Annotated in this window: 57 protein-coding genes and 1 pseudogene; 24 read left to right on the forward strand and 34 right to left on the reverse strand. The window is 64.0% G+C overall.

Features of this window, described 5'->3' with window-relative positions; genetic code table 11:
- Positions 1-14: 14 nt before the first annotated feature.
- The 3 genes from OKW41_RS16835 to OKW41_RS16845 are packed head-to-tail and all read right to left on the reverse strand — an operon-like array spanning position 15 to position 3133.
- Positions 15-605 (reverse strand): amino acid synthesis family protein, encoded by a 591-nt coding sequence (locus OKW41_RS16835; protein ID WP_429573218.1) that lies wholly within the window; start codon positions 603-605, stop codon positions 15-17.
- Positions 581-1519 (reverse strand): UPF0280 family protein, encoded by a 939-nt coding sequence (locus tag OKW41_RS16840; protein ID WP_429444217.1) that lies wholly within the window; start codon positions 1517-1519, stop codon positions 581-583. The genes OKW41_RS16835 and OKW41_RS16840 overlap by 25 nt, the downstream gene beginning before the upstream one ends.
- 24 nt (positions 1520-1543) lie before the next feature.
- On the reverse strand, positions 1544-3133 hold the full coding sequence (locus OKW41_RS16845; protein WP_429573219.1) for a 6-hydroxynicotinate reductase: 1590 nt from the start codon (positions 3131-3133) through the stop codon (positions 1544-1546).
- 289 nt (positions 3134-3422) lie between these two features.
- On the opposite strand from OKW41_RS16845, the gene OKW41_RS16850 reads away from it, so the two are divergent.
- From OKW41_RS16850 to OKW41_RS16875, 6 genes are all read left to right on the forward strand, one after another.
- Positions 3423-4115, forward strand: a complete 693-nt coding sequence (locus tag OKW41_RS16850) for a TetR family transcriptional regulator (RefSeq protein WP_429444219.1) — start codon at positions 3423-3425, stop codon at positions 4113-4115.
- A gap of 437 nt (positions 4116-4552) precedes the next feature.
- A complete protein-coding gene (locus OKW41_RS16855) occupies positions 4553-4954 on the forward strand; it encodes a tlde1 domain-containing protein (protein WP_429573220.1) in 402 nt (133 codons plus the stop codon).
- On the forward strand, positions 4951-5340 hold the full coding sequence (locus OKW41_RS16860) for a hypothetical protein (RefSeq protein ID WP_429573221.1): 390 nt from the start codon (positions 4951-4953) through the stop codon (positions 5338-5340). The genes OKW41_RS16855 and OKW41_RS16860 overlap by 4 nt, the downstream gene beginning before the upstream one ends.
- A 14-nt stretch (positions 5341-5354) precedes the next feature.
- Entirely contained in the window at positions 5355-5747 is a 393-nt protein-coding gene (locus OKW41_RS16865) for a hypothetical protein (protein ID WP_429573222.1), read from the forward strand.
- A 503-nt stretch (positions 5748-6250) separates the two neighbouring features.
- Positions 6251-6454, forward strand: a complete 204-nt coding sequence (locus OKW41_RS16870) for a hypothetical protein (RefSeq protein ID WP_429444223.1) — start codon at positions 6251-6253, stop codon at positions 6452-6454.
- Positions 6455-6487: 33 nt separating this feature from the next.
- Positions 6488-6646, forward strand: coding sequence for a hypothetical protein (locus OKW41_RS16875; protein ID WP_429444224.1), 159 nt, complete (start codon positions 6488-6490; stop codon positions 6644-6646).
- Positions 6647-6808: 162 nt separating this feature from the next.
- Here the strand turns inward: OKW41_RS16875 and pcaC are convergent, their stop codons facing one another.
- The 5 genes from pcaC to OKW41_RS16900 all read right to left on the reverse strand — a co-directional run bounded on the left by pcaC (position 6809) and on the right by OKW41_RS16900 (position 11048).
- Positions 6809-7210: a 4-carboxymuconolactone decarboxylase gene (pcaC, locus tag OKW41_RS16880; RefSeq protein WP_018423567.1), complete on the reverse strand. Its 402-nt coding sequence runs from the start codon at positions 7208-7210 to the stop codon at positions 6809-6811.
- A complete protein-coding gene (gene pcaD, locus OKW41_RS16885) occupies positions 7207-7998 on the reverse strand; it encodes a 3-oxoadipate enol-lactonase (protein WP_429573223.1) in 792 nt (263 codons plus the stop codon). Before pcaD ends, pcaC begins: the two co-directional genes overlap by 4 nt.
- Before the next feature lie 5 nt (positions 7999-8003).
- The gene (locus tag OKW41_RS16890; protein ID WP_429573224.1) at positions 8004-9383 is read right to left on the reverse strand and encodes a 3-carboxy-cis,cis-muconate cycloisomerase; all 1380 of its coding nucleotides are present in this window, start codon (positions 9381-9383) and stop codon (positions 8004-8006) included.
- Between the two features lie 284 nt (positions 9384-9667).
- Complete coding sequence (locus OKW41_RS16895) at positions 9668-10327, reverse strand: 3-oxoacid CoA-transferase subunit B (RefSeq protein ID WP_018423570.1); 660 nt, start codon at positions 10325-10327, stop codon at positions 9668-9670.
- 13 nt (positions 10328-10340) lie between these two features.
- Positions 10341-11048 (reverse strand): 3-oxoacid CoA-transferase subunit A, encoded by a 708-nt coding sequence (locus OKW41_RS16900; protein ID WP_062131411.1) that lies wholly within the window; start codon positions 11046-11048, stop codon positions 10341-10343.
- A 419-nt stretch (positions 11049-11467) separates the two neighbouring features.
- Here OKW41_RS16900 and OKW41_RS16905 point away from each other — a divergent pair, with 419 nt between their 5' ends.
- From OKW41_RS16905 to OKW41_RS16915, 3 genes are all read left to right on the forward strand, one after another.
- A complete protein-coding gene (locus OKW41_RS16905; protein WP_184063233.1) occupies positions 11468-12397 on the forward strand; it encodes a LysR family transcriptional regulator in 930 nt (309 codons plus the stop codon).
- Between the two features lie 136 nt (positions 12398-12533).
- A complete protein-coding gene (folE, locus tag OKW41_RS16910) occupies positions 12534-13172 on the forward strand; it encodes a GTP cyclohydrolase I FolE (protein ID WP_184063367.1) in 639 nt (212 codons plus the stop codon).
- A 218-nt stretch (positions 13173-13390) separates the two neighbouring features.
- A complete protein-coding gene (locus OKW41_RS16915; RefSeq protein ID WP_429573225.1) occupies positions 13391-14503 on the forward strand; it encodes a VTT domain-containing protein in 1113 nt (370 codons plus the stop codon).
- A gap of 64 nt (positions 14504-14567) precedes the next feature.
- On the opposite strand, the gene OKW41_RS16920 is transcribed toward OKW41_RS16915, so the two are convergent.
- Positions 14568-16163, reverse strand: coding sequence for a diguanylate cyclase (locus tag OKW41_RS16920; protein ID WP_429444229.1), 1596 nt, complete (start codon positions 16161-16163; stop codon positions 14568-14570).
- Between the two features lie 103 nt (positions 16164-16266).
- The gene (locus tag OKW41_RS16925; RefSeq protein ID WP_429573226.1) at positions 16267-17112 is read right to left on the reverse strand and encodes a CHAD domain-containing protein; all 846 of its coding nucleotides are present in this window, start codon (positions 17110-17112) and stop codon (positions 16267-16269) included.
- 224 nt (positions 17113-17336) lie between these two features.
- Here OKW41_RS16925 and OKW41_RS16930 point away from each other — a divergent pair, with 224 nt between their 5' ends.
- On the forward strand, positions 17337-17930 hold the full coding sequence (locus OKW41_RS16930) for a short chain dehydrogenase (protein ID WP_429573227.1): 594 nt from the start codon (positions 17337-17339) through the stop codon (positions 17928-17930).
- 167 nt (positions 17931-18097) lie between these two features.
- On the forward strand, positions 18098-19684 hold the full coding sequence (locus tag OKW41_RS16935) for an inorganic phosphate transporter (RefSeq protein ID WP_429573228.1): 1587 nt from the start codon (positions 18098-18100) through the stop codon (positions 19682-19684).
- A 98-nt stretch (positions 19685-19782) separates the two neighbouring features.
- On the opposite strand, the gene ppk2 is transcribed toward OKW41_RS16935, so the two are convergent.
- Together ppk2 and OKW41_RS16945 are read right to left on the reverse strand one after the other, a co-directional pair.
- The gene (gene ppk2 / locus OKW41_RS16940) at positions 19783-20709 is read right to left on the reverse strand and encodes a polyphosphate kinase 2 (RefSeq protein ID WP_429573229.1); all 927 of its coding nucleotides are present in this window, start codon (positions 20707-20709) and stop codon (positions 19783-19785) included.
- A gap of 162 nt (positions 20710-20871) precedes the next feature.
- Positions 20872-21270, reverse strand: coding sequence for a VOC family protein (locus tag OKW41_RS16945; protein ID WP_429573230.1), 399 nt, complete (start codon positions 21268-21270; stop codon positions 20872-20874).
- A gap of 177 nt (positions 21271-21447) precedes the next feature.
- Here OKW41_RS16945 and OKW41_RS16950 point away from each other — a divergent pair, with 177 nt between their 5' ends.
- Complete coding sequence (locus OKW41_RS16950; RefSeq protein WP_187619609.1) at positions 21448-22497, forward strand: S1C family serine protease; 1050 nt, start codon at positions 21448-21450, stop codon at positions 22495-22497.
- A gap of 49 nt (positions 22498-22546) precedes the next feature.
- Here the strand turns inward: OKW41_RS16950 and ggt are convergent, their stop codons facing one another.
- The 6 genes from ggt to OKW41_RS16980 form a co-directional block, all read right to left on the reverse strand.
- Positions 22547-24292 (reverse strand): gamma-glutamyltransferase, encoded by a 1746-nt coding sequence (gene ggt, locus OKW41_RS16955; protein WP_429573231.1) that lies wholly within the window; start codon positions 24290-24292, stop codon positions 22547-22549.
- A gap of 35 nt (positions 24293-24327) precedes the next feature.
- Positions 24328-25731, reverse strand: a complete 1404-nt coding sequence (locus tag OKW41_RS16960; protein ID WP_429573430.1) for an MFS transporter — start codon at positions 25729-25731, stop codon at positions 24328-24330.
- Positions 25732-25870: 139 nt separating this feature from the next.
- On the reverse strand, positions 25871-26635 hold the full coding sequence (locus tag OKW41_RS16965) for an NTP transferase domain-containing protein (protein WP_429573232.1): 765 nt from the start codon (positions 26633-26635) through the stop codon (positions 25871-25873).
- Between the two features lie 28 nt (positions 26636-26663).
- Complete coding sequence (locus tag OKW41_RS16970; protein WP_429573233.1) at positions 26664-27740, reverse strand: lysylphosphatidylglycerol synthase domain-containing protein; 1077 nt, start codon at positions 27738-27740, stop codon at positions 26664-26666.
- On the reverse strand, positions 27737-28552 hold the full coding sequence (locus tag OKW41_RS16975) for a HalD/BesD family halogenase (RefSeq protein WP_429573234.1): 816 nt from the start codon (positions 28550-28552) through the stop codon (positions 27737-27739). The genes OKW41_RS16970 and OKW41_RS16975 overlap by 4 nt, the downstream gene beginning before the upstream one ends.
- Entirely contained in the window at positions 28549-29250 is a 702-nt protein-coding gene (locus tag OKW41_RS16980) for a CDP-alcohol phosphatidyltransferase family protein (protein WP_429573235.1), read from the reverse strand. Before OKW41_RS16980 ends, OKW41_RS16975 begins: the two co-directional genes overlap by 4 nt.
- Before the next feature lie 240 nt (positions 29251-29490).
- Here OKW41_RS16980 and OKW41_RS16985 point away from each other — a divergent pair, with 240 nt between their 5' ends.
- The gene (locus OKW41_RS16985) at positions 29491-29922 is read left to right on the forward strand and encodes a hypothetical protein (RefSeq protein WP_429444238.1); all 432 of its coding nucleotides are present in this window, start codon (positions 29491-29493) and stop codon (positions 29920-29922) included.
- A 176-nt stretch (positions 29923-30098) separates the two neighbouring features.
- Here the strand turns inward: OKW41_RS16985 and OKW41_RS16990 are convergent, their stop codons facing one another.
- On the reverse strand, positions 30099-30620 hold the full coding sequence (locus OKW41_RS16990) for a hypothetical protein (protein WP_184024828.1): 522 nt from the start codon (positions 30618-30620) through the stop codon (positions 30099-30101).
- 597 nt (positions 30621-31217) lie between these two features.
- Between OKW41_RS16990 and OKW41_RS16995 the strand changes: the two are divergent.
- From OKW41_RS16995 to OKW41_RS17005, 3 genes and pseudogenes are all read left to right on the forward strand, one after another.
- A pseudogene (locus tag OKW41_RS16995) lies at positions 31218-31931 on the forward strand (porin).
- Positions 31932-32096: 165 nt separating this feature from the next.
- Positions 32097-32606: a hypothetical protein gene (locus OKW41_RS17000; protein ID WP_429573236.1), complete on the forward strand. Its 510-nt coding sequence runs from the start codon at positions 32097-32099 to the stop codon at positions 32604-32606.
- A gap of 144 nt (positions 32607-32750) precedes the next feature.
- On the forward strand, positions 32751-33263 hold the full coding sequence (locus OKW41_RS17005; protein WP_429573237.1) for a metal-dependent hydrolase: 513 nt from the start codon (positions 32751-32753) through the stop codon (positions 33261-33263).
- Between the two features lie 50 nt (positions 33264-33313).
- Here OKW41_RS17005 and epsC read toward each other — a convergent pair whose 3' ends face one another.
- Together epsC and OKW41_RS17015 are read right to left on the reverse strand one after the other, a co-directional pair.
- Positions 33314-34240 (reverse strand): serine O-acetyltransferase EpsC, encoded by a 927-nt coding sequence (gene epsC, locus OKW41_RS17010; RefSeq protein ID WP_429573238.1) that lies wholly within the window; start codon positions 34238-34240, stop codon positions 33314-33316.
- Between the two features lie 147 nt (positions 34241-34387).
- Positions 34388-34621, reverse strand: a complete 234-nt coding sequence (locus OKW41_RS17015; protein ID WP_013092363.1) for a hypothetical protein — start codon at positions 34619-34621, stop codon at positions 34388-34390.
- A gap of 330 nt (positions 34622-34951) precedes the next feature.
- Between OKW41_RS17015 and OKW41_RS17020 the strand changes: the two genes are divergently transcribed.
- The gene (locus OKW41_RS17020) at positions 34952-35404 is read left to right on the forward strand and encodes a DUF3005 domain-containing protein (RefSeq protein ID WP_429573239.1); all 453 of its coding nucleotides are present in this window, start codon (positions 34952-34954) and stop codon (positions 35402-35404) included.
- A gap of 140 nt (positions 35405-35544) precedes the next feature.
- The gene (locus tag OKW41_RS17025) at positions 35545-36150 is read left to right on the forward strand and encodes a short chain dehydrogenase (RefSeq protein ID WP_429444240.1); all 606 of its coding nucleotides are present in this window, start codon (positions 35545-35547) and stop codon (positions 36148-36150) included.
- A 3-nt stretch (positions 36151-36153) separates the two neighbouring features.
- Here OKW41_RS17025 and araD read toward each other — a convergent pair whose 3' ends face one another.
- The 7 genes from araD to OKW41_RS17060 all read right to left on the reverse strand — a co-directional run bounded on the left by araD (position 36154) and on the right by OKW41_RS17060 (position 44345).
- A complete protein-coding gene (araD, locus tag OKW41_RS17030) occupies positions 36154-37890 on the reverse strand; it encodes an L-arabinonate dehydratase (RefSeq protein WP_429444241.1) in 1737 nt (578 codons plus the stop codon).
- A gap of 31 nt (positions 37891-37921) precedes the next feature.
- A complete protein-coding gene (locus OKW41_RS17035) occupies positions 37922-38863 on the reverse strand; it encodes an ABC transporter permease (protein ID WP_429573240.1) in 942 nt (313 codons plus the stop codon).
- A complete protein-coding gene (locus OKW41_RS17040; RefSeq protein WP_429573241.1) occupies positions 38863-39750 on the reverse strand; it encodes an ABC transporter permease in 888 nt (295 codons plus the stop codon). Before OKW41_RS17040 ends, OKW41_RS17035 begins: the two co-directional genes overlap by 1 nt.
- Entirely contained in the window at positions 39747-40826 is a 1080-nt protein-coding gene (locus OKW41_RS17045) for an ABC transporter ATP-binding protein (RefSeq protein ID WP_429573242.1), read from the reverse strand. The genes OKW41_RS17040 and OKW41_RS17045 overlap by 4 nt, the downstream gene beginning before the upstream one ends.
- 170 nt (positions 40827-40996) lie before the next feature.
- Positions 40997-42166 carry an extracellular solute-binding protein gene (locus OKW41_RS17050; RefSeq protein WP_429444245.1) on the reverse strand — a complete coding sequence of 390 codons (1170 nt, stop codon included), beginning with the start codon at positions 42164-42166 and terminating at the stop codon, positions 40997-40999.
- Positions 42167-42414: 248 nt separating this feature from the next.
- On the reverse strand, positions 42415-43359 hold the full coding sequence (locus OKW41_RS17055; protein WP_429444246.1) for an SMP-30/gluconolactonase/LRE family protein: 945 nt from the start codon (positions 43357-43359) through the stop codon (positions 42415-42417).
- Positions 43356-44345: a dihydrodipicolinate synthase family protein gene (locus OKW41_RS17060; protein ID WP_429573243.1), complete on the reverse strand. Its 990-nt coding sequence runs from the start codon at positions 44343-44345 to the stop codon at positions 43356-43358. The genes OKW41_RS17055 and OKW41_RS17060 overlap by 4 nt, the downstream gene beginning before the upstream one ends.
- 56 nt (positions 44346-44401) lie before the next feature.
- Between OKW41_RS17060 and OKW41_RS17065 the strand changes: the two genes are divergently transcribed.
- Positions 44402-44590, forward strand: a complete 189-nt coding sequence (locus tag OKW41_RS17065; protein WP_429573244.1) for a hypothetical protein — start codon at positions 44402-44404, stop codon at positions 44588-44590.
- Positions 44591-44921: 331 nt separating this feature from the next.
- The gene (locus OKW41_RS17070) at positions 44922-45626 is read left to right on the forward strand and encodes a helix-turn-helix transcriptional regulator (protein ID WP_429573245.1); all 705 of its coding nucleotides are present in this window, start codon (positions 44922-44924) and stop codon (positions 45624-45626) included.
- Here the strand turns inward: OKW41_RS17070 and OKW41_RS17075 are convergent.
- Positions 45610-45927, reverse strand: coding sequence for a hypothetical protein (locus tag OKW41_RS17075; RefSeq protein ID WP_013092374.1), 318 nt, complete (start codon positions 45925-45927; stop codon positions 45610-45612). The two genes, OKW41_RS17070 and OKW41_RS17075, sit on opposite strands and share 17 nt — an antisense overlap.
- Positions 45928-46083: 156 nt before the next feature.
- Between OKW41_RS17075 and OKW41_RS17080 the strand changes: the two genes are divergently transcribed.
- Positions 46084-46677: an acyl-homoserine-lactone synthase gene (locus OKW41_RS17080; protein ID WP_429573246.1), complete on the forward strand. Its 594-nt coding sequence runs from the start codon at positions 46084-46086 to the stop codon at positions 46675-46677.
- 57 nt (positions 46678-46734) lie between these two features.
- Here OKW41_RS17080 and OKW41_RS17085 read toward each other — a convergent pair whose 3' ends face one another.
- Complete coding sequence (locus tag OKW41_RS17085; protein ID WP_090807327.1) at positions 46735-47424, reverse strand: FadR/GntR family transcriptional regulator; 690 nt, start codon at positions 47422-47424, stop codon at positions 46735-46737.
- Between the two features lie 281 nt (positions 47425-47705).
- Between OKW41_RS17085 and OKW41_RS17090 the strand changes: the two genes are divergently transcribed.
- The 3 genes from OKW41_RS17090 (at position 47706) to OKW41_RS17100 (ending at position 50598) form a co-directional block, all read left to right on the forward strand.
- A complete protein-coding gene (locus OKW41_RS17090; protein WP_090807329.1) occupies positions 47706-48173 on the forward strand; it encodes a universal stress protein in 468 nt (155 codons plus the stop codon).
- A gap of 340 nt (positions 48174-48513) precedes the next feature.
- Positions 48514-49170 carry a helix-turn-helix domain-containing protein gene (locus OKW41_RS17095; RefSeq protein ID WP_429446870.1) on the forward strand — a complete coding sequence of 219 codons (657 nt, stop codon included), beginning with the start codon at positions 48514-48516 and terminating at the stop codon, positions 49168-49170.
- A gap of 114 nt (positions 49171-49284) precedes the next feature.
- Positions 49285-50598, forward strand: a complete 1314-nt coding sequence (locus OKW41_RS17100; protein WP_429573247.1) for an SUMF1/EgtB/PvdO family nonheme iron enzyme — start codon at positions 49285-49287, stop codon at positions 50596-50598.
- A gap of 92 nt (positions 50599-50690) precedes the next feature.
- Here OKW41_RS17100 and OKW41_RS17105 read toward each other — a convergent pair whose 3' ends face one another.
- The 4 genes from OKW41_RS17105 to OKW41_RS17120 all read right to left on the reverse strand — a co-directional run bounded on the left by OKW41_RS17105 (position 50691) and on the right by OKW41_RS17120 (position 55121).
- Complete coding sequence (locus OKW41_RS17105; protein ID WP_429573248.1) at positions 50691-52832, reverse strand: xanthine dehydrogenase family protein molybdopterin-binding subunit; 2142 nt, start codon at positions 52830-52832, stop codon at positions 50691-50693.
- Positions 52829-53839: an FAD binding domain-containing protein gene (locus OKW41_RS17110; protein ID WP_429573249.1), complete on the reverse strand. Its 1011-nt coding sequence runs from the start codon at positions 53837-53839 to the stop codon at positions 52829-52831. Before OKW41_RS17110 ends, OKW41_RS17105 begins: the two co-directional genes overlap by 4 nt.
- Positions 53836-54378 (reverse strand): (2Fe-2S)-binding protein, encoded by a 543-nt coding sequence (locus OKW41_RS17115; protein ID WP_429573250.1) that lies wholly within the window; start codon positions 54376-54378, stop codon positions 53836-53838. The genes OKW41_RS17110 and OKW41_RS17115 overlap by 4 nt, the downstream gene beginning before the upstream one ends.
- A gap of 440 nt (positions 54379-54818) precedes the next feature.
- A complete protein-coding gene (locus tag OKW41_RS17120) occupies positions 54819-55121 on the reverse strand; it encodes a filamentous hemagglutinin N-terminal domain-containing protein (protein WP_429573251.1) in 303 nt (100 codons plus the stop codon).
- Between the last annotated feature and the right edge of the window lie 417 nt (positions 55122-55538).

A 55538-nucleotide genomic window follows, 5' to 3' on the forward strand; every position in this document is an offset into this window, starting at 1 on the left:
TTCCGCGCGCCGCTTCAGCGCAAGCCGTCCTCGCCGACGATCGCCTCTTTCGCGAGGCCGCCCACCCGCGCATGCACGCGCTGCCCCGTGCTCATCACGAGGATGTAGACGATCTCGTCGGCGGCGGGCGCGCCGGGCACGCGTACTTCGATCGCATCGAAGTGGCTGCGCACGTAGCTCGCGTTCACATGCGTGAGCGGCACGTCGAGCGCGGTGGACGGCGCGCCGACCTTCTTCGTCGACGGCACGATCGCGTGGGTCGGCACGCCGTGCTTTTCGAGCAGCTCGCGCATCGCGTAGCCGCCGGGCACATGCCATAGCGCGCCGTGCTCGAGTTCGCCGCGCGCGCCGACGATCGCGCCCTTCCCATAGCTTTCGATCGACGCATGCGGCACCGCCATCGCCGTCAGCAGCCGCTGCGCCATCTCGAAGCCGAGCGGCTTCAGCGCTTCCATCGCGTGTTCTATTTTCGGCTCGTAACGGCCCGCGAACGGATTCGTCATCACCGCGGCGATCGCGCCTCGTCTGAGCGGCTGCGCGGGCGCGGGGCCGAACTCGTGGAAGATGTCTTCGACGTGCGTCAGCACGCGGCGTATTTCGAACACGGAGCCTCCGTTGTCAGTGAAGCGCGCGTGGCGGACAACGCGCGTGAATCGTCGATGCCGGTGACCCGCGCCCGTCCTTGCAGGAACAGCGCGGCGCCTTCGATCAAACCCTGGTCGCGCAACCGCTTGGCGACATCGACGCCGCGCGCGAGCGCGAAATCGATCAGCGGCTGCGGCAGACGCGGCACGTCGACGGTCACCAGCAGATCGCCGAGATCGCTATCGTCCTTCAGCGACGACGCCGGACGCCGCACGATTCCCGCATGGTCGAGATCGACCGCGTTCGCGATCATCGTCGCGGCGGCGTCGGCGCTCGCGGCATCGCGCGCGAGCACGGTCACGCTGTCGGCGATGCCGAGACTGAAGCTGCGGCCGCGCCAGCCGCTCGTCGCGACGCCGCGAATCGGCTGCCGAGCGTCGAGCGTCAGATGCGCGTCGAGCGCAGGATCGTGCGCGAAACGCGTGCCCGAAAATTGCGCGAGATCCGCCAACACGCCCACGCGATACTGCTGCCCCGCCGCGAGGTGCAGCGCGATGTCGCCGCCGTTGTTGATGAAGGCGCGCGCGATGCCGTCGCGCGCGAACGCGGCGATCAGTTCGTCGGCGACGCTGCCCGCGACCGCCGCCATCGGCGTGATGAAGCTTGAACGATGCGGATGACACGCACGCCACATACGCGTCGCGACCGGCCCTCGAAGCGGGCAATCATGTCGTGCCGCCACAGCGCGCACTGGTTGCCGAAGCACGTTCAATTCCCGGACCAGCTCCTCCAGCACAGGACTGAAGCGCTCCCAGCACGCGTCATATGCGGCACGCACCGCGTCGGGCTCGCCGTCGGCGCCGAGGATCAGGTCGATCGGCCCGTGCTGCCAATGCCAGCGGTGTTCGTCGAGGCGGGTTCGGGTGGAGGTCATCGTGTGATTTTTTGGTCAGGGTGCTTAACCGGGCATTGCAGGCGGCCACGGATTGTCCGGATCGCGAGCCAGCGTCCGCCGCGCGAGCGGCGCCCCTTCCGTATGCGTCGGCCCGCTCGCGAGCACGCTCTGCAACGAGCGCACCGCCTCGACGTGGCCGCCGAGATCGCGGTACGTGTCGTACGTCATCGTGAATTCGATCGGCGCGACGAGCGCCGGTGTCGGCACCGTGCCGAACGAGCGGTCCGGCATGCGCGTCACGTCGACCATCACGGTGATGCCGCCGCCCGGCCACACATAAGCCGGCGCGCCGCCGCACGTGACGTTGACGAGCTTGCGCTTGATCGCGCGCGTGAGCAGCACCGGATTCTCGGTCGCGCCGGCGCGCAGACTGCCGCCCGCGCCGCCGAGAAACAGCACCGTCGCGAGCGACGGCTCGCAGTTCTCGCCGATCCGCTCGACCGTGCGGCGCACCGCGTCGGGCATCGGCGCGATGCGCGGCACGAGCTGTGCGTCGAGTTCGTACCATTGCGCGTGTTCGCCGGTCGTCGAGACCATCAGCACGCGCATGCCCGGCTTCGCGACCGACGGATCGAATCCTTCGACGATCGCGAGCGGGTCCTGTATGTCGGTGCCCCCCCAACCGGTTCCAGGATTGGCAACCTGGAAATAGCGGCCCGGCGTCGATTTGCGGCCGCGTATCTTGAGTCCCGAGCGCGTCATGCCGAGGCAGCGGCCCGCCTGGTGCTCGGTCAGCACGCCCGTGATGTGATCGTCGACGACCACCACCTCATCGACGTGGCCGAACCATTGCTTCGCGAAGATACCGATCGTCGCGGAGCCGCAGCCGACGCGCATGCGCTGCTCCTCGACACCGTCGACGATCGGCGCGACGCCGGCGCGAATCACGAGACTCGCGCCGCCGTCGATACCAAGCTCGACCGCCTCCTTGTTGCCGAGCGCGAGCATCATGTCGCAGGTCACGCGGCCTTCTTTCTTGCTGCCGCCGGTCAGATGATGGACACCGCCGAGGCTCAGCATCTGCGAGCCGTATTCGGCCGTGCTCACGTGACCGACGATCTCGCCGTCACAACGCACGTTCGCCTGTTCCGGGCCGAGAAAGCGGTCGGTGTCGATCTTCACCTTGAAGCTGCAATAGCTGAAGATGCCTTCGGTGACGACGGTGACCATGTCGACGTCGTCGAGCTTCGACGCGACGATGAACGGAGCGGGCTTGTAGTCGGGATAGGTCGAGGAGGCACCAACGCCGGTGACGAACAGCGCGGGTTCGGTGGTGGCTGGGTCCGCGGCGGGGGCTGTGCCGAATTCGATCGCCGCATTTGCCGGATCGGCGTCGGCATCGTTCGCACGCGACAGAAACACCACTGGATCGACGCGAATCAACCGCCCATCCGCATTCGCATAACGGTCGCACGCGCCGGTGCGCCCTTCCGAGATCTGGCACAGCACCGGACACGCATTGCATTCGATCTTGTTCGAGGCCATGCGCTCGCTGCGCGGCGCCGACTTTGCGAGCACGGTCGGCCCCGGCGTCGACGCGGTATGCCGATCGACACTCTCTGCACCGAAATCGACCTTCGTATGTTCTGTCATCGTGGGGTTCCCTACGACATCACAGCCGCGACATGACCGGCGGTGCTGCGTGGTGCGCGAATCGTCCAGGTTTCAGGGCATTTCCGCGTGGGCCGCCCATTTTCATGTTGCGGTCACTCACCGTTCATGTAGTATCTTCTACACCAAACTCGATTGAAATCTACTCGATCAAAATCGACTGTGCAATGTGTTTTCCGTCACGCGGGATCATGGTGCAATGCGGCATCGGCGTGCTGAGTCTGCGCGCCCGCCGTTCAAACCTACGCTGACAAAGAGATCCGAGACCGTCATGAGCCCCACCGCCGCCCGCAAGCCGGGCGCCATCGGTATCCGCGCGAAACAGGCGCAGGACACGCGCGCCAAGATCCTGAAGGCGGCCATCAGGGTGTTCGCGAAGCAGGGTTATGCAAGCGGCCGCATCGAAAGTATTTCGAAGGCCGCGCGTTCGCACGACCGGATGATCTATTACTACTTCGGCAGCAAGGAGCAGCTGTTCATCGAAGTGCTGGAGACGATCTACACGCAGTTCAACGAAGCCGAAAGCAAACTCGATCTCGATCTGCGCGATCCGGTGCATGGCCTCGAACAGATGGTCGAGTTCGTCTGGCAGTACTACCTCGATCACCCGGAGTTCGTGACGCTGCTGTCGAGCGAAAATCTGCACCAGGGCAAGCATGCGAAAAAATCGCAGAAGCTCAAGGAGATTTCGGGCTACGCGATTTCGGTCGTGCAGAGGCTATTGGAGGCGGGCCGCGCGCAGCACGTGTTTCGCGCCGATATCGCGGCGCGCGACGTGTATCTGATGATCGCGTCGCTCGGCTATTTCTATAACGCCAATCAGTACACGCTCGGCGCGTTTCTCGGCGAGCCGCTGATGGACAAGGCGGCGCTCGCGCATTGGCGCGAGGTGATCAAGGAGACGGTGTTGCGCGCGGTGTGCGTGCAGGTGCCGGCGAGCGTTGTAGCGACTACTACCGCATAAAAAAATATCGGTGCGCGCCGAATTCGCGAATGCCGTGCGGATTCCTTCGATACCAATCCTGAACGGCGCGCATTCCTTCACAACGGTAACAGGCGTTTTCGTTTTGCGGCTTTCGTTTGCTGCGGTTTTCGTGGCTTGAGGCTTCACTGCGCCGACGTTCTTAACGTCCGGCTTTTGCACATCTGCATTTTGAACGTTCGTTGCGGCTGCATTCTTCGCGTTCTTTTTCGTTGCCATGATGCGCATTCCTTACGTTGTGTTGCGCCGTCAATCGTTGCGGCGTGGTTCTGTTTTCCCCACGAATCGGCCCCATACTCATATTCGCCGTGATCTTTCGCGATCAATTGCACTTGCCTCTGTCGGCTCAATACGCGGATGCAGATCAAACTGACGTATATCTTAAAAATTGTGTGCGACCAGATGGTCTGGTGTAATCGTTGGTTCGTACAACCAATGAGAAAAAGACGATGGTGTGGATTTACAAGCATGAGAGCCACTTGTTGTATCACAACGACAAATTAGTCACAAATAAGGGATATTCAGGCAAGGGAGAGCACAAGAATAGACACAGTAGCCAGTATGTCCGCGACTGGGAACCAATCCCCGTCGGCCTGTATGAAATTACGGCGCCGTTTCCGCACCCTAAAACTGGACCGTTCTCGATGCGGCTTAACCCTGTTTGCGGAACGTGCTTAGGCGAACGTTCCGCCTTCATGATCCACGGCGACAGCCAGACCGATCCCGGCAACGCGTCAAATGGATGTATCGTTCTGCACTTGCCATATCGCAAGCAAATCTGGAACAGCGGCGACAGAATGCTTAGGGTGGAACATCCATGAAACGCACCTTTGCAGTCCTGCTGCTATCCCTTCCCGCGCTATGCCTGGCGCAAGGCAGACCGAACCCGCCATGCGACGGGTGGCCGACCAACATCGCCGAAAACAGCCTAAAAAACGCAGGCATGCTTGGCAATATCGACTATACGAAAACCCAAGCCGTGCAACTGGCATCCGAGAAAATAGGAAAAGATGAGGATGGCGAACAGTTGTGGCGTGAGGTCTATCACATCACCTTCCACGAAAAAAACGGAAACAAGGTCAAGGTGATTGCTGTGAACGACGCTGGCGAATTTGAATGCTCAATGAGTGCCGTAGAGGTCTTTGTCGTTTCGAAGCATTTGCTGTCAAGAGTCGAGGCTGACAGAATGTTCAAGCAGATAGAGTGAGGTCCTTTGAATCCATGAAACACGCTTTTGCAGTCCTGCTGCTATCCCTTCCCGCGCTATGCCTGGCGGAACCCGGACCATACCCGCCATGCGGCGACCGGTTTCCGGCCTATGTGGCCCAGATGGCGCTAAGAAAAACTGACATCCTCTCCCTGGATTTCGATGCTACGAAAACAAGGGCCGTGCGACTGGCGTCCGAGAAGATCGGTAAATATGAGGATGGCGAACCAATGTGGCGCGGGGTCTATCAGATTACCTTTGAGGAGCGAAACGGAAACAAGATCAAGCTGGTTGCTGTGTACGAGATAGGCGAACTGGAGTGTACGATTAGTGACGAACAGTTTCTTATCGTTTCGAAACAGTTGCAGCGTGGCGGCGGGGACACTCGGTACAGGCATATCGAGTGAACCGCGCCAGTTCAGACCCGGACCCGCATCGCGCGGATCTTTTTTTGCCTGCGAGCGGCGCGTCATAAGGCCCCTGCCTCGCTCTGTTTCAGTCATTAGACCCGTTGCCCGCGCGGCCTGTACGTCTGGTTCGGGTCTATCTGTAGGCTTCCACGAGATAGTCGCCAAGGCGGGCAATCGATCCGATACCGCTTCCGGCGCGAAAGCCCGTTGCGGGCCGCATGTAACCATCGCCCTCCCAGTCTTCGCACGCGTCGAGTACGGCCTGCTGCGTGGCGCGGAAGTGTCTGGCCGCTTCCCGCAGCGGCAGCGGCTGCTGACGATCTTCTCGGTATCACCAGCGACGGGGATGCGACCATACGGAAACTGACCGCGTTGCAGGACTACGCGCGTAAAGCGCAGCGGGTGTGCGGCATCGATGGCAGCCGGAAACATCGAGAAGGAGTCAGCCGTGCGTCGTTATACTCAGCTCTGCCCGTCAACTTTAAAAAATGGAGGTATGCGTGGGCGCTCTTTCCATATGGCACTGGCTGGTGCTTGTTCTTGTTGTCGTCATCGCGGAGATTATCCCGCTATGGCTGATCCTGAAGAAGGCGGGATATGCGGGCGCCTGGTCGCTGCTTGCCTTCATTCCGGTGGTGAACGTCATTCTGCTGTGGTTCATTGCCCTGGCCCGCTGGCCTGCATTGAACGCAAGACAGTCCTGACCTGTCGTGGCCGGTGGGAATGGACGAACTGAAATGGCCGGCCGCTACCGCAACCCTTCCTACCGCCAGTACCTACCGCATGAACTGCTCGATGACCTGCGCGCGGTGTCGAAGGCGACCCACCGTCGGGTGCAGCAGATCGCGCGGGTGGCCGTGCAGCGTTTCCTGCGTAAGCTGCGGAGTCCGTCGTGAGCACGCCTGCCCTCACCTTCGACCTGATCCTGCGCGATGCGCCGCTCGCGGACATCCTCTCCGTCTACAGCATGACCGGTGCGCAGTTCAATGCGCTGCTCGACACCCGGCCTTTATCGCCGCGCTGCGCGATGCGCAGGGCCAGTTACGTGTGCTCAGTCTTTACGACTTCGCCGCCGCGGCCGCCGCATCATCCTCGCGAAACAGCTTGTCGGCCAGATGGAATGCGGAGTTGGCCGCCGGCACGCCGCAGTAAATCGCGGTCTGCAGCAGCACTTCCTTGATCTGTTCGCGCGTGACGCCGTTGTTCTTCGCGGCACGCAGGTGCAGCGCGAGTTCTTCGCTGCGATTCAACGCCACCATCATCGCGATCGTCAGCAGGCTACGCGTATGACGCGGCAGACCTTCACGCGTCCAGATCTCGCCCCATGCATAACGCGTGATCAGGTTCTGGAACTCCTCGGTCAACTCGGTGCGGTTCGCGAGCGAACGGTCGACGTGCGCGTTGCCCAGCACCGCGCGACGCACCCCCATTCCGGCTTCGTAACGGTCTTCGTCGTTCACTTTGCCTCCGTCAGGAAGTCGAGTACGGTCTTCGTGAACTCGTCGACCTTTTCGATGTTGGAGATATGCGAGGCGTTGAGCTCGACGTAGCGCGCGCCCGGAATCGACTGCGCAAGTTCGCGGCCTTGCGCGGGCGTGGCGGCGAGGTCATGCGTGCCGCTGATCACGAGCGTCGGCAGTTTGATGCCCGGCGTTTCGGGACGCAGGTCGGCCGCGTCGATCGCGTCGCAGTTCGATGCGTAGCCTTCCTTGTCGGTATGCACGAACACGTCGCGGATCATCGCCAGCACGACCGGCTCGCGCTCGATGAAGTCTGCCGTGAACCAGCGCGGCAGCACCGCGTCGGCGAGCGCGAACATGCCTTCGCTGCGCGCCTTCGCGGCACGCGGCACCCACACTTCCGGCGAGCCGATGCGCGCGGCCGTGTTGCACAGCACGACGCGCTCGAAGCGGTCGCCGTGACGCGCGGCGAGTGCGACGCCGGTCAGGCCGCCCATCGATATGCCGCAGAAATTCGCGCGCGCGATCTTCAGCGTATCCATCAGGCCGAGCACGTCGCCGCTCAGCTGCTCGATCGTGTACGGACCCTTCGGCGCTTCCGAATGACCGTGGCCGCGTGTGTCGTAGCGCAGCACGCGGAAATGCTTCGACAACGCCGCGACCTGCGGCGACCACATGGACATATCGCAGCCGAGCGAATTCGACAGCACGAGCCACGGCGCGTGGCCGTGACGATCGCCGTCGATACGATAGTGAAGCTCGGTGCCGTTGACTGCGGCGTAGGGCATGCCGGTTACTCCTTGGAATGGGCGCGCTGCGCGCGCGTGGTGTGAAGCGTCAGGGCGGCGTCGACATATGCGTGCGCCTGGCCGACGTATTGAGCGGGATCGAGCAGCTCCTTCAGGCGCTCGAACGAAAGATGTTCGGTGACGGCCGCGTCGGCGGCGAGCACGTCATACAGCGTCTTGCCGTCGCGGATCGCCGCCTTCGACGCGCGCTCGACCAGGTGATGCGCGTCGAGCCGGCCGATGGAATCGCCGAGCGCGAGCATCACCGCTTCGCCGAGGATCAGGCCGTGCGTGACGTCGAGATTCGCGGCGAGGCGCGGTATGTTCACGCTCAGGCCGGAGGCGATCTGTTCGATGTTCGCGAGCGCGCCGCCCGCGAGGCGCGCGAGATCCGGCAGCGCGTCCCATTCGGCCTGCCAGCCGCCAAGCGCGCGTTCGTGCTCCTGCACCATGCCGGCGAACACGGTCGCCACGAGGCCGGGCGCGCGCGTCGCGGCCGTCAGTACCGCCGCGCAACCGACCGGGTTGCGTTTGTGCGGCATCGTCGACGAACCGCCCTTGCCGGCCGCGGCCGGTTCGGCGAGTTCGTCGATTTCGGTTTGCATCTGCAGCGACACGTCGCGCGCAATCTTGCCGAGCGTGCCGATCAGCATGCCGAACAGCGACGCCGTCTCGGCGATGCGATCGCGCTGCGTGTGCCACGGCAAGGTCGGCACCGCGAGGCCGAGTTCCTTGGCGAGCGACTGCGTGACCTGCGGCGCCACCTCGCGCAGACTCGCGAGGGTGCCGGCCGCGCCGCCGAATTGCAGCACCAGCACACGTTCGCGCAACGCATCGAGCCGCTCGCGATGACGCAACAGCGCGTCGAGCCATTGCGCGAACTTCAGACCCAGCGTGATCGGCAGCGCCTGCTGCAGCCACGTGCGGCCGATCATCGGTGTCGCGCGATGGGTGGCCGCGAGTTTCGCGACCGCGTCGCAGGTGGCTTGCAGGCCGCTGTCGAGCAGGTCGAAAGTGTCGCGCAGTTGCAGTACCGTCGCGGTGTCGATGATGTCCTGGCTCGTCGCGCCCCAATGCACGTATTTGCCAGCTTCGGCATCGGCGGCTTTGACGCGTGCAGTCAGTTGCTTGACGAGCGGAATCGCGAGGTTGCCGCCGAGCGCGGCGTCGCGTGCGAGCGCGTCGGCGTCGAGCTGGTCGGCCTGGCAGGCCGCTTCGATCGCGGGGACGGCGGATTCGGGAATGACTTTGTGCGCGGCAGAGGCACGCGCGAGCGCGGCTTCGACGTCGAGCATCCGCTGCAACGTGGCACGCGGCGCCCAGATGTCGTTCATCGGCTGTGTGCCGCAAAGAAGGCCAGTCAGACGGGCGCTGGAGTCGAGCATGGTGACGCCGATGTTTGAGGGAATCGGAAGCGATGAAGCGGCACGGTGCGCGGCGGTTCGAAGCAGACGCCGTGGCGGAGCAAGCGCTCGTGCCGTGCCTATGCCGCGGTATGTGCTGCGTATTGTGCGCCAAACGTGGTCAACCCGTCGCTGAAGTTGCCAGGCCAGCGCTGACGAGGAGTTCGCCCCGTCAGCGCTGGCCCGTTCGCGCAATGCCGCTTTCAGACGAGACGCCATCGACGCGGCCGCAAAGCAGACCGCGGCCGCGACGCCTCAGCCAACCATCAGGCCGCGCGCGCGGCCTGCGTGCCGTCGGTCATCGGCACACCGGTCAGCTTCAGCAGTTCGTCGAAGCCGATGTCCGTGAAAATCTCGCGCACGACGAGGCCTTCCTTCGTGACGTCGATCATTGCGAGGTCCGTATAGATACGGGTCACGCAACCGATACCGGTGACCGGGTACGAGCACTCAGCGGTGATCTTGCTCTCGCCCTGCTTGGTCAGATGCTCCATCATCACGTAGACCTGCTTCGCGCCGATCGCGAGGTCCATCGCGCCGCCGACTGCCGGAATCGCGTCGGGTGCGCCGGTGTGCCAGTTCGCGAGGTCGCCCTTCGCCGACACCTGGAACGCGCCGAGCACGCAGAAGTCAAGATGGCCGCCCCGCATCATCGCGAACGAATCGGCGTGATGGAAGTAGGCGCCGCCCGTCAGCAGCGTGACGTGCTGCTTGCCGGCGTTGATCAGTTCGTCGTCTTCCTGGCCCTTCGCCGGTGCCGGGCCCATGCCGAGCAGACCGTTTTCGCTGTGCAGGAAGATTTCCTTGTCTGCGGCGAGGTGGTTCGCCACCAGCGTCGGTACGCCGATGCCGAGGTTCACGTAAGCGCCTTCAGGGATGTCCTGGGCAACGCGCTTGGCCATTTCATCGCGAGTCAGTTTCTTCATGTCGGTCTCCGGGTCAGGCAGCAGCGTCGTGAGGATTGGGCGTGGGGGCATGCGCCGCTTGCGGCACCGCGATCACGCGTTGCACGAAAATGCCGGGCGTGACGATTTCTTCCGGATCGAGGCCGCCGAGCGGCACCACTTCCGACACCTGCACGATCGCGGTCTTCGCTGCGCTCGCCATGATCGGCCCGAAGTTACGAGCGGTCTTGCGATAGATCAGGTTGCCCCAGCGATCGCCCTTGTACGCCTTGATCAGCGCGAAGTCCGCGTGCAGCGGCGCTTCGAGAACGTAGTGACGGCCGTCGATCAGGCGGGTTTCCTTGCCTTCGGCGAGCTTGGTGCCGTACGCGGTCGGCGTGAAAAAGCCGCCGATGCCCGCCCCCGCGGCGCGGATGCGCTCGGCGAGGTTGCCTTGCGGCACGAGTTCGAGTTCGATTTCGCCGGCGCGATAGAGCGCGTCGAACACATACGAGTCGGTCTGGCGCGGGAACGAGCAAATGATCTTGCGCACGCGCTTGGCCTTCAGTAGCGCCGCGAGGCCGATATCGCCGTTACCTGCGTTGTTGTTGACGATGGTGAGATTGCGCGCGCCCTGCTCGATCAGCGCGTCGATCAACTCGGACGGCATGCCGGCCGTGCCGAAGCCGCCGATCATGACGGTCGCGCCGTCGTGGACATCGGCGACCGCCGATTGAAGTGTCTCGAAAATCTTGTTGATCATGTCGAATTTCCTTTGGGGGCGCTACGTGCCGCTGGGCTGACAGCCGTAACCGGCAAGGCTCGCGCGGAAACAGTCTCCGGGCATGCTGGCGACGGCTCGCGAGGGGGAGAGCGGGCTGGCGCCTTCGATTGCTTCGCCGCTGAATTGTTCGTTACGTGAACAGTGATTCGTTTAGCGAACGCTTCGGCGATTATGGTTGTCCTGTGGGCGGGTTGTCAAGGCAGGGAAACCCCCTTCATCATAGGTCGCCGCTCGAGGCGGCGAAGGTCCGGGATGCCCTCGTCCAGGGCTCGCGCTGCGCGCGAAAATGCCGGCCGCGCAAAATCCCACTATGCTTACGGGCAATTTTTCAACTAGGCTCTATAGCGATACGGCATAAGCATTCCCTTGCCCCGCCCGCCCCGCGAGCCATAACAAGCATGTCCGAGACACATCTGGATCTGAACCTGATCCCCTATCTGGTCGCGATGGAAGACACGCGCAACGTGAGCCGCGCCGCCGAGCAGCTCGGTGTGAGCCAGCCGCGCGTGAGCACCGCGCTTGGGCGCCTGCGCGAATACTTCGACGATCCGCTGTTCGTGCGCACATCGAAAGGCATGGAGCCGACACCGCGCGCGCTCGCGATCCTGCCCGCCGCGCGCGACGCGTTGCTGCGCATCGAGAAAGGCATGCTCGACGTGCAGGATTTCGATCCGGCGACGAGCACGCACACGTTTTCGATCGCGCTGTCCGACGTCGGCGAAATCGTGTTTCTGCCGCGTCTTTTACAGCTGTTCGCCGAGCGCGCGCCGTCCGCGAATCTGCGCTCGGTCACGCTGTCGCCGTCGCAAGTGGAACGCGGGCTCGAATCGGGCGATGTCGATCTCGCCGTCGGCTATTTTCCGGACCTGGCGGGCAACAACTTCTTTCAGCAGCGGCTCTTCACGCATCGCTTCATCTGCCTGATGCGCAGCGGACATCCGCTGTCGAAGGGGCCGCTCACGCTCGAGCAATACGTGGCGTCCGGGCATGCGGTCGTGCGCGCCGAGGGACGCAGCCAGGAAGTGCTCGAGCAGTACCTCGAAAAGAAGCGCATCAAACGACGCGCGGTGCTCGAAACGCCGCACTTCATGAGCCTGCCTTTCATCCTCGCGCGCACCGACCTGCTCGCGACCGTGCCGCACGCGATCGGCTTCGCGTACGTGTCGGAGCATGCGTCGATCATGCTCGTCGAGCCGCCGCTGCCGCTGCCGCGCTTCGACCTGCGGCAGCACTGGCATCGCAAGTTCCATAACGATCCGCGCGGCAGCTGGCTGCGCGGCGTGGTCGCCGAGCTGTTCAACGATGCGATGGACGAGTGGCCGAAGTAGCCGTGCGCAGCACGCCCGCGACTGCCCCGGCCGCGAAAGGGGCATCGGCACCTTCGGCGCAAAACATGGAACAATGACCTCAGTTACTGACCCCGCGCGCCGCGCAGCGTCGACGCGCGATCCAGGAGAGCGACGCATGACCAGCAGCAAGGCAAAGAAGACCAAACCCGTAGCGGCCGCCGAACGCCCGAGCCGCGAAGAAGCTGAGGCAGCCGTGCGCGTGCTGCTGCGCTGGGCCGGCGACGATCCGCAGCGCGAAGGCCTGATCGACACGCCGGCACGCGTGACGCGCGCTTACGACGAGTTTTTCGTCGGCTACCAGGTCGATCCGCGCGACATCCTCGCGCGTACTTTCTCCGAAGTGGACGGCTACGACGAAATGATAGTGCTGAAGGACATCCGCTTCGAAAGCTACTGCGAGCATCATATGGTGCCGATCATCGGACGCGCGCACGTCGCGTATCTGCCGAACCATCGCGTGGTCGGCATTTCGAAGCTCGCGCGCCTAGTCGATGCGTTCGCGAAACGGCTGCAGATCCAGGAAAAGATGACGGTGCAGATCGCCGATACGCTGAACGATGTGCTGCAGCCGGCCGGCGTGGGCGTGATTCTCGAAGCCGCGCATCAGTGCATGTCGACGCGTGGCGTGCACAAGGCGGGCGTCACGATGGTCACGTCGCGCATGCTCGGCACGTTCCGCACCGATCCGTCGACACGGCGGGAGTTTCTGGCGATCGTCGGAAATCCGGGCGTGGTGGCGGTGCCGAATGCCTGATGAGGTGGACCCGGGGGCCGTTTGTGGTTCGTTGACGATGCAGCCCCCGCCCCTGCGAATCCAGCGTGCGCGCCCGCGCGCACTCTCTTCAAGCGCGCCGGCCACCTTGCGGTGGGCACGCGGGGTTGACAGTTAGTTGCGTATTGACGATTGAGGCCGATGGTCGACACCGGCCGTCCACGCATGCCAGCCCAACAGCAGCAACAGGAGCGCCTCAATTGGTCGAGTTTCCGTTGTCGGCCGTTTCAACCTGGGGCAGCGCTATCGTGTTCGTCAACGTCCTGCTGACGCGCCTCGGCGTACCGATTCCGGCCGTGCCGATGCTGCTGTTCGCGGGCTCGGCGATCGCTGCGGGCACCCTGGCGTTCTGGCCGACCCTCGGCGCGGCGGTGCTGGGTGCATTGATCGGCGACGGCACCTGGTTCGCGGCGGGCCGTCTGTATGGACGCAAACTGCTCGCGTGGCTCGGCCGCTTGTCGCCCGCCGTCGATATGAGGCTCGAAACCGCGCGCGCACTATTCGAACGCTATGGCGTGCCGCTCGTGTCGATTTCTAAGTTCGTGCCCGGCCTCGGCCTGATTACGCCACCGCTGATGGGTACGACCGCCGTTGACATCCGCATCTACGCACTATGGGATCTGGCGAGCGTGATCGCGTGGGCGACGTTCTGGCTGCTCGGCGGCGCGGCCGTGGAACGCGAGGTGCACATGCTGCGCGCGTTCGTCGAGCAGCGCGGCGGCACGATCGCCGACATTCTTCTTGCGGTGGCGCTCGTCTATCTGCTCTACCGGCTGTATCTGCGATATTACGAACGGCGTCGGTTCACGCGAGCCACGTCGGCCCAAGCCGCGCCGATGCTGGCCGCGCCGACGCAGGCCTCATCGGCGAGTGCCGCCGCGTGGAGCATGCCGTGGCGCTGGCGGCGCTTCGGTCGCCTGCGCCGCATGACGCCGTCCCGCGTGCTCGATGCGCGGCCCGGCGCTTCGCTGCTCGATCTGCGACGCCAGATTCCCGACGCGCGCGCGCTCGATCCGCATTCGCCTGAGCAGATCGACGGCGCGCTGCGCACATACGACCTGGTCATCTATTGCATCTGCCCGGACAGCGCGACCGCGCTCGAAGTCTCGCAACATATGCGCAGCAATGGCTACACGCGGATTCGCGCACTGCGCGGCGGGCTCGATGCATGGCAGCGGCGTGGCTTCCCAGTGGGCTTGCTGGCTCACGCGGATGGTGCGGCCGCCAATCGGTCGCGCTCGGCGTTGCGGGACGAAACATCTGCGGCCGTGACGTTGCGCGGCTTCGCGCCGCGCAGTGCGGACCGCGCCTGAATCGCGCCGCATCACGACAATCTCCGCCGACGAAGCTCACGCTCAGGCGAACGAACACCTGGCGTTAAGGCGCCGCCCCCGTGCGCGAGACCCCCTGCGCCGCCGAATACTCGTCCCACTGCGCCGACCGGGTGCGATTGCGCCCTTCGTTCTTCGCCACATACAACTGTCCGTCAGCGGCGGCCAGCAGCTCGAGTCCGTTCGCGACATCCGTGGCGCTCGGCAGCGCCGTTGCGCAGCCGACGCTCACCGTCACCGCCTGCGGCGCATCGTGTCCGCGCACGATGACCTGGTTTTCCACCTTGCGACGAATCTGCTCCGCGACCGCGAACGCGCCCTGCGCGGTCGTATCCGGCAGCACCACCGCGAACTCTTCGCCGCCGTAGCGCGCGACCAGATCGGCCGAGCGCCGCGCCACGGACGCGATGCAATCAGCCACCGCGACCAATACCTCGTCGCCGCTCTCATGGCCGTAGGTATCGTTGAAACGCTTGAAGTGATCGATATCGATGAACAGCACCGACAGCGGCTTCTTCTCGCGTCGCGCCCGCTTCCATTCGTCGTCGAGCCGCTTGTCGAGCACGCGGCGATTGTTGAGCCCGGTCAGCGGATCGGTCGCGGCAAGACGCAGCAACGCGGCCTGCGCGCGCTGTTTGTCGCGCAGCGCGAACGCGAGCAGCCACGACACGAGCACGAACACCGAGCCGAACGAGATGGTCAGCGCGGCGGCCACGTGGCTGCGACGCTGCCACGGCGCGAGCACGTCATCGACAGCGGGCGCGACGGCCACGATCAGAGGCGTGCCCGGTACGTGCGTGTAGGTGAAGATGCGACGCACACCGTCGACCGGCGAGACCGATACGTAGCTGCCGGAGTCGTGCACCGTCATCGGTGCGAAGGTCGGCGACTTTGCGACGCTGGTGCCGATAGTGCGCGCGTCGATCGGCTTGCGCGCGAGCAGCGTGCCGTCCGCCATCACGATGAAAACCGAGCCCTGCTCGCCGGTGTCGATCCGGTCCAGCAGGTGCTGGAAGTACTCGATGCGGATCGCGAGCAGCGCGATGCCGGCAAAGCGGCCTTGCGCATCGTCGATGCGCCGCGTCAGCGCGATCGACAGCTTGCCGCCACGCAGTCGCGACATGAATGGATGCGAGAAATACAGGCCCGCCGCCGGATTGCGCTGGTGCACCTGAAAGTATTCGCGATCGTCGAGATGGACGGTTGTGTTGGCGTCGTCGTACTGCGCGGCGGCCACTTCACCGTCGGCGCCGACTATATACGCACCGCCGAGAAACGCGGCGGTGGTCGCGCGATCGAACAGCATCGCCTGGCGCACCGGGACCGGCAGCGTCCAGGTGAGCGGATCGCCCGCGGCATCCACCATCGATTGCAGCGACAGACTATAAATTTCGACGTTGCGCGCGAGATCGGCGGAAATGATCGACACGAGGTTTTGCGACGTCTGGCGCGCATGATCGAGCATTTCGCGGCGGCCTTCGCCGACCTCCACGGCCGTCAGGATCGACATCGCCAACGCGACGAGCGTGCCGGCGACGCCGGCCACCCACGGGCGGTTGCCCACATAGCGGGTCATCCCGGCTCGAACGACGCGCAACGTCAGGCGCAGCCGATGACGCAGCGAAAGCCCATGCGGTGCCACGCTCGTCGCCTCCTTCGCGGACTATTCTTTCGGACCGCAGCGCGGTGCGCCGTGCATTTTGGGCTGCGGATCCTTCGCGCTAGCGAGGACCGAACGCGCTCTCTCAGCCCAGTAGCTCCGACGCCGCGCGCAAGCGGCGTTTGCGTTTCCTGTCGAGCCAACCCAACGCGGCTTCGATGTGGTCCGCGTCGGCAAGCGACGCGGCATTATCGCGCAACAGCGTTTCGCTCGCGACGGTATCGTTGAGCATGCCGAAGTGCTTCTGGATTTTTTTCAGGCGCTTGAGCGTGCGCTTATGGCTGGTTTTAAGCACCGGCCCGAAAAACTCGAACAGATAGCGCAGTTTCTTGCCCGCTTTTCTGACATCGTGAAAGGCTGCGTAATTCGAGCTTTTCGCATGGCGCGCGCGTTTGATGCGCTTGTTCAATGAGTGCTCCGACGCCCCTATGCGTCGAGCGGCAAATTGGCGCAGCGCAATAGCCGAATCGTGCGTGGCGTGCAGTTGCGCGGAAGTGGTGGCCAACGCATCGCGCAGCAGGTGTTTGACGTCGGCGTTCAACAACGTCTCGCGACTGGTCGCCAGCGTGTCGCGGCGCGCCTGCTCGAGCTTTGGCATCAATGCTTGCGCGCCGCTGTCTTCCTGCTTGAGCAACGCGATCAGGATGTCCCAATCGCGCGTTCGACCCGCCGCGGTGGCGAGAAACTTGTAGACCGCCCGTTGCCGGGAATTTTCGCCCTTGTCGAGCAGCGGTGCGAAAGCCCACCATAACGAACGCAAACGCCGCAGTGAAACGCGCAGTTTGTGCAGGGCTTCGGGTGACGCGTCGCCGTGCACCCCGTTGGCGAGCCGGATCGCCTCATCGACGAGCGGCGTGGCATAGGAAGTAAAGGCTCGCTGTGCCGGTTCGTCCTCTACCGGCTCGTTGACTGTCCCGCTGTCTTGCTTCATCGACGCTCCCGGAATACATGACCTTACTTCCAGCGTAGCAAAAATGATGCTCAGGAGGATCGGGGCGCGTGTCAGCCGGCTCTTCCCTCACGCGTTGGCGCGTCGCGCCGGCAGCGTCTATCCTCGACCAATAGGATCGCGCGTTGCACGGTTCGGCGAGTGCTCCGGCTTGACGATGCAGTGTGCAGCGCGGCAAATGCCGCAAACAGACCTTAGGAGGATGTATGCGAATACTCGTTGTCGGTGCGACCGGCCTGCTCGGTTCGCACATCGTGAGGCTGCTCGCCAGCGAGCATGACGTGGTCGGCGCGAGCCGCAAAGGTTCGGCACTGCGCGTCGACCTGTCGGACAAACGCAGCATCGAAGCGATGTATGCGCAAGCCGGCAGCTTCGACGCGATCATCTGCGCGGCCGGCTCGGCGAAATTCGCGCCGCTCGCGGCGCTTGGCGACGAAGACTTTTCTTTTAGTCTTGCCAATAAACTGATGGGGCAGATCAATCTGGTGCGCTGCGGCGTGGACCATGTGTCGCAAGGCGGCTCGTTCACACTGACGAGCGGCGTGCTCGCGCAACAGCCGATGGAAGGCAGCGCCGCGGTCAGCATCGTCAATGCGGGTGTCGAAGCGTTCGCGCGCTCGGCCGCGCTCGAGTTGCGGGGCAAGGCCCGCGTCAATGTGGTGAGCCCAGGGTGGGTCGCCGAAACGCTCGAATCGATGGGCCGCGATCCGTCGCAAGGGGTACCGGCGGAAATCGTCGCGCAAGCTTATAAACGCACCCTCGGTGGCAGCGCAAGCGGCGAAGTAGTCAGCGCGTCGTAACCGCAACCGAAGCCCGCTCGCCGCTCGTGCTATTCATCACTTGCTTTGTCCGGTTCGGACATCTTGCTATTCCCGTCCGCCAGCCGGCGTAGTATTTGCTGGCGTGAGCGGGGTAGCATAAGCCGCGCCGCGCCTGCTTTTCCCGCACCCCCAATGCCGTCACGTAGTTGTCATCGTTGCGACACCCGCAACCGGGCGCCGCCAGCGGCAAAGGCCGTAACGCGGGCCTGGTTATTTTCGTTGCCCTGCTCATCGCGGGCGTCGTGTACTGCGGCGTTCATCTGATAGACGATCTGCAGCCCGTACGCGAAAGCTCGGTACTGCCGTATCTGCTGCTCGGTGTCGCGCTGCTGATCGCGCTCGGCTTCGAGTTCGTCAATGGCTTTCACGATACGGCCAATGCGGTCGCCACCGTCATCTATACCCACTCGCTGACGCCGAATATCGCGGTCGTCTGGTCCGGCGCGTGGAATTTTCTGGGCGTGCTGACGTCGAGCGGGGCGGTCGCCTTCGGCGTGCTGCAACTGCTGCCCGTCGAGTTGATTCTGCAGGTTGGCAGCAGCGCCGGCTTCGCGATGGTATTCGCGCTGCTGATCGCCGCGATCATCTGGAATCTGGGCACGTGGTCTTTAGGCCTGCCGTCTTCGAGTTCGCACACGCTGATCGGCTCGATCATCGGCGTCGGTCTGATGAATCAGATGATCCATGGTGCGAACGGCACCAGCGGCGTCGACCGGAATCAGGCGCTCGGCGTCGGCAAGTCGCTGCTGTTTTCGCCGATCGTGGGCTTTCTGCTTGCGGGCCTGCTGCTGCTGATCCTGAAGGCCGTCGTGCGCGTGCCCGCGCTGTATGCCGAGCCGAAGGGCAAGGAGCCGCCGCCGTTCTGGATTCGCTGCCTGCTGATTCTGACCTGCACGGGCGTGTCGTTCGCGCATGGCTCGAACGACGGCCAGAAAGGCATGGGGCTGATCATGCTGATCCTGATCGGTACCGTGCCCACCGCCTACGCGCTGAACAAGGCGGTCACGCCGGCGCAAACGCAGAACTTCGTCGCGGTCGCGCATCAAACCGCGGCGACGCTGTCGCGCTACACGCAGGGCGCGGTGCCTTCCGCGGATCCGCGCGCCGACGTCGAGGCCTTCGTGCGCACCCGTCAGCTGACGCCCGCCACGCTGCCGGCGCTGCAGCAGCTGACCGAGCAGATCGGTCGCCAGGTCGGCGAGTCGGGCTCGATGGCCGCGGTGCCGCAAGGCATCGTCGATAACGTGCGCAACAACATGTATGTCACCTCCGAGGCGATCCGTCTGATGCAGAAGGCCAATCAGCCGCAGTTCTCGCCCGAAGACGCGAAGATCATCGCCAACTTCAGAACGCAGATCGACCACGCGACCAAGTTCATTCCGCCGTGGGTCAAGGTTGCGGTCGCGATCGCGCTGGGTCTCGGCACGATGGTCGGCTGGAAGCGCATCGTCGTTACGGTGGGCGAGAAGATCGGCAAACAGCATCTGACGTACGGCCAGGGCGCGTCGGCTGAACTCGTTGCGATGGTCACGATCGGTGCCGCCGACGTCTACGGTCTGCCGGTGTCGACGACCCATGTGCTCTCTTCCGGCGTGGCCGGCACAATGGCGGCCAACGGCTCGGGTCTGCAATGGGCCACGGTGCGCAGTCTGATCCTCGCATGGGTGCTGACGTTGCCCGCGTCGATCGCGCTCGCGGGCGGGCTGTTCTGGGTGTTCCGTTCGGTGTTCTGAGTTCGCCGATCTGGCGGGGCGAAGCAGGAAGAAAAGCGCGGTACGCTGATATACGTACCGCGCTTTTTCATTGGCCAGCTATTTCATACGATCCGCTTTTAATACACCTCGGGCACGATCATCGACTGAGGCACCGGCTGACGGCTATAGTCTTCGTGATAGACACGCGACGGCAAGTCGATCTGCGGATGCTCGATCTCGTGATACGGCACCTGGCTCAGCAGATGCTGAATGCAGTTCAGGCGCGCGCGTTTCTTGTCGACGGCCTGCACGACCCACCACGGCGCCTCGGGGATATGCGAGCGCTGCAGCATCACCTCCTTCGCCAGCGTATAGGCTTCCCAGCGGCGCCGGCTTTCCAGATCCATCGGACTCAGCTTCCACTGCTTGAGCGGATCGTGAATGCGGTTCTGGAAGCGGATTTCCTGCTCTTCGTCGGTGATCGAAAACCAGTACTTGAGGATCTGCACGCCGCTGCGAGCCAGCATCTTTTCGAACTCCGGCACCGAGCGGAAAAACTCTTCGTATTCCTCGTCGGTGCAGAAGTTCATCACGCGCTCGACGCCCGCGCGGTTGTACCAGCTGCGATCGAATAGCACCATCTCGCCGCCCGCCGGCAGATGCGATACATAGCGCTGGAAATACCATTGCGTGCGCTCGCGATTGTTCGGCGCGGGCAATGCGGCCACGCGGCACACGCGCGGATTGAGGCGCTGTGTGATGCGCTTGATCGCGCCGCCCTTGCCGGCCGCGTCGCGCCCCTCGAAGATCACGACGAGCCGGTGCCCGGTCGCGACGATCCAGTCCTGCAGCTTGACCAGTTCTCCCTGCAGCCGGAACAGTTCGCGGAAGTACTGCTTGCGCGCCTCCCGATGCTCGGGCGTAAAGCCGGTCGGGCCGTCGATGATGCGGTCGTCGACCTCCATTTCGAGTTCTTCGTCGTAGGCGTCGATGAGGTCTTCCTCGAAACGACGTTGCCGCTCCGCCATCAGTTCGATATCGGGTGTCGGGTCCGGCTCTTTCATTGCGGCTCTCCTCGCAACAGGAATGGGATGGCGCGCGGCGGCTAGCGCGACGCGGTCGCGTTCGATTATCGAAGCGCGAGGTGTCAGCCGTGTTACCGCGTGGGCGGCCGCTGCACATGCGTGATAACCCCATGATAGCGAGTTTTGCCCCAACTTCCGCCGCTAGGGCACCGGCCGCGCGAAGCTCAGTTCGTGGCCGTCCGGATCGGTGATATGAAAATAGCGCTCGCCCCACGGCGCATCCGACGGCGCGAACGTCGGCTGCAAGCCTGCCGCCACCGCCCTGGCATGGAACGCGTCGACGTCCGACACGTAGATGATCACGCGCCCCCACCAGTTGACCGGCGCGCGCGCATCGGCGATCAGGTTCAAATACGAACTGCCGAACGCGAACGACGTGAAGGCATCGCGCGGACCGCCGAACTTGAGCGGGAAGCCGAGCGCTTCGTAGAACGCGACGGCGCGCTGCATGTCGCTGGTGGCGAGCGTGATCGCGCTGAGCGACTCGATGCGTGGACCCGGCTGCTGGGATTGCGGCGCTGAAGCGTTAGATGCGGACATGAACAGGGTCTCCGTGGCGCGAGCGAGCGGCGAGCGACGGCCCGCCCGGGAAAGTGTCTCACGGGCAGTGGCCACCGGTCTGGCGGCGCGGCCGGGACGCCGTCGACGCCCCCGGGATGCACTTGAAAACTCGCGCACCGTCCCGCATCTGAGAGCCCGTCTATCCGGAGCATCGTTATGGGAAGCCGCCCACGCTTCATCGATGACCTGTCGAGCGCCGCATCCGACGCCCCCGGGCCCCAATCCACCGACCTTTTGACCCACGACGACGACGCGCTGCTCGACGCCTACTCCCGCACCGTGATCGGTGCACTGGAGCGCGTGCAGCAGGCGGTCGCGTTTATCGCCGTCGAACGCCGGCTGCCCGGCGACGCGTCCGCGCATGGGCGCGGCGCGCGCGGCGGCACCGGCTCGGGCTTCCTGTTCACGCCCGACGGCTACCTGCTGACCAATAGCCACGTCGTGCATGGCGCGACGCATATCCAGGTGACGCTGGCCGACGGCGCGAAGTTCGACGCCGATCTGGTCGGCGACGATCCCGGCAGCGATCTCGCGGTGCTGCGCATCGGTTCGCCGGAACCGCTGCCGCATGTCGAACTCGGCGAATCATCGAAGCTGCGCGTCGGGCAGATCGCCATTGCGGTCGGCAACCCGCTCGGGCTGCAACAGACCGTGACGACCGGCGTCGTTTCGGCGCTCGGCCGGTCGCTGCGCTCGAACTCCGGCCGCATGATCTACGACGTGATCCAGACCGACGCGGCATTGAATCCGGGCAACTCGGGCGGACCGCTGATCAATTCAGCGGGTCAGGTGATCGGCGTGAATACCGCGATCATTCCTGGCGCACAGGCCATCTGTTTTGCGACGGCGATCGATACCGCGAAGTGGGTCATCATGCAGATCTTCGCGCACGGTCGCGTGCGACGCGCGTATATCGGCGTGGCCGGCACGACGACGCCGCTGTCGCGGCGCGTGCAGCGCTACTTCGGGCTCGGCACGCAAAGCGGCGTGCGCGTGATGGAGATCGTCAAAGGCAGTCCGGCCGCGCTCGGCGGCTTGCGCACCGACGACACGATCGTCGCGATCGACGCGCAGCCGGTGCAGGATGTGGATGCACTGCAACGCACGCTCGATGCTTCGCGTATCGACAAGCCGGTCAACGTGACGGTGTTGCGCGGCGCGCAGCGGGTGGAGTTGACGGTGACGCCGGTGGAGCAGGCAGGGTGATGGGGGACTTTGCGTTGGGCAGCCTTGCCTGGATGCCCAACGTGAAACCCTACCGAACCACCCGCGTCACCCCTCGCCCGCGCGGATCGGCCGCCGCCTCCGGCTCGTCCCCATCGATCCTGATCACCTGAACATCGCCGGTGAATTCCTGCCCTTCCAGCTTGTAGCCCTTCGCCTCGAGCTGGTGTGCGAGTTCGCCCTCGATCGGCTTGTACGGCTCCGAATAGATCGTATTCGGCGGCAATAGCTGGTGATGGAAACGCATCGCGGCGAGCGCATCCGGCAACGGCATGTCGAAGTCGTAGATGTCGTTGATCACCTGGAAGATCGTCGTGAAGATGCGCGATCCGCCCGGCGTGCCGATCACGAGCGCGACCTTGCCGTCCTTCGTCAGAATCGTCGGCGCCATCGACGACAACGGGCGCTTCTTCGGCTCGATCGCATTCACGTCGCTGCCGACCACATCGAACATGTTCGCGGCGCCCGGCTTCGCGGAGAAGTCGTCCATCTCGTCGTTCAGCGCGATGCCTGCCCGATCCACCACGACGCCCGAGCCGAACGCGCCGTTCAGCGTGTAAGTGTTCGACACCGCGTTGCCCCATTTGTCGACCACCGAAAAATGCGTGGTCTCCGCCTTCTCCGGCATCGAGGTCCCGAGCCCCGGCTGAATGCTCTTCGTGTCCGACGGCGCATTCGGATCGACCTCGGCCGCGCGCTTGGCCAGATACGGGTCGTCGATCAGTTGCGCGACCGGCACCTTGTAGAAATCCGGGTCGCCGAGATACTGCGCGCGGTCCGCGAACACGCGCTTCTCGAGCTCCGCGATCAGATGCACGTATTGCACGGAATTGAGCGGCACGTTCTTGAACTCGGGCGCGATATCGGCCTTCATCTTCAGCAGTTGCACGAACCCGACGCCGCCCGAACTCGGCGGCGGCGCGGTGATCACGCGATAGCCGTTCCAGTTCGCCTGCACCGGCTCGCGCCAAACCGCCTTGTACTGCGCGAGATCGGCCTTCGTAATCAGGCCGTGGCCGCGCATCGAAGCGGCGATCAGATCCGCAGTCTTGCCCGTGTAGAAATCTTTCGCGCCCTGATCGGAAATACGCTGCAGGACCGCGGCAAGGTCAGGCTGCCTGAAGGTGACGCCCTGCTTCAGATTGCCGAAGTAAGTGTCGAAATTGGTCTTGCCCGCGAAGTTCTTCGCCGCATCGTCGCGCAGCTTCTGCAGTTGCGGGGCGACCATGAAGCCGTCGCGTGCATAGTGAATAGCCGGCGCGAGCACCTGCTGCCATTTCAGCTTGCCGAAACGTCGCTGCGCTTGCCACATACCGTCGACGGTGCCTGGCACGCCCACCGCACGATAGCCGACGAGGCTCATGCCTTTGATGATCTCGCCCTTGTCGTCGAGATACATGTTCTTCGTCGCGGCGAGCGGCGCGCGCTCGCGATAGTCGAGGAAATACGGCTTGTTGTCGACGTACAGCGTCATGAACCCGCCCCCGCCGATGTTGCCCGCATCCGGGAATGTGGCCGCAAGGGTGAAGGCGATCGCGGCGGCCGCATCGACCGCATTGCCGCCTTCGTTGAAGATCTGCTCGGCGGCATCGGCGCTGTATGAGTCCGGCACCGCAATCGCCGAACCGGCAAGCACGGCCGGTTGCGTCTTCGCGGGCGCTTTCGCGACAGCAGGCGCCGCCTCGAGAAACCCGGTTGAAACGCAGAGGATTGCGATCAGGGCAAGACCGCTGATCGAAGCGCTGGTTGAAGCTTTGACGTTGCGAAACAAGTTCATGACATCCTCATCGACGACGACATCCGCATGATGGCTTACGCGCGCCCGCGACGGCCGCGCGAGATCTCATTGCCCGCGTCTCGCGGCAGCCGCCGCGTAATCGGAATCGACAGGCACGAGAACAGACCGACGACGAGAAACGCCGGCCAGAAATCGGAGAACACGATGTTCGGATGCCCTTGCACACGATGCGAAATCTGCAGCACGATGCCCGAGATCGTCACGCCGAGGCCGAGCGACATCTGCTGGATGACGCTCGCGACACTCGTCGCGCGGCCGACGTCGCTGCCCGGAATATCGGCATAGGCCAGCGTATTGAGCGACGTGAATTGCAGAGAAGGAAAGAAGCCGCCCACCAGCACGATGCACCAGATCACCCAATGCGGCGTGCCGGGAAAGAACAACCCGTACACGGCGATCGCGAGACCCGCGCACGCGGCGTTGACCATCAGCACGGTACGAAAGCCGAAGCGTTCGAGAATGCGCGACGCCACCGTCTTCATGAAGATCGAACCGAACGCGGACGCGCACGTGATCGCGCCGGCTCTGAATGCGGTCATGCCGAGCCCTTCCTGCAACGCGAGCGGCAACAGGAACGGCACGGCGCCAAGACCGATCCGAAACAGCGAACCGCCGATCACGCTCGCATGAAAACTTGGAATGCGCAGCAAACGCAGATCGAGCACCGGCAGCGCGACGCGGCTCGCGTACAGCACATAAAGCAGCAGCAACACGATGCCGGTCACGCACATGCCGACCGATTGTCCCGTCGACACCAGTTCGCCGCCGACCAGCGAGAGCCCGAGCATGAACAGCGAAGCCCCGCTAGCCGACAGCACGAAGCCGAGCCAGTCGAGCCGGCCCGGATGCGGCTCGCGCGTATTGGCGATGTACTTGTTGGTGAGCCAGATGCCGAGCAGGCCGATCGGCACGTTGATCACGAAGATCAGACGCCAGTGCAGATAGGTGGTGATAAAGCCGCCGAGCGGCGGCCCGACCACTGGACCGAGCAACGCCGGCACCGTCAGATAGTTCATCGCGCGAATGAACTCCGACTTCGGCAGCGACCGGAAGATGATGATGCGGCCCACCGGCACCATCAGCGCGCCGCCGATGCCCTGCACGAAGCGCGCGAGCACGAAGGTATCGAGCGAAGTGGAGGCCGCGCACAGCAGCGAGCCCGCCATGAAGATGCCGATCGCGGTGCGGAACACGGTGCGCGAACCGAAGCGGTCGGCGACCCAGCCGCAGATCGGGATAAAGACGCCAAGGCCGATCACATACGCGGTGACCGCAAGCTTCAGCGTGATCGGATCATGACCGAGGTCGCGTGCCAGAACCGGCAGCGACGTCACGATGACCGTGCCGTCCACGTTTTCCATGAACATCGCGCACGCGACGATCAGCGGAACGATGAAAGCGCCTAAAGCGAGCAGCATTGTCATGGCGACGGGCGGCCAGCCATCAATGGAAAGCGTCGATTATGGCATCGCGGCGACAACAGATGTTGTCGCGCGAGGGGATTTTGCCGTATGCCATCGCGCGCTACCGTGCATCTTCGCGCGCGGCACGGACGCCTCAGCGCGATGCGCTGACGAGCGGCTGCAACTGCGGCAGGATCTCGTTGGCGGCGCGCGCGACGTCGTTCGGGAAGTCGATCTCGATCCACGGCGCGCCGGTCACCTCGGCCGTGTCGAACACCTGGCTGCGCTCGAGCAGCAGGTCGCGCACCGCCTCTTCGTGCGGCATGTTCGCGCGGCCGCTGTCGATATAGCCCGCGACGATCTGCGTGAAGCGTCGCGCGGTTTCCTCGCGCAAGCGGAAGAAACCGACCGACTCGCCAATCGTGTCGTACTCCAGATTGACCGCGAGCTGCTTGCGCAACTCGACCGGCACGCCGTCCTTCAGGCACAGCTTGACGGGCTCGTCGCCCGCTTCGAAATCGCGGTCGATCAGCAGACGGTTCACCGACTCGCCTGCCACCAGCGCGCTCAGGATGCGCTCGTCGTACAGCACGTCGGCGTCCATCAGCAGCACGTCGCCGCCGCGCGTCAACGCGTCGGCAACGGTATGCACGGTCAGCACGCTGCCCAGATCGAAGCGCGGATTGAGCACGGTCTCGACCTTGTGCGGCCAGTCGATGCGCGCGAGTTCCGCCTGCACGGATTCCGGCTGGAACCCGAGCGCCAGCACGACGTCGGTCACGCCGGCGGTTTCGAGCATCTGCAGATGCCGTTCGAGCAGGCTCATGCCGTCGAACTGCAACAGGCATTTCGGAAACTGGGCTTGCGGCGGCTGCTGGAGACGCAGGCCGAGGCCCGCTGCGAGAATGATTGCGCGCATGCGCGGTCCTTTGAAAAAAGTACGGAGGTCAATCGGCAACCGGCACACGCCGTGGAGCGCGCCGCCGTTGCCAGCTTCGTTCGCTGAAGTGCAATACAAGCAGGCCCGGCAGGCCCAGCAGGAGTTCACGCGCACGCTTGGCGAGCGACAACGCCAGCGCCGCGTCGGGCGGCAAACCCACCAGCGGCGCGAGCAGCAGATAGCCGCCCTCCTGCACGCCGAGCGAGCCCGGAATCATGAAGGCCGCGCCGCGAATCGCCTGGCCGATGCTTTCCAGCAGCAGCGCGTCGATCCAGCCGACCGGATGACCGAGAAAACGCAGCGCGAGCCATACCTCGGCCGTGCCGACGACCCATCCCACGAGGCTCAGCGCAAAGCTCGCCGCCACGCGACCGCGCTCGCGGTACAGCGACTGCACGGCGGCATCGACGGCTTCCGCGCGCGTCATCAGCGACGACCAGTCGCGCTTGCCGAACACCTTCGACACCACGCCCAGCAGCCGGCCGAACAGACCGCGCCGCTGCGCGAAGTAGAACGCGGCGATCAGCGCGCCGAGCACGCCGGTCGCAATCAGCGTTGCGGTGCGCAGGTCGTGCAGCGTGCCGTGCGCGGCGTACGCGCCGAACATCGCGAGGCCAGCGAGCGCGAACACGATTTGCGCGAGCGCCTGCCAGGTCGTGCTGACGGTGATCGCGGCGGCCGCGTCGCGCAGCAGCATGCCGCGCTGCGACAGTTGACGCACCATGACCACCGGGCCGCCGATCTGCCCAGCGGGCAGCAGGCTATTCACCGACTCGCCGATCCAGCGCGCGGACAGCGCATCGCGCAGCGAGGGTTCGGCTCGTGCAGCGCTCGTCGGGCGGCTGGTTGCACCGCTTGCTGGACCTTCATGCGCACCGTCACGCGAGGGGTGGTCGCACCTGAACAGCACGGCGATCGCAGCCGCATCGAGCACGAGCGGCATCACGTGGAACGCGGCGACGACGGCGAGCCCCCAGCCGGCTGCGAGCAAGGTCGACGCCACCGAGCCGAAGCCCTGCCATGCGAGCAGGCCGACGAACAGCGCCGAGCCGATCGACAGCAGAAGCAGCGCCGCCCGACTCACGCGGCGTCCTTGCCGCGCGAAGCCATCTGACGGAACACCTGGCGGAAACCGAAGTACGCGATCGCGTCCTTCATGTTGGAAACGAAGCGGCGCCACGGCCGCATGTTGGGATCGGTGACGTATTCGAACGTCAGCGACACACGCATCTCGTTCGAGCCGGACGGCGTGATGCGATGACGCAGCTTGTCGCCATCGAAAAACACGAGGCCGCCCGGCGGAATCTGCACCGAGCCCGGCTGGTCCGGCACCTCCGGATTGCGCGTATGCAGTTCGTAGTCGAGCCGGCACGACGATTCGTCGATCACGCCGAGCAGCAGCGTGTAGCGGCGTCCGTCGTAATACGAAGTATCGTAGTGCCAGCCGATATGGTCGCCGGGGCGCGTGTAGTAGTAGAGCGCGTAGGCGTGCGGATCGTCGGCGGGCGACACCTGCAACTGGTCGCCGCTAAGCTGCTCGAGCCAGCCGATCAACTCCTTCGAGCGATACAGCTCGGCGATGAACGGCGCGAGACGGTCGATCGTATGGCGGCCGACACTGCCGCCCTGCTTGTGACCCGGCAGATAGTTGCGGTTCACTTCGTCGAGCAGCGAGCGCGCGCTGTGTACCAGCTGCGCGGTCACTTCCGGCGCGAGGAAACCGTCCAGATGCAGAAACGCGTCCTGCGCGGCGAAGTCTTTACGCAGACGCGCGTTGTCGAACGTGCGGGTACGGCTCGCGACCGCGCGGTCGGCATCGGGCGCGGGCGTGAGCGCCGCCACGGGCGTGCCTGACGACACGGGCGCGATCACGTCGTCTTCGGCGTGCAGATTCATTTGCTGGCCCGCTGTTGACGGGATTCAGACGCGCTGGCGGCCTTGGCCGTCGGACGAGCGCTACGGCGCGCGATGCGCCAGTAGTCGATCACCACCCATACGGCGAACAGCGGCGCGCCGATCGACGCGACCACCACGAACGGCGCGACGATATTCGTCAGCGTGACGATGGGCAGCAGGTACAGCACGTCCTCGGTTTCGAAGCCCCCCATCGACGCCTGCTTCGTGCCGGCCTTGCCGACCATTTCTTCGGTCCGCATGCGCAAAAAGAAGATCAGGGCGACCGCGACACCAGCCACCGCGCCGAGCACGCCGGGCGCGAGCTTCACAGCGTCGATCTGCGCGCCGCCGACACCGATACCCATGCCGACGAACAGCATCACGGTCACGAGCGCATCACAGGCGAGGTCGTAAAAATGACCGATGCGGCTCGACTTGCCGCCCACTCGCGCGAGTTCGCCGTCCGTGTGATCGACGAAATTCGACAGGACGATCAGCAGCGCGCCCGCATTGGCCCACGCGAATCCCCCGTGCGCAAGGCACAGCGCGCCTGCGACGCCGATCAGCAGGCGCAGCGTGGTCAAATGGTTCGGGGTGACCCAGGTGTCAACTAGCGGTGTCACGAGCCGGCGGGCGAGCCGGGCGTCCCACGTACGCGGCGGCGGAACGTTGATTGGAGGTCGGGGTTGCGAAGTCATAAGGCGGAAATATATACGGGATTCTGAAAGCTTGCTGTTATGTCATACGTTGCTCTGCAATTTGCAAATGCCGTTCGTGTGTCCGTCACAAAGCGGAATTCACCGAATCGCTGTAAAGTGCGAATCCAGTTGTGCCAGTCACGCGGAATCTGTTCGATGTGCAGCACCGCTCGTGCCCTCCGGGGGATGGCGCAGTGGTTGCTAATCCACGACATCGACTGTTGACGCCCGCCTCCGCTCATGAACCGTCTGCTTGTCCCTCTGCTGTTTGCCGCCGCCGCCGCGCTGCCCCTTTCCTCGTTCGCCGTGGAGCTCGACGCGCCGCTGACATGCAATGAGAGCGGCCACCAGTTCATTGCCGATCTGATGCAGCAGCAGCTGATCAACCCGAAGCCAAGTCACGTCGAAAGCAACTCGATCAACGCGTTCTCGCCGATGCCCGATGCGCATCTGACCGCGTTCGGTTTCCACGTATTCGCGGTGGTGGGCTTCGAAAAGGACGACCCGATGTTCCGGGTCGGCGACGGCGAACCGGTCGCGCAGTCCGCGTATGGCGCGGTCGTGTTCGGCAGCGACGACAAGGTTAAAAGCGCGGTTGAAAACGCCGGCAGCACAGCGATCGTGCATCACGTCGCGCCGCTCATCACGGCGATTTTCTGCAAGCGCAGCTAGGGTTTGGCGAGACGTCGTATTCGACCGTTTCGCCACGATCGTCGATATCTTCGACCACGAGCCAGTTCGAGTGGCCAGTGAAATAGCAGCGCCGCTCTGCCAACTGCGTCATGATCGCCGGCAGTGTCAGCGACCAGCGGATCCGATCACGACGCAACCGCGCCTACAACCGCCACTTACCCCGGCCGACGAAACTCGTTTGCCACCCACGCCGCCGCGCTCGCCTTGCTGAGCTTGAACGTTGGCGCAACCTGCACTTGCGCGATCTGCTCGCCGAAAATATCGAGCGCGCTCAACAGTGCGTACGGCTCGTCTTCGTCGGGGACGATGTCGAGCGTGATGTCGAGTTCGTCGTTGCCGTCCGCGCTCGGCACGCGCACTGTCTTGTGCAGTTGCGCGCGCAGCTGCTGCTCGTGACGACGCAGCACTTCCGCCGCGGTTTTCACGAGCGTGTTGAACGCCGATACGTCGAGCGGCTTCGGATCCTTCTTGTTGCGGCCCATCGTCCACGGTCCGACGAGCGCAGGCTCCGCCTCGCCGTCCTTGATCATTTCGACGGCCCAGCCTTCGTCGTCTTCGTTCTTGATGATGCGCGCGGTCCAGCCGTTGTCGCGCCACAGACGTTCTTCATGCACGCTGTCATCCGGTCCGAGGAACTCGGCATTCGTGTCGGTCGAGGGAAAGGGCGTGTCGGTCATCACAGGTTCACTCACTTCGCGGGGCGCACAAACAGATTTCGAACCCGCGATTCTACCTGCCCAGCCCGCTTGGCCCTGCTCGCTCTGACGAACGGACAAGGCGCGTTCGGAACGGCGCAGCCGCTCCACGCGCGAAAAGTTATATTTACCCTACGCGACGATGTATAAATCCGCTTTAAATTTCAGATAAAAAAACGCGGCCCGAAAGCCGCGTGTAAAAATGAAAAAGACGCCCTTTGGTCGAAGGGGTCTATCGAAATTATAAGTGGCATCCCTCCTCGATTTAAGGCTTTCTTCGAAAGACTGCATTGCGCAAAACCGTGGGAATCAGCGCAAACGGCCTCGTCCGCTTTCCCCTTGTGCTCGCCGCGAGGCCTTGAGCCGTTACGGCCCGACAATAGCCTCAGACTTGACAACGCGTCCCGCCATTGATCGTAAAAAATAGTTTCTTTTTGCGGATCTGCACTTACGCGATTAATTCACAGAATCGCGGATTCGAAAATAAACCGCTGTAAGGCGCGTGTTTAAATATCCGCATAGCGGCAATTACACTTCGCTGCGAATCGACAGTCAACGGGGCGCCAGCACCATCCTTCGCTGGAATGCCGATTCGCCGCCCACGCGCAAAGCAGCGTCACGTTGTACGGCTCGCTCGACGCGGGCCTCATCTACTCGAACAACCAGCTCGGTCACAGCAACTGGCAGCAGGGCAGCGGCTCGCTGTCGAACACCTACTTTGGTCTGCGCGCCAGCGAGGACCTCGGCGGCGGTCTGCATGTGATCTTCACGTTGGAAAACGGCTTCAACCTGAACAATGGCCAGAACGGCGAAAGCAACACGATGTTCAATCGCCAGGCGTTCGTCGGCCCGAAGAGCGATCAGTTCGCCGGCTCCCGCGGGCTTCGTCTACACGCACACGCAACTTGACGGCATCATCGGCGTGAACGTCGGCGGCGCGATGCTGCCGGGCATCGCGAGCGCCAACCTGCATCTGGACAACTACGAAGTGGACGGCCGTTATGCGCTGACGCCGGCATTGAGCGTCTCCGCTTCGTACACGTTCACCGACGGCAAGATCAGTGGTTCGAACGGCTCGGGCGATCCGAAGTGGCGCACCGTGTCGCTGCAGAGCGATTACTCACTGATTACTCACTGAGCAAGCGCACCGACGTGTACCTCGAAGGCGTGTACCAGCATGCATCGGGCGAACTCGGCGACTTCGGCGCGAACGTCGCGGCGATCAATACGCTTGCGCCGTCGTCGACCGGCAACCGGGTCGCCGCGGCAGTCGGTCTGCGGCATCGCTTCTGACGGCGGTTCTCATCACGCTTTTCATGCAGGCATTGCGCCGCGCGGCCATCCCCGCGTGGCGCGGTCGAACCCACGCGACACGATCACGTTCGAGTATTTTCACGGGCCTTACGGTTTGCCGTCAGACCAATAAACGCATGGCCGCGCTAGTGACGACGTCGACACATGCTCGGTATACTGCCCCGGCCGCCGTGCGACGCCGCGAAACCGCGCCGCCTGCACGGCTGCTTCGTCGCGAAGCATCGCGCTGTACGTCAGCGCATCGCGCTTCGCCCGCGCCTCACCTTCCCATGCATGACCGGGTATGCCGACGATCGGATCATGAAAAGACTTCTCCTGCTTGCCCCAGCTGTCGCCCTCACCGCCACCCTCGCCGCTTGCGGTTCATCGGGCGGCCCCGCGCGCGATGCGTCCGCACCGCTCGTGTACGTGTCGTCGTCACGCACGCCTGCGTCCATCGCCGCCTGCCTCGAAGAACGTCTGCCGCGCGTGCGCACCTCGCACGCCGGCGCGGCAACCGAACTTGCGGTCGGTGCCGATTCGCACAACTCGTACTTCGTCACGCTGACCCCGCTCAACGGCAACACGGTCATCAAGGTCGTGCATCCGGCCAATGCGCCCGACGATCCGCCCGAAGAGGAAATGCGCTTCGATATCGCGCGCTGCGCGACCTGAGCGGCGCGCTTGAACGCCGTGCGCGTCATGCACGGAAGGCCGGTGCGCGAATTTTTATCTCGCGCATCGGCTATTTTTTTACGCGCCCATCTGCGAACATAGCCGCCCTTTGTTTTTCGCGCGGCACGTGTGCCGCGAGTTTCGATGGCATCCAGCAAAGCGCATCATGCGACCGGTTTCGCAGCCGGCATCATCGCGGCGGCGATCGTCGCGCGCAGCGGCGGCGGTCCGTTTCATGCTGGCGTGCTGCTGAGCTTCATCGCCGGCGTGGCCGGCAGCACCGCGCCGGACTGGCTCGAAGTCGCATGGTGGTCGCGCGCGCGGCGGCTGTGGATCACGCATCGCACGTTGACGCATTGGGGCATCGGCTGGCTCGCGCTGCTCGCGGTGTCGTATCACACGCTCGGACATTCGATCTACGCGGCGCCCGCGTTCGGCTTCGCGTGCGGCGGCCTGATGCATCTGCTCGCCGACTGGCCGAATCCGCTCGGCGTGCCGTGGATCGCCGGGCGACATTCGTTGAATCTATGGAATAGCGGGCACTGCGATCTGATCGTCGTCGCGGCGTCTTGGGCGGCCGCGTGGTTTATCGGCGAGCATGTGTGGCTGCATGGCATGCATGCGTTGCCGCGGTTGCGCCATTGGCCGATCGGCTAGGCGCAGCGATGCAATCGGCCCGACGCGCGGGCGCGGCGGCTAGCCATGCATCATTGCCGTCCATTGTCGGTGCGCTCTCCTTCGCGGACCTTGCCTTGCGATACGCTGCTGCCCGGCGGCACGCTATGCGTGAGCCACACGTTGCCGCCGATCACCGACCCGCGCCCGATCGTCACGCGTCCGAGAATCGTCGCGCCCGCGTAGATCACGACATCGTCCTCGACGATCGGATGCCGGGCGTTGCCCTTGATCAGCGTGCCGTCCTCATCGGCCGCGAAGCTCTTCGCGCCGAGCGTGACCGCCTGGTACAAGCGCACGCGCTCGCCGATGATCGCTGTCTCGCCGATCACCACGCCGGTGCCGTGATCGATGAAGAAGCTCGGCCCGATCGTCGCGCCCGGGTGAATGTCGATGCCGGTCGCCGAGTGCGCGATCTCGTTGATGAAGCGCGCCAGCAGCGGCACGCCGAGCCGATGCAGCGCATGCGCGAGCCGATGATGCGTCATCGCCCACACGCCCGGATAGCACAGCAGGATTTCGGTGATGTGCTGCGCGGCGGGGTCGCCGGTGTACGCAGCCTGGATGTCGCTGACGAGCAGCGCGCGTATGCCCGCCAGCTGCGTCGCGAACTCGCGCGCCACCGCGAACGCGCGCTCCCGCAACTCGGCGTCGGGCGTCGCGCCGAACTCGGGCAGGAAGCGCAGCGCGCGGCGAATCTGTTCGGCGAGCAGCCGCAACGTGCTTTCGAGCGTGTGGCCGACGTAGTAGTCGACCGTCTCGTCGGTTAGATCGGGCGCGCCGTAATGCGTCGGAAACATCGCGGCGCGCAGACCGGCCACGATATTGACCACCGCTTCGCGCGATGGCAATTCGCGAATGCCGAGCGGATGCCGCGTGCGATGCAATTGCTCGCGCGAGGCGCGCAGGTCGGCGACGATCTGTTCAAGGCCCCAGTTATGGGAAGGCTCGTTGGGCATAAGAGACGGCGCCGTGCGGCGTGCACGGTTCGAAGTGGTTATCGAGCAGAGATTACCGCGTTTTAACGGTGCCCGCCCGGCAGCGCGCAGGTCGGCTCGGATTCATTGCGTCGACGTGCGCTGGCACGCACGCATCGTTCCCTGACTTCAGATAGTCAGACTGCTCGCGTCGATCCAGCGCACTGCCCAATCGCGCGCGTGCGCGATGGCAGCGGCTTCGTCGGAGAAGCGCAGTTCCGTGGGAAAGAAACGGTTAGCGACCAGTTCGCCGTCGCTCGAGCGCGAGATCACCACATACGGTTGCCAGGAGCCGTCGCCCGAGCGCGCCGGTTCGCAATTCAGAAGATAGCCGCGATGTGTGAATGCAGCATCGAAGTGCATGAGTCACCCGCCCCTGAAGCCCCGTAACATTTTCTCAGTCCCGCGGCCATTTGTTTGTTAGTTTTTTCCGACCATGCTGGAACAGCCGGAGCATGCCGCCAATTTATCCGCGCGTCGGTCGCAGGAGTAAGATCATACTCTGTAGAAAATACGCGTCCATTAAAAAAAACGAAATGAATCGCGGATGTCATCGCCATTCAATCGCGAGGTAACGCCACTCGCATCGAAGGATGGCGGACAACGCATCGCGACTCCCGCGCACTGCGGCGCCGTGTCAGTCGGAACGGCTTTTGCTCTTTTCTTCGAATGTCCGCTTCAGGAGAATGCACGATGAACAGCGCGATCAGCAAACCCGAAAACGCCGGTACGAAACCGGACCCGAAGGACCCACGAAGCACGGACCTGCACAACGACCGCACGCACGACAGCACCGTCGACACCGACGGCAAGAACCGCGAAGCGGCCCGTCTGGCGGGCCACGGCGCGATCTCGCCCGACGCGGTCACGACCAGCAATGCGACGCTCGACAACAGCGTGCCCGAGTCGCTCGATGGCATGGCTGGCTTCGACAGCCGGGTCGGCGGCAACCATCTGCTGCTCGCGCTCGAGCCGGGCTACGCGGTGATCGACAAGGGCATGGCCGAGCCGCTCGCCGCCTACTCGGCCGACCATCAGTACGACGACCCGCGTCCGGTCGGAAAGCGCCACGATCGTGGCCGCATTCACTATGCGCTCAATCATTTGCGGCCTGCGCGCGTAATCGAATTACATCGGGTGAAATAGGCGCGCGTATCATCCCTTTATACGCGCGCGTTTGAATTACCGGGTTTATTCCGATTTATCAGGCAATCACGCAGCACGCACTGTTTTATTCTGGTGCGTGCTTTGCTTGGTTTAACGCTGGTCGTTTAACGGAGTTGCGGATGAAAAGAATCGTCGTCGTCGGTGCCACGGGCACGCTGGGCCAGGCGATCCGCGCGGAGCTGAAGGCGCGTCACGAAGTGATCGAGGTGGGCGCGACGCGCGGGCAATATCACGTCGATAGCACGGACCCGGCGAGCGTCGAGCGGCTGTTTCGCGACATCGGCAAGGTGGACGGCGTCGTCACCGCGACCGGCAAGGTGCATTTCGGTCCGCTGGAGCAGATGAGCATCGAGCAGTTCTGGGTCGGGCTGCGCGACAAGCTGATGGGCCAGATCAACGTCGTATTCGCGGCGCTGCCGTATGTGAACGACGGCGGATCGTTCACGCTGACGAGCGGCATTCTGGGCGACGAGCCGATCCCGCAGGGAGCGAGCGCGACGACCGTCAATCTCGCGCTTGAGGGCTTCGTGCGCGGCGCCGCGATCGAACTGCCGCGCGGGTTGCGCATCAACGTGGTGAGTCCGACCGTGCTGACCGAGTCGATGGAGGCTTACGCGCCGTTCTTTCGCGGCTTCGAGCCCGTCAGCGCGCAACGCGCGGCGCTTGCTTATCTGCGCAGTGTGGAAGGGGCGCAGACGGGGCGCGTGTATCGCGTGGGGTATTGAACCTCAGTGAATCTCCGGCTCGCCCGAACTATCGGGACTCACGCCGCTGCGCTGCAGGAAGTCGAAATCGCAGCCTTGATCCGCCTGCATCACGTGCGCCTGATGCAGGGCGCCATAGCCGCGCTCGAAGCGCGCAGCGGGTTTGACCCACGCGGCTTTGCGGCGCGCGAGCTCTTCGTCCGATACCAGCAGATTCAGCCTGCGGCGCGGCACATCGAGCTCGATCAGATCGCCGCTTCGCACCAACGCCAGCGGCCCACCGACGAATGCCTCGGGCGCCGCGTGCAGCACGCACGCGCCATAGCTCGTGCCGCTCATCCGCGCGTCAGAGATGCGCACCATGTCGCGCACGCCTTTTTGCAGCAGCTTGCGCGGAATCGGCAGTTGACCCCATTCGGGCATACCCGCGCCGACCGGCCCCGCGTGCTGCAGCACGAGCACGCAGCTTTCGTCGATGTCGAGTGCGTCGTCGTCGATGCGCGCGGCCATGTCGTCGTAGTCGCTGAACACGACCGCACGGCCCGTATGCACGAGCAGATGCGGCTCGGCCGCGCCCGGCTTGATCACGGCGCCGTCGGGCGCGAGATTGCCGCGCAGCACCGCGAGGCTGCTGTCGCGCAGTAGCGGATTCGTGCGGCGGCGGATCACGTCGTCGTTGAAAATGCGCGCGCCGGCAAGGTTCTCGCCGAGCGTGCGGCCGTTCACGGTTTTCTGCGAGCCGTCGATCAGTTCGCCCAGTTCCGCGAGCAGCCCGCGCAAACCACCCGCGTAGAAAAAGTCCTCCATCAGATAGGCGCCGGTCGGTCTGATGTTCGCGAGCACGGGCGTGCGGCGCGCGATCTCGTCGAAGCGGTCGAGCGTCAACTCGATGCCCGCGCGCCGTGCAAGCGCGATCATATGCACGACCGAATTGGTCGACCCGGACAGCGCGACACAAGTCGTCACCGCGTTATCGACCGATGCCGCCGTGATCAGGTCCGACGGCTTCAGATCCTCCCACACCATCTCGACGATACGCATGCCGGTTTTCGCGGCCATCTGCGCATGCCGCGAATCGGGCGCGGGAATCGACGCGAAGCCGGGCAGCGTGAAGCCCAGCGCTTCGGCCGCGCTCGTCATCGTCGATGCGGTGCCCATCGTCATGCAGTGACCGGGCGAGCGCGCGATGCCACCCTCGACGCCCTGCCAGTCGTCCGGCGTCAGCGTGCCCGCGCGCAGTTCGGCCCAGTAGCGCCATGAATCGGAACCCGAGCCGAGCGTCACGCCGTTCCAGTTGCCGCGCAGCATCGGGCCGGCGGGCAGAAAGATGGCGGGCAGATCCATCGAGATCGCGCCCATCAACAAAGCGGGCGTGGTCTTGTCGCAGCCGCCCATCAACACGACGCCGTCGGCGGGATACGAGCGCAGCATCTCCTCGGCTTCCATCGCGAGGAAATTGCGGTACAGCATCGTGGTGGGCTTCTGAAACGGCTCGGACAGCGTCTGCACAGGCAGCTCGATCGGAAAGCCGCCGGCCTGCCAGATGCCGCGTTTCACTTCCTCGACGCGCTGCTTGAAATGCGTGTGGCACGGATTGATCTCGCTCCACGTGTTCAGAATCGCGATGACCGGCTTGCCCGCGTATTCGTCGCGGTTGTAGCCCATCTGCGCGGTGCGCGAGCGGTGGCCGAACGAACGCAGATCGTTCGCGCCGTACCAGCGATGACTGCGCAATTCCTCGGGGGTCTTTCTCTTCGTCAACGTCTACTCCACGATTGGCGCCGACCATACGTCAGCGCCTCTGTTCTTTCACGCGGGACACGATCTGCGTCGGGCTCACGAATTGTAGTGCGATGAGCACCCAGATCAACGTGATCGCCATATAGATCATCGCCATCGCATCGATCGATTGCGGCGCGCGCACGCCGGTCGAAAACACAGCGTAGTACAACGCGACCACCAGCGTTTGCGTGGCCGGACCGGCCGTAAAAAACGTCAGCTCGAACATGCCGATCGTGCGCACCAGCACGAGCAGCCCTGCCGCCAGCATGCCCGGCACGAGCAGCGGCAGCAGCACGTAACGGAAATAGCGGAACGTGTTCGCGCCGAAAATGCGCGCGGCCGCTTCGAGATTCGGATCGATCTGCTCGATGAACGGCGTCATCACCAGAATCACGAACGGCAGCGCCGGTACGAGATTCGCAAGAATCACGCCCCATAGCGTGCCGGCGAGTCCGACCTTGTACATCGCGGTCGCCATCGGAATGCCGTAGGTGACGGGCGGCACCATCAACGGCAGCAGAAAGATCAGCATCGCAAGGCGCTTGCCGCGAAATTGCACGCGCGCGAGCGCATACGCAGCCGGCACGCCGAGCAGCACCGAAAGCAGCACGACCGCGCCGACCACCTGCACGGTCACCCACAGCACGCTCGCGAGCTGGAAGTCGCTCCACGCCTGCGCATACCAGTGCAGCGTGAAGCCTTGCGGCAACGCGGTGCCGAACCAGCGCGTCGCGATCGAATTCACCGCGACGGTCGCAATCAGCAGCACGACGTTGATCAGGAAGAACGCCATCACGGCCCACACCAGCACCTGCCAGATGCGGCCCGGCAGATTCGCGCGCTGACGCGCATGTTGCGCTGGCTCGCGGGCGCCGTCGCCCGGCTGAGGCGCCGTGGAAGCGGAGGTGGACGCGGACCAGTCGGGCTGCGTCGCGCGACGATCGGTCGTCATCAGCCTTTGCCTCCCGTTACGGGACCACGATAGAACCAGCGGCGCGCGCCGAGCAGCGCGGCGACCACCAGCAGTTGCACGAAGCCCATCACCATCGCGATCGCCGATGCGAGCGGATAGTCGTAGCTCTCGAACGCGGCTTCGGCCGCGGCAATCGACATCACGCGCGTCGGACCCGCGGGCGCGCCGAGCAGCACCGCCGACGGAAACACCGAGAACGCCTGCACGAACGACAGACACGCGGCCATCGTGAGCCCCGGCACGAGCAGCGGCAGATAGATGCGGCGAAACTGCTGCCACGGACTCGCGCCGAGCGTCGCGGCCGCGCTTGCGAGCGTCGGGTCGATGCCGGTCACGTACGACAGCGTCAGCAGAAACGCGAACGGAAAGCCCGACACGATCAGCGACAGCAGCACGCCCGTGAAGTTGTGCGTGAGCCGCACCTCTTGCGTGTACAGATGCAGCGCCTGCAACGCCTGCGGCAGCCAGCCATGCGGACCGAAGTAGGTGAGCATGCCGTCGGCGATCAGCACGGTGCCGAGCGTCACCGGGATCACCAACAGCGTCGTGACGATCTTCTGATACCGCGAGTAGCGGCGCAGCGCGAACGCGACCGGCACCGACACGCCGACGTTGATCAGCGTGGCCGGCACCGACAGCTTCAGCGTAACGAGAATCGTCGGCCACATCGACGTGTCGGTGAAGAACGTCAGATAGTTGGCCCACACGCCGCCGCCGTTCATCGGCCGGAACGACAGCGCGAGACCATACACGAACGGATAGATGAACAGCGCGACGATAAAGAGCAGCGCGGGCGCGACGAGCCAGGCCTTGGCATCGCGCGGCGCGCGGGACGTAAGCGGCGGGACAAGCGTCGGCGTGTTCATGCGGCCTCGGCGTCGTAGACGAGCACGCACGACGGCCGCACGCGCAGCGTGATGCGCTCGCCCTCCGCGCATTCACCGGTCACGCGCGCCCACACGTCGCCGAACGCGGTCTTCACGCGCAGCAGCGAATCGTGTCCGCCGTATTCGACCGCGTCGATCAGCGCCTCGAACGCGTTGTCGGCGCCGGGCTCGGCGCGCTCCATGTCTTCGGGGCGCAGCGCGACACTCACGCGTTTGCCGTCAAAGCCGGCCATCGGCGTGCCGATGAGCCGCACGCCGTTAGCACCGACCACGACGCCATCGCCTTGCATTCCCTCCAGCGTGAACTCGGCGACATTGCGATAACCCATGAAGCGCGCGACATGCAGATTGCGCGGCCGCGTATAGGCCTCTTTCGGCGTCGCGACCTGCTGCACGACGCCCTCCCTCATCACGACGATGCGATCGGCCATCGACAGCGCTTCGTCCTGATCATGCGTCACGTACAGCGTCGCGCGTTCGAGCTGCGTATGGATGCGGCGAATTTCCGCGCGCATTTCGATGCGCAGCTTCGTATCGAGATTGGACAGCGGCTCGTCCATCAGGATCAGCGGCGGCTCGATCACGATCGCACGCGCGATCGCGACACGCTGCTGCTGGCCACCGGACAATTGGCCGGGCAGCTTGTGCTCATGACCGGTCAGTTGCACCAGTTTCAAGGCCTCGCGTGCACGGCGCGCGATCTCGCTTCTGCCGACGCCGCGCATTTTCAGGCCGAAGCCGACGTTGTCCAGCACGCTCATATGCGGGAACAGCGCGTAGTTCTGGAACACCATGCCGAAGCCGCGCTTTTCCGGCGGCAGCACGTCAATGCGCCGCTCGTCGAGCCAGATGCCGCCGCCGGTGAGCGGCTGCAATCCGGCGATGCAGTTCAGCGCCGTCGATTTGCCACAACCCGACGGCCCCAGCAGCGCGATGAACTCGCCGCGCCGGATCGTCAGATCGAGACCCTGCAGCGCGGCGATCGCGTGGCCTTGCGCGTTGGTGAAACTGCGGCTCACCGAATCGAGCCGCAACTGCTCAAAGTGATGCTTCATGGCGGTTTCCTGATCCGCGTGAGGCGACGGATGTCGCGAGTGCCGCGCGTGCGGTGGGCGCGGCGCATCAGGCAGTTAAGCCGAGGCGCGTGATCGCTGAAAACACGCAGCGCGGCGGTGCCTCACGCCGCGCTGCGTTTCGCCTCGTTTTCCGTCGCAATGGTGAAGGCCTAACGGGTCTTCTGCGCGCCGATGTCGCTATCCCACTTCCTGAAGGCGGCGACCATCGCTGCTGCATTGAGCGGCAAAGCATGCGGACGATCGGCCAACATCTTCGCGTATTCGGGCCGGCCATACTTTTGCAGTACCTCCTGGCTATGCGCGGGCGCCTGCTCGACGGAGACGCCCTTGATCGCGGGGCCAGGATAGAAGTAGCCGTCGTCGTAGGTCAGCGCCTGCTGCGCGGGCTCCAGCATGAAGGTCATCATCTTGTACAGCACGTCGAGCTTTTCCTTCGGCACGCCCTTCGGGACCACCATGTAGTGCGCGTCGTTGACCCACGTCATGTTGTCGAACGGCTGTACGCGGAATTCGGCCGGCACGATGCCGAGCGCGCGCGGATTGATGTCCCAGCCGGTCACGGTCACGGTCATGTCGCGCGTGCCTTCGCCCAGTTCCTTCATCACCGCCGAGGTACCGCCCGGATAGTACGGTATGCAGTCGTTCAACTGCTTCAGGAACGCCCACGTCTTGTCCCAGCCGTGCACCGGGTCCTGCGGGTCCTTGTCGCCGAGCACGTAGGGCAAGCCCATCAGGAACGTGCGGCCTGGACCGGAATTGGCCGGCCGCGCGTAGATCAGCTTGTCGGGGTGGGCCTTGCACCATTGCAGCAGTTGCTCGGGTGTCTTCGGCGGATCGCTGACCTTGGCCGGGTTGTATTCGAGCAGCGGACCAGCCGGCATATACGCGACCTCGAGCCCGTAGCCTTGCGCGAGATCCTGCATCTTGCGCGGGCCCGGCGCGTACTTGTCGAGCACGCCGGTGAACTGCGCCGCGTTGTCAGGCAGCAGCTTGATCCACAGGTTCTGTTCGATGCCGGCCGCGAGCGCATCGGTGCCGGTCAAAACGAGGTCGATGTCGGAGCGGCCCGCGGCTTGCATCGCCTTGATCTTGCCGGGCAATTGCGGCGCGGGCGCGTTCGTGAACGTGATGTTCGCGACGAGATTCGGATTCTTCGCCTTGAACGCCTCGAAGCCCTTCTGCGTGAGTTGAAGATCGCCGGCCACGTCGACGATATTGATCGTGACCGGATCGGCCGCGTGCGCGGCAAGGGCGAACGCCGCGCTCGCGGCGATACAGACGGATACCAGCTTGAACGACAACCTGTGCGAAACAGTCATTGCGTCTCCTCGCTTCTTGGTATGGAAGCCCGCTGGTCGATGCGTTGCGGGCGGTCTCTTTCTACCAAGGGAACATAGCGAAGCGCAACAGCCGATGTCAAGCAAATAGTCGAGAGCGTGGGTCGGGCGAGAAAATGGCTCGTTTTACCTGAAATCCTTGTCGTTCAATGCCCGGCACCGCGGGTTAAGGGCAAACCCGAGCCCTCGCCGCGATAGCAATATATGTTGTCTGGTTAGCGGACAATTGCTCAACCTCCGCGCACACCCTGCGTATTGACGAACAGCGAATACAACCCGTGGCTCGCCGCCATGAACAGACGGTTGCGATGCCGTCCGCCGAAGCAAACGTTCGCGCAACGCTCTGGCAATGCGATGTGGCCGAGCGGCTCGCCTTGCGGGCTGAACACGCGCACGCCGTCGAGCTCGTCGGTGCCCATGCCCCACCCGCACCACAAGTTGCCATGCGTGTCTACACGAAAACCATCCGGGGTGCCCGGACCCGCGTCGATCAGCACGCGGTTGTTCGACAGCGTCGTGCCTTTGCCATTGGCCTCGACGTCGAATACGCGGATCTTGCGCGGCTCGCCGCGCGATTGGACCACGTACAGCAGCGATTCGTCCGGCGAGAACGCGAGACCGTTCGGGGCGAGCACGTCGTCGATGACCATCGACACCTCGCCCGACTGGCCGTCGATCCGATACACGCACGCCTTCAGCTCGGACTGCTGCTGCTCGCCCTCGTAGAAACCTTCGATGCCGAAGGTCGGGTCGGTAAACCAGATCGAGCCGTCCGATTTGACGACCACGTCGTTCGGCGAATTGAAGCGCTTGCCCTGATAGCGATCGGCGAGCACGGTGATCGAGCCATCGTACTCGGTGCGTGTCACACGCCGCGTCAGGTGCTCGCAACTGACGAGACGCCCTTCGCGATCGCGCGTATGGCCGTTCGCATTGTTCGACGATTGACGGAACGTGCTGACCGCGCCCGTCGTTTCGTCCCAGCGCAGGATGCGGTCATTCGGAATGTCGCTCCACAGCAGATAGCGGCCATCGCCGAACCACACCGGCCCCTCCGACCAACGCGTGCCCTGATACAAGCATTCGACCGACGCCGACGCGATGATCAACGACCTGAAGCGCGGATCGAACACGCGGATGGAGGGATCGGGATAGCGTCGGCTGTGATCGGTCATGGGGTTGTCTGCGTGTCGGAGCGGTTCGATCGGGTGGGCGCGAACTCGCGCTCGAGAGCGAGCAGCGTGCGCGCGGTCTGCGCGATCTTCGCATGATGCTCGCGCGGTGTCGAACTGAGCAGCGGCTGCAGCGGCCCCATGTCGGCGAGGCCCGTGAACGTGATTGCATCGTGCAGCACGCGGATCAGTGAGATGTCGTTGCGCAGCGTTTCGAGCGGCATGAACGCATCGTACAGACGTTGGGCGGTGTCGTGATCGGCGCTACCGGCGCTATCGGCGCTCCGGCCGCTTTGCACCGCGCGCAGCAGCGCCATCACCATGCTCGGCGCGATACAGCCGCTTCCGGTCGTCCACGCTGCGAGTCCGAACTCGCGCAGATGCACGAGCGCCGGCCGCTCGCCCATGCCCGATACGATCTTCGCGGCCGGCACGCATTGCAGCAGCCGGCGCAGATACCGATCGTCAGCGGGGTTGTCGCGCGGGATCGCATACTTGACCGCGCTCAGCGTCCCACGCTCGACGAGCCGCGCGAGCGTATCGACAGCGACGTAGTTTTCGCTCTTGATATACAGCGTGAGCGGCATGCCGGCCGTGTCGGCGATCCGCGTGAGGCCCGTCTCGACGCCCTCGGACGTCGTGAAGCCGCCGAGCGGCAGCACCATCGCCGTGCGGTAACGCGTCTGCGCGAGGATGCGCGCCTGATCGAGCATCTTGCCGTAGTCGGGACCCAGCGCCGGAATCACCCGTGTCCCGGGGCCCGCGGCCTCGGCGAGCAGGTCCAGCAGCTCGCGGTATTCGCTGACCGCGACGTGATAAAGGTTCGCATTGCCGCCATACAGTAGCGTGCGTACGCCGCCCGCTTCGATATGGCGGATCAGCGCGAGATTCTGGGCAGGGTCGAGCGTGTAGTCGGCCCGGCGCGCGAGCGGCGGCACGGCCATGACCGACGCGGCGAACTCGCCGTCGCGGAGCGGTGATTCGTTCATGATGGTTGACGCGGAAACACGCTAGGCAGAGGTTTCACGGTAGCATCGGCATCACAATGTTGTCAAACAACCTGCGCGTGACGATCGCCCAGCATGCCGTCGGCGGCGAATTGCGCGGGAGCCGATCACGAAATTTCCTTTTGTATAACAATGAAGCGGGCCCGCAGCCTGTGGAATCGGCGCAGGCTTTTTTTGGCAACAAGGACACGGCGAGCAATAACCCGCTTTCCCAGATAATCGAGTAAATACGATTTATTCTAAAGCGCGACGAAATAATGCTGTCAACGAAACATATTAAAATCTGTCGCCGGATGCCGATTAGCCGCGCCGCTCACCCGAGAAGCCCGGCCGGGTTAAAGATTTATTTCAATCAGCATAATAATAGGCGACACCGGCGTTGCTATCACGTGGCGGCTATCGTTTACCCCGCGGAGCACCGGCGCATTGCGTTCGAGTTTTTAGTGATAGATTACGCGGACCAAAAGAGCGGACCGAAGTTTGTCTGCCGATAACCGCGAACGAGATGTTTGCGAGCCTGAGAGAGCCAAAAAATTGTCGCTACACTTTATCGAGCAGATGGCACCGCTACTGGACGCCGCCGACGAGGCGGAATGGTTCGGCGTGGTTACGGGCTTAGCCGAAACGTGGGGCTTCGAGAAGATTCTGGTCGCGTTGCTGCCGCGGCCAACCATGCGTCTCGAGGACGCTTACCTGCGCAGCACTTACGCACCGGCATGGCGCCAGACGTACGACGAGCAAGGCATGGTGCATATCGATCCGACGGTCGCACACTGCCTGTCACGCTCATCGCCGCTAGTCTGGACGCCCGAGATTTTCGCCAGCCCGGCGCAGCACTGCCTGTATGAGGAAGCTCGCTCGTACGGTCTGGGCGCGGGCGTGACGCTGCCAATTCATGGGCCGAATCAGGAAGCCGGCATGATGTGCTTCGTCAATGACGACAAGCCGTCAGACGGGTTCAGGCGCCATGTGAACGCCGCGTTGCCGAACCTCGTGCTGTTGCGCGACCTGGTGATCGACACCAGCAAACAGCATCTGAATTCACATGCGCAGACCTTGATGCCGAAGCTCACGCCGCGCGAGAGAGAATGTCTGAAATGGACCGCACGCGGCAAATCCACGTGGGAGATATCTCACATCCTGAGTTGCTCGGAAGCGGTGGTGAACTTCCATATGAAAAACATCAGGGCGAAATTCGGCGTGAATTCGCGGCGTGCGGCAGCCGTGATCGCGGCGCAGCTTGGGCTTATTGACCCGGGTTGAGCAGCGCGGCCGCGTCGCGGCTGTACATCACACGCTCGGCGCGACCCAGATCGGCGTCCGACACGGTCTTCATGAAGTACAGACCCAGCAGGATCGACACCGGCGCCGGGATCTCCGCGCCCGACTCGAAGCGGCTGCCGCGCGATTGCGTGACGCCAAAGCGAGCCCAGAAACGGCGCTGGCTCTCTTTTTTCTTCTTCCGATAGGCAATGATCAGAACGCGATCCACTGCCGAAGAGACCTCCGAAGGACGCGCCTGGAGGTGGGTTTGCGGTTGCCAGTGATTGTCGAGGAGTTCCATTTTGGACCCTTGTAGGTTGGGGGCGGAGACGTGTCTGAATTCTGATATACCCGATAAGCATCCACACCTATCCAGGTAGGTAGGTGGCGCAAAGATTCAGAATGCATAAGTTTTCCTGCGTATCTGGCAGCCCCCCAACGCGTACAGGAGAACGTCATGCAAACCACGATCCGAATTGGACTCCGGCAGGAATTCGACAACGAACTGATCAACGAGATGTACCGCTTGCGCGCCCGTGTCTTTCACGGCCGGCTCGGCTGGGAAATTCCGACCATCGCGGGAATGGAGATAGACGGCTACGACGCGCTCGGGCCGTACTACATGCTGATTCAGGGCGAAGACGAACGGTTGCGCGGCTGTTGGCGCCTGATGCCGACCGAAGGTCCGAACATGCTGAAAGACACCTTCCCGCAGCTACTGCATGGCGCGGCCGCGCCGGTCGGGCGACATATCTGGGAACTGAGCCGCTGGGCGATCGAAACCGGCGGTGAGGAACAGTCGTTTGGTTTCACGGATATGACAATCCGCGCAATTCAGGAAGTGATGCGCTTTGCGCAGCGCATGGGCATCACGCATTACGTCACGGTGACCACCACGCCGATCGAGAGGATGCTGCGCCGAGCCGGCCTCGACGTCAGCCGGCTCGGGCCGCCGCTGCAGATTGGCATCGAGCGGGCCGTCGCGCTCGACGTCGCGGTGAGCGCGAAAACGCTGACCTCGCTGTTCGGGCCGGTCGCCGTCGCTGCTTGAACCTCGCCGAAGCGCGGCCTGACAAAAGTCGCGACGCCTTCACCCGCGCGCGCGGACTCAGGAACCGAACATCCGTTCCAGCGCGTTCTCGAGATGCGCGCGCATTGCGGCGCCCGCGCCCGCCGCGTCCTTGCGGCGGATTGCGTCGAGCACCGCCATGTGTTCGGCCTGCACCAGCCGCTGCCGCTCCACCGTCTTGACGAGCGACAGATTGCGCGACAGGTTCATGCTGAACAGGATCTGTTCCTCGATGAACGACATCACCGTGATGAAAAACGGATTCTTCGACGCGCGCGCGACCGCCTGATGAAACAGGAAGTCATCCTTCGCGCCGATCCCCTGCGCCTCGATGATGCGCTCGAGCTCGTCCCACGCGTGCTGGATCGCGGCGATGTCGTCGGCGTCGGCCTTCAGCGCTGCCTGCGCGGCCGCGCCCGCCTCGGTCACGATGCGAAACTCATAGCAGCGGCGGATATCGGACAGCGTTTCGAGCGGCGCGAAGCGGCGTACGTCCGGATCGGGGCGCCGGGCGACGGTCGTGCCAGAGCCGTGCCGCGTCGAGATGATGCCGTCGGCCCGCAATCGCGCGAGCGCTTCGCGCACGGTCGGTCGGGACGTGGCGAAACGCTCCGCCAGCGCGTGTTCGGTCGGCAATCGCTCGCCTTCCTTGTATTCGCCTTCGAGGATGCGGTTGAGAATGTCGCCGTAGATCTGGTCGGGTAAGCCCTTGGTTTTTCGATCGTTCATCAGCGGACTGGCCAGCTTGTCTGAATATGGCTTGATTGTAAGGCCAACCCTGTTTCGGCTTCAGCAAAGTTTTACGGGTTGTAAGCATGCCGGGCCGCTTCGCGCACGCCGCCGCGCACGCCATTTTGTCCGCGCCGCGCCGGAATATTTGGCAAGTGTTTGATTTACATCCTGGTCCGGTGCATCTTTTCCGGCAATCATCTAAGCTTCATTGGTATAAAAGATCAATAAACCTGCCGCCGCTAGCAATGTGGCAGACGCATTTTTGACGCGGAGCCGATATGTACACACGCATCCTTGTAGCGGTCGACGGCAGCAATACCTCGCGCCGTGCGTTTGAAGCGGCGCTCGATCTCGCCAAATCGAATGGCGCGGTGTTGCGGCCATTTTATGTCGTCGAAAACACGCCGATGTACTTCGAGGCGCCCGGCTACGACCCGTCGATCCTGCGCAACCGCCTGATCGAGGAAGGCCAGGAGCTGCGTGCCGAGTTTTCGAAAGTGATGGCCGAGCAAGGTGTGAAGGGCGACCCGGCCGTCTCCGAGGCTTCGTCGCTCGGCGATGTCGCCGAGATCGTGCTGCAGGCCGCCGCCGAATTCAACGCCGACCTGCTCGTGATGGGCACGCACGGCCGGCGTGGCTTTCAGCGGCTGATTCTCGGCAGCGTCGCTGAACGCTGCGTGCGCCAGGCCACTCTTCCGGTTCTGCTGGTACCGTCCGCCGCGGGCACCGACAAGGAACCCGCCTGACTCTTTCATCAGGCGCAGGGGCGGCACGCCACGCCCTGGCTTGCCGGAATCGAGCCACGCTACCCGTCGACGGGCGACGTCGATATAGGCCGCGGCGGCTCACCTTCTCACCTTCGTCAGAGCACCGCCGTTGCTCGGACTGCCGAGCAGCGAACGCGTCACTTTGCCGCCAGTTGCGGGTCATAGCGGGTGGGACAATTTCACCACTACCAATAATCGCGCGCAGAACATGCTGAATCCTACTGCTGTGACCCGTTCCTCGACCCGCTCCGCCGGCAACCGCGAGGCCGTGGCGGCACGCGCAACCGCACGTACCGCCGCGCGCTGCTCCAGATGTTCGATGCGTCAGATCTGCATGCCGCAGGGGCTGTCGGCGGAGGAACTGCCGAAGCTCGAAACGCTGATCTGTTCGGCGCGCTCGGTGCCGCGCGGCGAAGCGCTGTATCGCAGCGGCGACCGCTTCGACAATATCTACGCGGTGCGCTCCGGATCGATGAAGACCGTGATGGTCCACCGCGACGGCCGCGAGCAGGTCACCGGGCTGCGTCTCGCCGGCGAGCCGCTCGGGCTCGACGGCATCAGCGCGGACCTCCATGCGTGCAGCGCCGTCGCGCTGGAAGACAGCACGGTGTGCATCGTTCCATATAGCGCGCTGAAGCTGCTGTGTCGCGAAATCAGTTCGATCCAGGAGCGCATGCACAAGCTACTGGGCGCGCAGATCGTCAGCGAAGCCGCGCAGATGATGGTGCTCGGCTCGCTGTCCGCCGACGAACGCGTCGCCGCCTTCCTGCTGGACGTGTCACAGCGCAATGCGCAGCGCGGCTACTCGTGGTCGGAATTCAATCTGCGAATGACGCGCGAGGACATGGGCAGCTACCTCGGCATAACGCTCGAAACGGTCAGCCGTACCCTGTCAAGATTTCAAAAACGCGGCCTGATCGACACGCGGGGCAAGCACATTCACATCGTCGATCTCGAAGGCTTGCGGCAGATCTAGCGGCCGGAGTGGCCTGGACGGTCGCGCCGTTCGTCTTGGCACGCTGCCTGCGAGCGGGTAGAGTTTTCAGACCGTCCCCCGACGGCAACCGTGTTGCATGGAGACCCGGCCCCAATGAATCGCGACCCTGTCCCGCATCATCCGCTCGTGCAGCGCCTGCTCGACGCGCGTCAAGTCACCGACGACCTGTTTGCGATCGTCAAACCCGACTACCTCTATGAACGGCCGATCCGCGAGCGTCACCGCGTCGTGTTCTACATCGGCCATCTCGAAGCGTTCGATCGCAATCTGCTCGACCAGCGTCTGTTCGATCTGCCGGCTTTCGCGCCGGAACTCGACCAGTTGTTCGCCTTCGGCATCGATCCGGTAGACGGCGGCTTTCCCACCGATCAACCCGGCGATTGGCCGTCGCTCGCCGCCGTGCGCGAGTATGCGACGCGCGCGCGCCGGCAGATCGATACCGCGCTCGACGAACTCGGCAACCCGGCGCACGACGAGGCGGCCGTGCAGCTGCTGAACGTCGCGATCGAGCATCGGTTGATGCATGCGGAAACGCTCGCGTACATGCTCCATCAGTTGCCACTCGCGCAGAAGAACACCGCGTTGCGCGAGCCGGTGGTGACGAGCGAGGAGCAGCGCGACGCGTTGTCGTCGATGGTCAGCGTGCCGGCCGGCACGGCCGTGCTCGGCATGCCGCGCGAGGCCGGCCGCTTCGGCTGGGATAATGAGTTCGGCGAAATGAGCGTGGACGTGCCCGCGTTCGAGATCGATCGATACATGGTCACGAACGGTGCGTTCCTCGAGTTCATCGAAGACGGCGGTTATCGCGAGCCGAAGTGGTGGTCGCCGAAGGACTGGGTGTGGAAGGAAGCGGAGCGCATCGAGCATCCCGCTGGCTGGTCGCAACGCACGGCGCAAGACGGTCGCCCCGCATGGACGCTGCGCACGATGTTCGACGACGTGCCCTTGCCGCTCGACTGGCCCGTCTACGTGAGCCACGCCGAAGCGAGCGCCTACGCGCGCTGGGCCGGCAAAACCCTGCCGACCGAGGCGCAATGGCAACGCGCGGCGCACGGTGCGCCGCAAGCGGCGTCGGGGAACTTCGATTTCCGCAGTTGGGATCCACGGCCCGTCGACGCGCATCCGGACAACGTCAGCACGTTCGGCGCGGAAGGTCAGTTCGGCAACGGCTGGGAATGGACCTCGACGCTTTTCGAAGCGCTGCCGGACTTCGAAGCGTTTCCGTTCTATCCCGGCTATTCGGCCAACTTCTTCGATGGGCAGCACTACGTGCTGAAGGGCGGCTCGGCGCGTACCGCGCTGTGCATGCTGCGGCCGGAATTTCGCAACTGGTTTCAGCCGCATTATCAGTATGTGTATGCGGGGTTTCGGTGTGTGCGGGGTTGTGACAAGTTAAGCAAAAAATAACTCGATGATCATCTTTCGCTCAACTGAAAATATCCGCGCAAAACTGCGGTGCCGTCTGTCCTGAGCACTCAACTCACGACCGAGCCGCATTGCTATCCCGCAGCGGCGTGCTGACTCGAAAGGCCTGCCAGTATCTTGCCCGGCAAAATGGGCAGGTCGCGCACACGCAAGCCAATGGCGTCGTAGACGGCTGCGGCCACTGCGGCATCCACGCCGGTCGCGCCGAGTTCTCCGATGCCGCGGGTACCGATCGCACTTGCATGCGGATCATACTCACTGACGAAGTGGATCTTGATATCGAGCGGAATGTCCGCATTCACCGGGACCGCCACGTTCGACAGATTCTTCGCGAGCCAGCCACCGGTATTGGGCTCCTGCACGCTTTCCTCCATCGTCGCCTTGCCCCAACCCCAGATGATCGCGCCCGTCATCTGGCTTCGTGCCGTTTTCGGATTGATAATCCGGCCCGCGGAATAGGCACCCACCGCCCGGCGCAAGCGCACGAGGCCAAGCTCGGGATCGACGCCTACTTCGACAAAGATCGCACCCCACGTCCGCATCGCGTATGGCGTACCGTCGCCGTCCGCGCTGAAGCTGGCGCCACCCGGAAGCGTGAACGCACCGTCCGCGACCATCTCCGGTAGGTTAGCCCGCCGCAGGCTCGCGCGAACTTCTTTCCCGCCGAGCGCATCGAGCTTCGCGTTGATTTCCCGGCAAGCCAGTGCGATCGCGCTTCCCGTGCTGCCCGTGGCGCTCGATCCATAGACGGGACTCGCCGGGTGAAGGTTGGTATCGCCCCACACAATCGACACGTTCTCGATCGGCAAGCCCAGCTCTTCGGCCGCGATCTGGCAAAAGACCGTCTGCGTGCCGGTGCCGATATCGTGCGTGTTCGCCTCGATCAGCGCCGTGCCGTCGGACCTCAGGCGCACGCGCGCCCCGCCGGGAAAGCGGAAATTGCCCATTGAGCTCGTCGCCATCCCATGTCCGATGCGCCACGCTCCGTCTCGTCGTGGCGTCTCGCCGCGCGTGCGCCAGCCATAAAGGCGCGCACCTTCCTCATATGCGTCGCGAAGCTTTTTTGACGACCAAGGCTTGTTCGTATGCGGATCGACCTCGGCGTAGTTCGCCAGTCGTAGATCGAGCGGATCGATCTTCAGCGCCACGGCGAGTTCGTCCATCGCGCTTTCGAGCGCCCATAGCCCCGGACCTTCCACCGGCGCGCGCATTGGCGTGGGCACGTTGATGTTGCGCCGCTCCAGCCACTGCCTGGTGCGAATGGCGGGCGACGCATAAAGCGTCTTGCTTGCTTCGCTTGCGGGCTCCAGATGCGTGTCCGCAATCGCGCTCGAATTGACGATTTCGTGATCGATGGCGCTGAGCCGGCCGTCCGCCGTTGCCGCAAGCTTGATGTCCTGTTTCATCCACGGCTGATAGCCGACGCAGACGAACTGATCGTGACGCCGCAGATGAAGCTTCACTGGCCGCCCCGCGACGCGTGCCGCGGCGGCGGCAAGAATCTGGTGCGGCCACACATATCCCTTCGAGCCGAACCCGCCACCCGTGTGCGGTGCGATCACGTGAATGTCGTCCGGGCTCATGCCGAGTGCCGCGGCTACGACAAGCGGCACATTCTCGCTCGCCTGAACCGCATCCCACAGCGTGAGCTTGCCGTGCTCGAATCGCGCAACGGTGCCCGATGTCTCCATCGCATTGTGGTGACGCGCGGCTTGAATATACGTCGCCGCCACGCTTGCCTGTGCGGTTCCGAGAATCGCATCGACGTCGCCCATCTCCAGATCATCGCCGAGCATGCGTGGCTCGGGCGGCGGCTCGCGCGTCGCGGCGCCGGGAAGGATGGGGTCGTCGCGCTCGCAACGGACAAGCACGGCATCGCGGCCGGCTTCCGCCGCCTCGATGGATTCCGCAAGCACGATTGCGACCGGCTCGCCTTCGTACCGAATCGCGTCGTTTTGCAACGGCAGTGCGAGCACCGCCGCTGGCGGCTGAACCGCACCGAATCGCGGCATATCGTGCGCGGTAAGCACCCGCACCACCCCCGGTAAGGTAAGTGCCGCGGTGGCATCCACGTCGATCAGCCGGCCCGACGCAACGGGCGCGCCGACCAACGCCGCATGAAGCGTGCCGGGCGGCGTGTTGTCAGCCGCGAATTTCGCCTGTCCAGTGACCTTCGCCTGGCCTTCCACGCGGGAGACCGCCGTGCCGATGCTCATGATCGCCCTGCTGCCGTCAGTAACGCACGCACCGCGGCATTGCGCGCCATCGTCACCTTGTAGCCATTGTGAGCGAGCGGCCGGGCGTCGCTCATTGCCGCGTCGACAATCGGCGTGACCACTTCCCTGGTCGGCGCCTGCCCGGCCAGCGACACCTCCGCGACTGGAAGGCGCCACGGGCGTTGCGCCACCGAGCCAAGTGCAATGCGCGCCGACACAATGCGATCCCGATCGAGCTCCACGGATGCGGCTGCCGAGACCAGCGCATATTCGTAGCTGGCGCGCTCGCGGACTTTTACGTAGGCGGATCGTGCGTCCGCGCGGATGGGTATGTGAAAGGAGACGATCACTTCGTCGGCAGCCAGTCTCGTCTCGAGCCGGGCGGCATCGCCGCCCATGCCGGCCGCTTCCTGCTGCGTCAGGTGGAACTCCGTCATCTTGATCATTCGACCGCCGTTCGGCCCGATGACCTCAGCTGTCGCATCCAGACAAGCCAGTGCCACAGCCGGATCGGACGGTTGAACCGCGACGCATGCATCGGTCCAGCCAAAAATTGCATGCCGTTCGTTGATGCCATTGCGCGCGGGGCAGCCCGACCCGGGATTGCGCTTGTTGCAGCCCCATGGCAACGGCGCTTCCGAACGAAAATAAGCGCATCGCGTCTTTTGCATCACATTGCCGCCGAGCGTCGCGCGGTTGCGCACCTGCGCCGAGGCGGCGAGCAGACAGGCTTGAGCCAGCGCGCTCGCGTGGGCGCCGACGAGCGCGTCTTCACCGATCACGTTCAGGTCCGTCAGCGCGCTGATCACCAGATCGTCACGCTCGCGCACAATACGAACGAGACCTGTGAGTCCACCGACATCGATGACGCGATCGGGCGCTGCGATGCCGAGCCGCATCCAGTTGAGCAGCTCCGTACCGCCCGCGATGATCGCCACGTCGCCCGCCGCCAGCGACGCGACTACCTGTTGCGCGGTTGCGCCACGCGCGTATTCGAAGTTTTTCATCGTTCGTCCCCGGCTGCGCCGGCGGCATCGAGCACGGCCGCCGTGATCTGCGGATAGCAGGAGCAGCGACACAGATTGCCGCTCATCCATTCGCGAACGCTCGCCTCATCGGTCGCGTGCCCTTCAGCGATGCAGGCGACCGCGGAGACGATTTGCCCGGGCGTGCAATAGCCGCACTGAAAGGCATCGTGCTCGATAAATGCCTGCTGTACCGGATGCAGCGTCCCGTCGGAGGCGGCCAGACCTTCGACAGTCGTGACCTCGCAGCCGTCACATTGCACGACGAGCGTCAGACAGCTGTTCATCCGCTTGCCGTCGACCAGCACGGTGCAGGTGCCGCATGCGCCTTCATTACAGCCCTTCTTGGCGCCGCTGAGACCCGAGTCTTCGCGCAACCAGTCCAGCAGCGTGACGCGCGGGTTCACCATTGCGACCCGCGGCTGGCCGTTCACACGCATCGTCACCGTGACGCTGCTTGACCAATGCAGCCCGGCGTCTCCATTTGGATCTGATTGCTCCCCGAAAGTAGCGTCGTTCATTCCCAATTCCTTGCCGGTTTCAACAATCACTCTGCTTGTATATAGACCATATGGAGTCGATATCAAGGGACGATATCCCTCCTGCCTCCGCACCGTCTCCCAAAGAATCGATCCGGCTCGAACTGCAACGGCGAGCTGCTCGCATGCACTCGCTCGACACTTGCAAGCGGGCCAGGATTAGGTGAGCCGATTTCGACCTGATGCTGATTGAGGCCATAGGTCCCAGGCCCTATGCGCCAGCGAAACGCAGTCGATGTAGGTGATGGCGGTCCGCACGATCCAGATAAAAAGTGTCGGCGCAGTATCCTCAAAAAAACAGCATTGGACCAATGCGGGCACCGAATTTAACGATCCTTCTCCGTCGAGAACTGGCCGGTTTGCAACGACCTGTGCCTGACGTCGGTTGGCTGCACGCGTTAAAGGTTATTCGACGTCTGCCCTCATTCACATGGCTGCGAGTGTGCCGCGGTGGCGGTGAGCTTGCCGAGAATCGATGACGGATCGCCGCCCGTGACACGGTTCAGCGACGCGCCCGACCCGTTGTTGAAGGCGACGGTGTTGCCGTTGCCGATCGAGAAGCTGTGCCAGTCGATCACGCCGCGGGACGAGGACTGGTCGATCGTCAGCGAAGTGGTGCCGCTCGTCGTCGCGCCCTGGCCCGGACGAAGGCGCCGCCCTGCGGCAGTGGTCCGGCCGCGTGGGCCATCGGCACGCACCACGCGGCGAGCGCGAGCGGCACCCATAGTGCAAGCGGCAGCGGCGCAGAACACGGTTCCACGCGGAAGGCCGCGACCGAGGCGCGATGAGTGCCGCGCCGGCATACGCCAGCGAAAAGGACAGCCCATTGCGCGGGCTTGGGGGCGACTGGATCGCCAGTCTGGATGAATGACGCGACATGATCCCTCCCGAAACGTGGTTCGTGGAAAGTCGTCGTCGCGGAACGCAGATTGTTGCGACCAGGCAAGGCGCGAAAGCCGCCATACCGCACAACACAGCCTAATGGTTGCAGCGCGTTTCAAAAGACCAACCGGTATTTGGGCATGCACCCGGTGCTTGCTGGTACCGCTTCAGGCGGGGGTGCGTGTCGGTCGCCGCGGCGGCAGGAATCGCCGTTCAACCCTCGGAAGCGGACGGAGAGAGCGGCAAGAAGCATTGGTCGC

Source organism: Paraburkholderia sp. UCT70, from assembly GCF_050434085.1.
In the GTDB taxonomy this organism is placed as follows: domain Bacteria; phylum Pseudomonadota; class Gammaproteobacteria; order Burkholderiales; family Burkholderiaceae; genus Paraburkholderia; species Paraburkholderia tuberum.

What these genes read in the sequence shown, in the direction of transcription:
- OKW41_RS16890 (WP_429573224.1), bottom strand. Translation starts at nt 9,383, where the DNA reads ATGCTCGACTCCAGCGCCCGTCTGACTGGCCTTCTTTGCGGCACACAG.
- OKW41_RS16840 (WP_429444217.1), bottom strand. Translation starts at nt 1,519, where the DNA reads ATGACCTCCACCCGAACCCGCCTCGACGAACACCGCTGGCATTGGCAG.
- OKW41_RS16850 (WP_429444219.1), top strand. Translation starts at nt 3,423, where the DNA reads ATGAGCCCCACCGCCGCCCGCAAGCCGGGCGCCATCGGTATCCGCGCG.
- OKW41_RS17035 (WP_429573240.1), bottom strand. Translation starts at nt 38,863, where the DNA reads ATGACGACCGATCGTCGCGCGACGCAGCCCGACTGGTCCGCGTCCACC.
- OKW41_RS16945 (WP_429573230.1), bottom strand. Translation starts at nt 21,270, where the DNA reads ATGTCCGCATCTAACGCTTCAGCGCCGCAATCCCAGCAGCCGGGTCCA.
- OKW41_RS16865 (WP_429573222.1), top strand. Translation starts at nt 5,355, where the DNA reads ATGAAACACGCTTTTGCAGTCCTGCTGCTATCCCTTCCCGCGCTATGC.
- OKW41_RS17080 (WP_429573246.1), top strand. Translation starts at nt 46,084, where the DNA reads ATGCAAACCACGATCCGAATTGGACTCCGGCAGGAATTCGACAACGAA.
- OKW41_RS16900 (WP_062131411.1), bottom strand. Translation starts at nt 11,048, where the DNA reads ATGATCAACAAGATTTTCGAGACACTTCAATCGGCGGTCGCCGATGTC.
- OKW41_RS16905 (WP_184063233.1), top strand. Translation starts at nt 11,468, where the DNA reads ATGTCCGAGACACATCTGGATCTGAACCTGATCCCCTATCTGGTCGCG.
- OKW41_RS17055 (WP_429444246.1), bottom strand. Translation starts at nt 43,359, where the DNA reads ATGACCGATCACAGCCGACGCTATCCCGATCCCTCCATCCGCGTGTTC.
- OKW41_RS16925 (WP_429573226.1), bottom strand. Translation starts at nt 17,112, where the DNA reads ATGAAGCAAGACAGCGGGACAGTCAACGAGCCGGTAGAGGACGAACCG.
- OKW41_RS17060 (WP_429573243.1), bottom strand. Translation starts at nt 44,345, where the DNA reads ATGAACGAATCACCGCTCCGCGACGGCGAGTTCGCCGCGTCGGTCATG.
- OKW41_RS16975 (WP_429573234.1), bottom strand. Translation starts at nt 28,552, where the DNA reads ATGAATCTGCACGCCGAAGACGACGTGATCGCGCCCGTGTCGTCAGGC.
- OKW41_RS17065 (WP_429573244.1), top strand. Translation starts at nt 44,402, where the DNA reads ATGTTGTCAAACAACCTGCGCGTGACGATCGCCCAGCATGCCGTCGGC.
- OKW41_RS17020 (WP_429573239.1), top strand. Translation starts at nt 34,952, where the DNA reads ATGAACAGCGCGATCAGCAAACCCGAAAACGCCGGTACGAAACCGGAC.
- epsC (WP_429573238.1), bottom strand. Translation starts at nt 34,240, where the DNA reads ATGCCCAACGAGCCTTCCCATAACTGGGGCCTTGAACAGATCGTCGCC.
- OKW41_RS17005 (WP_429573237.1), top strand. Translation starts at nt 32,751, where the DNA reads ATGGCATCCAGCAAAGCGCATCATGCGACCGGTTTCGCAGCCGGCATC.
- OKW41_RS17070 (WP_429573245.1), top strand. Translation starts at nt 44,922, where the DNA reads ATGGCACCGCTACTGGACGCCGCCGACGAGGCGGAATGGTTCGGCGTG.
- OKW41_RS17120 (WP_429573251.1), bottom strand. Translation starts at nt 55,121, where the DNA reads ATGGGTGCCGCTCGCGCTCGCCGCGTGGTGCGTGCCGATGGCCCACGC.
- OKW41_RS16960 (WP_429573430.1), bottom strand. Translation starts at nt 25,731, where the DNA reads ATGCTGCTCGCTTTAGGCGCTTTCATCGTTCCGCTGATCGTCGCGTGC.
- ggt (WP_429573231.1), bottom strand. Translation starts at nt 24,292, where the DNA reads ATGAACTTGTTTCGCAACGTCAAAGCTTCAACCAGCGCTTCGATCAGC.
- OKW41_RS16845 (WP_429573219.1), bottom strand. Translation starts at nt 3,133, where the DNA reads ATGACAGAACATACGAAGGTCGATTTCGGTGCAGAGAGTGTCGATCGG.
- OKW41_RS16860 (WP_429573221.1), top strand. Translation starts at nt 4,951, where the DNA reads ATGAAACGCACCTTTGCAGTCCTGCTGCTATCCCTTCCCGCGCTATGC.
- OKW41_RS17105 (WP_429573248.1), bottom strand. Translation starts at nt 52,832, where the DNA reads ATGAGCATCGGCACGGCGGTCTCCCGCGTGGAAGGCCAGGCGAAGGTC.
- OKW41_RS17075 (WP_013092374.1), bottom strand. Translation starts at nt 45,927, where the DNA reads ATGGAACTCCTCGACAATCACTGGCAACCGCAAACCCACCTCCAGGCG.
- OKW41_RS17100 (WP_429573247.1), top strand. Translation starts at nt 49,285, where the DNA reads ATGAATCGCGACCCTGTCCCGCATCATCCGCTCGTGCAGCGCCTGCTC.
- OKW41_RS16965 (WP_429573232.1), bottom strand. Translation starts at nt 26,635, where the DNA reads ATGCGCGCAATCATTCTCGCAGCGGGCCTCGGCCTGCGTCTCCAGCAG.
- OKW41_RS17015 (WP_013092363.1), bottom strand. Translation starts at nt 34,621, where the DNA reads ATGCACTTCGATGCTGCATTCACACATCGCGGCTATCTTCTGAATTGC.
- OKW41_RS16930 (WP_429573227.1), top strand. Translation starts at nt 17,337, where the DNA reads ATGCGAATACTCGTTGTCGGTGCGACCGGCCTGCTCGGTTCGCACATC.
- pcaD (WP_429573223.1), bottom strand. Translation starts at nt 7,998, where the DNA reads ATGCCCTACGCCGCAGTCAACGGCACCGAGCTTCACTATCGTATCGAC.
- OKW41_RS16985 (WP_429444238.1), top strand. Translation starts at nt 29,491, where the DNA reads ATGAACCGTCTGCTTGTCCCTCTGCTGTTTGCCGCCGCCGCCGCGCTG.
- OKW41_RS17000 (WP_429573236.1), top strand. Translation starts at nt 32,097, where the DNA reads ATGCTCGGTATACTGCCCCGGCCGCCGTGCGACGCCGCGAAACCGCGC.
- OKW41_RS16990 (WP_184024828.1), bottom strand. Translation starts at nt 30,620, where the DNA reads ATGACCGACACGCCCTTTCCCTCGACCGACACGAATGCCGAGTTCCTC.
- OKW41_RS16895 (WP_018423570.1), bottom strand. Translation starts at nt 10,327, where the DNA reads ATGAAGAAACTGACTCGCGATGAAATGGCCAAGCGCGTTGCCCAGGAC.
- OKW41_RS16875 (WP_429444224.1), top strand. Translation starts at nt 6,488, where the DNA reads ATGGCCGGCCGCTACCGCAACCCTTCCTACCGCCAGTACCTACCGCAT.
- folE (WP_184063367.1), top strand. Translation starts at nt 12,534, where the DNA reads ATGACCAGCAGCAAGGCAAAGAAGACCAAACCCGTAGCGGCCGCCGAA.
- OKW41_RS17090 (WP_090807329.1), top strand. Translation starts at nt 47,706, where the DNA reads ATGTACACACGCATCCTTGTAGCGGTCGACGGCAGCAATACCTCGCGC.
- OKW41_RS17095 (WP_429446870.1), top strand. Translation starts at nt 48,514, where the DNA reads ATGCGTCAGATCTGCATGCCGCAGGGGCTGTCGGCGGAGGAACTGCCG.
- ppk2 (WP_429573229.1), bottom strand. Translation starts at nt 20,709, where the DNA reads ATGAAAGAGCCGGACCCGACACCCGATATCGAACTGATGGCGGAGCGG.
- OKW41_RS16980 (WP_429573235.1), bottom strand. Translation starts at nt 29,250, where the DNA reads ATGACTTCGCAACCCCGACCTCCAATCAACGTTCCGCCGCCGCGTACG.
- OKW41_RS17110 (WP_429573249.1), bottom strand. Translation starts at nt 53,839, where the DNA reads ATGAAAAACTTCGAATACGCGCGTGGCGCAACCGCGCAACAGGTAGTC.
- OKW41_RS16950 (WP_187619609.1), top strand. Translation starts at nt 21,448, where the DNA reads ATGGGAAGCCGCCCACGCTTCATCGATGACCTGTCGAGCGCCGCATCC.
- OKW41_RS17025 (WP_429444240.1), top strand. Translation starts at nt 35,545, where the DNA reads ATGAAAAGAATCGTCGTCGTCGGTGCCACGGGCACGCTGGGCCAGGCG.
- OKW41_RS17085 (WP_090807327.1), bottom strand. Translation starts at nt 47,424, where the DNA reads ATGAACGATCGAAAAACCAAGGGCTTACCCGACCAGATCTACGGCGAC.
- OKW41_RS17115 (WP_429573250.1), bottom strand. Translation starts at nt 54,378, where the DNA reads ATGAACGACGCTACTTTCGGGGAGCAATCAGATCCAAATGGAGACGCC.
- OKW41_RS17050 (WP_429444245.1), bottom strand. Translation starts at nt 42,166, where the DNA reads ATGACTGTTTCGCACAGGTTGTCGTTCAAGCTGGTATCCGTCTGTATC.
- OKW41_RS17040 (WP_429573241.1), bottom strand. Translation starts at nt 39,750, where the DNA reads ATGAACACGCCGACGCTTGTCCCGCCGCTTACGTCCCGCGCGCCGCGC.
- OKW41_RS17045 (WP_429573242.1), bottom strand. Translation starts at nt 40,826, where the DNA reads ATGAAGCATCACTTTGAGCAGTTGCGGCTCGATTCGGTGAGCCGCAGT.